This window comes from Indioceanicola profundi, assembly GCF_003568845.1.
Taxonomy (GTDB): Bacteria; Pseudomonadota; Alphaproteobacteria; order Azospirillales; family Azospirillaceae; genus Indioceanicola; species Indioceanicola profundi.
The window spans coordinates 3032040-3087529 of record NZ_CP030126.1 but is presented as its reverse complement, the minus strand read 5'-3'; the positions used below and the strand labels follow the sequence as shown (position 1 = coordinate 3087529).

The window sequence follows — 55490 nt, the reverse complement described above, 5'->3', positions numbered from 1 at the left end:
CCAGGTCGGCATGGTGGCGCCATCCATGCGCCCCCGCTGGTCCCATGCCCGCCGCCTCGACCTCGCCCTCTCGCTGCTGGAGGACGGGCGGCTGGACGCCTTGCTCGACGGGGATAGCGCGTTCGAGCAGATGCCCGGCACCATGGCCCGGCTGGCGGAAGCGGGCGGGCTGTGCCATGTGGTCCGTTATGAGCGTCCGTAGGTCGCAAGGAGCGCGGCGGATCGCGACATTCGCCCGCCCACCGGCAAGATGTCGCAATCCGCCTCCGGCTCCTCGCGACCTATGTGATCCGGAAACCAGGAACCAGGAGCCCCCATGTACGCCTTGACCGTCCGGGACCACATCATGATCGCCCACAGCTTCGTGGGGGAGATCTTCGGGCCGGCGCAGAAGCTGCACGGGGCCACCTTCGTGGTGGATGCGGAGTTCCGGCGGCCCGGCCTGTCGCCGGACGGGCTGGTGGTGGATATCGGGGAGGCGTCGGCCCTGCTGAAGGAGGTGCTGACCCCGCTGAACTACCAGAACCTGGACGAGCTGTCGGATTTCCGCGGGCGCAACACCACGACCGAGTTCCTGGCCGGCGAAATCCACCGCCGGATCAAGGCGCGGATCGCCGAGGGCGCCTTGGGCGAGCATGGGCGCGGTCTCGCCGGGCTGAAGATCACCCTGCATGAAAGCCACGCCGCCTGGGCCAGCTTCGAAGGACCCGTCGCATGAACCGCAGCATCGGCCGCCCCGTCCATATCCTCTGCCCCGGCTCCATCGACCAGGCCACCGGCGGCTACGCCTTCCTGCGCCGGATCGTGGAAGGGCTGCGCAGCCGGGGGGAGCAGGTCACCGTGCACGAGCTGCCCGGCCCGCATCCCTTCGCGGACGAGGAGGCGAGGCTGGAGGCAGATGCCGTCACCGCGCGCATTCCGGACGGGTCGGTGGTGCTGGTGGACGGGCTGGCGATCCCGGCGGCGGCCCACGCCCTGTGGGTGGACCGGCACCGGCTGCGCGTCACCGCCCTGGCGCACCATCCGCTGCATCTGGAAACCGGCCTGGATGCCGAGCGGGCAGGGGTGCTGCGCCAACTCGAATCCGCGGTGCTGGCCAATGCCCGCCGGGTGATCGTGCCCAGCCGGGCCACGGCCCGCGACGTGGCGGAGATGGGTGTGGCCGAGGACCGCATCGCCGTGGTCAATCCCGGCACCGACCGGGCGGAACCGGCGGGCGCGTTCGATCCCGCCGATCCGAAGCTTCTGTCCCTGGCCACCATCACCCCGCGCAAGGGGCACCTCACCCTGGTCCATGCCCTGGACGCCTGCCGCGACCTGCCCTGGCATGCGGTTCTGGCCGGCAGCGGCACGCGGGATCCCGCCCACGCCGCCGCCGTCCGGGCCGCCATCGCCGATGCCGGTCTCCAGGACCGCATCTCGCTGCCGGGGGAGGTGCGGGAGCCGGAGCTGTCCGCCCTGTGGCGGGGTGCTGCCCTGTTCCTGCTGCCCAGCCACCATGAAGGCTACGGCATGGCGGCGGCGGAGGCGTTGGTGCGCGGCGTGCCGGTGGTGGCCGGCCATGCCGGCGCACTGCCGGAGGTGGTTCCCGCCGGGGCCGGCGCCCTGGTCCCGCCCGGCGATGTGGATGCCCTGGCGGCGGCCCTGCGCCGCCTGCTCTCCAGCCCGGACCGGCTGCGCGCGGCGGCCGAGGCGGCGCGGGAGGCCGGCGATGCGCTGCCGGGCTGGGCGGACAGCATCGACCGGCTGCGCTCCGAACTGGCCCGCGCCGTGCCGCTGGACCGGCGGATCGAGCGCATCGCATGAGCCACGCCACCTTCGATCCGGGCTGGCTGCGCCTGCGGGAGCCCTTGGACGGGGCCGCCCGCGCGGTGGAGCTGACTTGGGCCTTCGGCCGCAGCCTGCCGCGCAGCCCGCGGCTGATCGATCTCGGGGCCGGCAGCGGGGCCAACCTGCGCCATCTCGCCCCGCGCATCGGCCGGGCGGAGCAGGACTGGACCCTGGTGGAGAACGATCCAGCACTGCTGGAAGCGGCCCCGCGGGAGATCGCCGCCTGGGCCGCCGGCAGCGGCCATGCGGTGGCGGAGGAGGGGGGAAGCCTCGCCCTCCGCTCCGCCGACCGGAGCGTGCGGGTCCGGATGCGGCCCTGCGATCTGGCCGGCGGCCTGCCCGCCCTGGATTTCAGGGAGGCCGACGGGATCACCGCCAGCGCGCTGCTGGATCTGGCATCCGCCGCCTGGGTGGAGCGTTTCGCCGACGCGCTGGCGGAAGCCGGCCTTCCGCCGGTTCTGCTGACCCTGACCGTGGATGGACGGGTGCGGTTCGAGGAACCCGATCCGGATGACGGTTTCGTGCTGGGGCTGGTGGAGGATCACATGGGCCGGGACAAGGGGTTCGGGCCGGCGCTGGGCGGGGCAGCACCCGCTGCCGCTATCGACGCGTTGCGCCGCGTCGGCTATCAGGTGGATGCCGCCCGTGCCGACTGGCGCATCGGCCCGCGGGAAAAGCCCGTGCATCTGGCGTTGCTGGACGGATATGAAGGTGCCGCAGTCGAGCAGGCTCCGGCATCGTCCGGCCGTATCAGGGAATGGGCAGCGCGGCGGCGGGCCGTGGCCGGGGATTCCGGCCTGCTGGTAGGTCATACGGACATACTTGCCGTCCGCTGACGGTCCCGGTCCGTCAGGGCCGCCGACCGCGTTGCTCGTGAGATGCTGTCGTCCTGCGCCGCCCGCGGGGACGTATGAAAGAGTGCAGGACCGCCGATAGCGATGAGCACCACGCTCAAGAGGATTCTTCTGGTCGAAAGCGACGCGGCGCTCCGCGGTTCGTTGGCGGAGCAGCTCGCCCTGATGGAGCAGGTGGAGACCGTGGAGGCGGCCACGGCCGAGGCCGCGCTCCAGGCGGTGGAGGCGGGCGGGTTCGACGCCGTCCTGCTGGAGGAAGGGCTGCCCGACATGGATGGACGGGACCTGTGCCGGACCATGCGCGGGCAGGGGCTGAAATGCCCCGTGATCATGCTCACCGCATCCGCCGGCGACGCGGAGGCCATCCTTGGCCAGGACTGCGGAGCCAGCGACTACGTCGCCAAGCCCATCCGGCTGAGCCTGCTGCTGACCCGTCTGCGCGCCCATCTGCGCCAGTCCGCATCGCTGGACGACGATGCCATCCGGATCGGCCCCTACCGGTTCCAGCCGGCGTCCAAGCTGCTGCTGGACGAGGCCGGGCAGCGCACCATCCGGCTGACCGAGAAGGAGGCGGACATCCTGAGATTCCTTCACTGCGCCGGCGCCCGGACGGTGGGGCGGGAAACGCTGCTGGGCGAGGTCTGGGGCTACAACGCCGCGGTCACCACCCATACGCTGGAAACCCATGTTTACCGCCTGCGCCGCAAGATCGAGCGCGATCCGGCCAAGGCGGAAATCCTGGTCACCGAGCCGGGGGGCTACCGCCTAGCGCTGTAGGTTCCAGCCGGGTCCTTCCATCGCGCTACAGTGTTAGAGGTCGGAATGCCGGAGGGGGAGAGGTCTGTGGCGGAGCAGTCGGAGTTCACGGTGACCTTCTGGGGCGTTCGGGGCAGCATCGCCAGCCCCGGACCGGCCACGGCCCGTTATGGCGGAAACACCCCCTGCCTGGAGGTGCGTTGCGCCGATCACCTGATCATCCTGGATGCCGGCACCGGCATCCGCGCCCTGGGAGAAGTGCTGGAGGAGCGGGTGGTGAAGGGGGAGGGCGCGCTGAAGGGCGATCTGTTCCTGACCCACACCCATTACGACCATATCAGCGGCCTGCCCTTCTTCGCTCCGATCTACGACAAGCGGAACTGCTTCCGCATGTGGGAGGGGCATCTTGGCCCCGACCGGACGCTGGAGCAGATCATCCGGCAGCTCATGTCGGAGCCGCTGTTCCCCGTGCCCCTGAACCTCATCGCCGGCAGTTGCCGCTTCACCAAATTCCAGGCCGGCGAAACGCTGGACATCCATCCCGGCATCATCGTGCGGACTGCGCCGCTAAACCATCCCAACGGGGCAACCGGCTACCGGATCGAGCAGGGGGGCCGGTCTTTCTGCTACATCACCGATACCGAGCATGTGCCGGGCCGCCGCGACGAGCGGATCGTGGAGCTGGTCCGGAATGCGGACATCATGGTCTACGACGCGACATACTCCGACGCGGAATATGAGAGCCACCGCGGCTGGGGCCATTCCACCTGGCAGGAGGCGCTGCGCCTCGCCGATGCGGCCGGGGTGGGCCAGGTGGTGCTGTTCCACCATGACCCGTCCCACAACGACACCATCATGGACCGCGTCGCCGACGAGGCCTGCCGGGTCCGCACCGGCACGCTGGTGGCGGCAGAGGGAATGGTGCTGACGCTCTGACCAGCCCCGCCCCCGCCGCAAGCCCGCCCTGAACCGGTCGACGGGCGAGGGGGCTGGTACAGGGGGTCGTATTCCGGTGTAAGCTCGTTCTGTTCCCAACCCTCTACGCCGAGGTGTCCGGTGCTCGACCCGTTCGGGCTTGCCGACCATATCGAGGAACTTGAAACGCGGCTGGGCCGGCCGGCGGACGCCGCCGCCCGTGCCGACGCGCTGACCACCCTTGCCTGGTACATGCGCCAGCGGGACTCCGCCCGCGCCCTGGCCCTGGCGGAGGAGGCGGAGCAGTGCCTGGCCGAGGCCGCGACCCTGACCGGGGAGGCGGTGCAGCGGCTACGCGCCCGTCTCTGCCTCACCCGCGCCGAGGTCCGCACGCTTCTTGCGGAGCTTGATGCGGCGGAGGACCTGCTGACGGCGGCGCTCACCGGCTTCCGCGCCATAGGCGACCCGGTGGGCGAGGGCGATGCCCGTATGGTGGAAGCCTGGCTGGCCTTCGACCGTGGACAGAGCGGTCGGCGGGGGGAGGTGCTGGCCGCCGGGCTGCAATGCTATGCCCGCGCCGGCGACGATCTGCGCCTGCGCATCGCCGAGGCGACCCTGGCGCGGGAGGCGGCCTATCGCGACGCTGCCGGCACCCGCGACATCTGGGGGCCAAGGCTGGAGGCGGGAGCGGCGCTCGGCCATCCGGGGCTGACGGCGCTCAGCGATTTCTTCTGGGGCGTCGTGCAGTTCGCCTGCAGCAGCTATGTGGAGGCGGCGCGCTACTGGCAGCAGGGGCTGGAGCAGGCGCTGAAGTCCGGGCAGACGCGGCTGGGCGTGATGATGGCGCTGGGCTGCGGCACGGCCTTTGACAACGTCAACGACTATGCCGAGGCGTTGGCCTGGATGGAGCGGGGGCGGGAGCTGGCCCAGCCCACCGGCTGGCCGGCCATCGTCGGCTATGCGCTGGTGCAGGCCAGCCGCCCCACCCGCCGGCTGGACCAGCCGGAACGGGCCGCCGCCCTGGTGCGGGAGGGGATGGCCTGGATGAAGCCCTTCCGCCGGTCCCGCGCCTATGGCACCGCCTTGCAGTATCTGGGCGATGTCAGCATCGACCTTGGCGATGCGGAGGCCGCCCGCGACGCCTATGTGGAGTGCGAGACCCTGGGCCGGCGGCTCGGCATGCAGGATCTGCTGATGGAGGGGCTGCGCGGACAGGCCCACTGCCACTGCCTGCTGGACCAGCCGGACGAGGCCGTGAAGGCCGCGGGGCAGGCGCTGAAGGTGGCGCGGAGCAGCGGCGATCTCGGTCGGCAGGTGGAAACCTATGTGGTGCTGGCCGACATCCACCGCCGCTACCGGCTGGCCGCGCCCGAGGGGATGGAGGCGCCCAGCGCCCGCATCCATTTCCTGAACCGCGCTCTTACCGTGGCGGAGAGCATCGAGGGGCTGATCCCCTCCTTCAACCTGCTGTCCCAACTGGCCGAAGCCCATGCGGAGACCGGCGACTTCGCCGCCGCCTACCGGTTTGAGCGGCGGGCCGGGCAGGCGCTGGAACAGAGCCGCACAAAGCAGGCCAAGGACCGGCTGATGGCCATGGAGATCCGCTTCCAGACGGAGCGGGCGCGGGACGAGGCCGCCCATCTGCGCCGGCTGGCGGAGTCGGAAAGGGCGCGGGCAGAGGCGGCGCAGCGCGCCATCCAGGCGCTGGAACTGCTGGGCCGCATCGGGCAGGAGATCACCACCAGCCTCGAGGTGGAGGCCGTGTTCCACGCCCTGCACGAGGCGGCGCGCGACCTGATGGATGCGGACGGGTTCGGCATCTACCTCATCGACCCGGACTCCAAGGCCCTGACGCTCCGCTTCGGGCTGGAGGCCGGAAAGCCCATTCCGGGCCATGCGATCCCGCTGGACGATCCGGAAGCTCCCTCCGCCCGCGTCGCCGCGAGCCGGGAGGAGGTGCTGGTGGAGCTGGTGCCCGGCGATCGGCGGGCCGCCTATCCCGGCACCCGCCCCATGCTGACCGCCCTGTTCGCGCCCGTTGCCCTTGGCGATGCCGGCCGGAGCGGGCGGCTGCTGGGCGTGATCTCGGTCCAGAGTGCGCGCGAGCATGCCTATGGCGAGCGGGAGCGGCTGATCCTGCGGACGCTCTGCGCCTATGGCGCCGTGGCGCTGGCCAATGCGGAGGCGTTCGCGGCGGCCGAGCAGGCCCGCGCCTCCGCCGCCGCCGCCCTTACCGATCTTCAGGCCGCCCAGGCCACCCTGATCCAGCAGGAAAAGTTGGCCAGCCTGGGCCGCACCGTGGCCGGGGTGGCACATGAGATCAATACGCCGGTCGGCATCGCGCTGACCACCGCCAGCCACCTGCGGGAGGAGTCCCGCCGCTTCGTCGGGGCGGTGCGCGCCCGCTCCGCCCGCCGCGCCGACCTGGACGAGTTCGCCGGACTGGTGGAGGAGGCGACGGAGATGATGGAGGCCAATCTCGCCCGCGCCGTCGATCTGGTGAAGAGCTTCCGGCAGGTCTCCGGCGACCATGCCGACGATGCGCCCCGCCGCATCGAGCTGACCGACTGGCTGCGCGGCCTCTCCGCCAGCCTGGAGCCGTTGCTGCGCCGCCGGGGCGTCGCGCTGACCCTGCCGCCGGGACCGGGACCGGCCCTGACCACCCGCACCGGCGCGCTGGCCCAGGTCATCACCAATCTGGTGAACAACGCCGTGCTGCACGCCTTCGAGGGGGTGGAGCGTCCGCACATCCTGATCACGGCGCGGCCGGACGGGGAAAGCCATCTGCGCATTGCCGTGTCCGACACCGGTGCCGGAATGGAAGAGGAGGTGCTGGCCCGCGCCTTCGAGCCCTTCTTCACCACCAAGCGGGATGCCGGCGGCACGGGACTTGGTCTGCATATCGTCCATAATCTGGTGACCGGTCCGCTGGCCGGCGAAATCACCCTGGAAAGCCGCCCCGGCGAGGGCACCACGGTCGGCCTGCGCCTGCCGCGGGAAATATGATCCTGCCGGGCCAAGGGGAAACACATCACGGATAGCCGGGCCATTCGACACTGGCTTCCCTGTGGAAGGCATGGTTCGGGATGTGGGAAAGGATGAATAGGATGAATAGGATGAATGGGATGGCGCGCTGGACCGGCGGAGCCAATCCCCCATCATCAATCAGCACCGGCGGATGAGGTGCTCTCCCCCATCCTATTCATCCTATTCATCCTTGCCTGATATTCGACCGTCTCTCACGGCCAGCGCGAGCCGAGCCAAATGTCTGGGCAGGTGACATCTCGAAAGATGGAAATGATGAACAGGATGAAAATGATGGTGCAGGGCCATTGGGCTTCTGCCTCAGCTCCTGCCCGATCTTGAGCACTGCCTGCGACGCGCTCGGTCCATCATTTTCATCCTGTTCATCATTTTCATCTTTCATAATGTCGCCAGCCCCAACGCCAAAGCGTGGTGAGCCTCCCTGTCGGCTACGCTGCGCGTGACCGACCTACTTCGGACTTGTAGGTCGCAAGGAGGCCGGATTGCGACGTTGCCGCCAGCCCGTGGCAAGGAGCGTCGCAATCCGCTGCGCTCCTTGCGACCTACGGCGGGATCAGCCTGTTCATCTTTCTAGATGTCACCGGCCTGACCACCAATCAGACTCGAACGGCAGCGCACAGGATGCCCGTGCAACGGCCCTTGACCTTCCAGTTCCTGGAAGGATCACGGTGGCAGGAGATCAGCAATCCCGCCCACGGAGGCCGCCATGCACATCCCACCCATCCTGCCCGCCGCCATTTTCCTGGCCTATGCCTCCCTGTTCGTCGGGCGGTCGCTGTGGCTGTGGCGGGCGCGGGGGATCAATCCTTATGTGTTCCAGGCCGCCGACTCGTTGCAGCGCTTCGTGGAGCGCGGGTTCCGAGCCGTGCTGGCGCTGTTCGTGGGCTATGTAACGCTGCTGCTGGCCTGGCCGGAGGCGGAAAGCCGCCTGGGGCTGATTCCGGGGTTGGACCGGCCGGAGATCGAATGGGCCGGTGTCGCGGTGCAGATCGTCGGCGCGGTAATCGCCGGCACCGGGCAGGTCGCCATGCGGACGAGCTGGCGGATCGGCATCCCGGCCGGCGGGCCGGGGGAGCTGGTGACCCATGGCATCTTCCGGATCAGCCGCAACCCCACCTTCCTGGGCATGCTGGCGCAGATGGCGGGCGTGCTGCTGTGGTCGCCCACCGCCCTGACCGCCGCCCTTCTGGTGCTGGGCTGGACGGTGATCCAGGTGCAGGTGCGGCAGGAGGAGGCCGCGCTGTCCCGCAGCTTCCCCCAGGCCTGGCCCGCCTATGCCGGGCGGGTGCGGCGCTGGGTGTGAGCCGTAGGTCGGATCAAGGGCAGCGCCCGCCGATCCGACACAGCGGCACAGAACGGTGGCAGTGTGTCGGATCGGCGCTTCGCTTGATCCGACCTACGAAGCCTCACGCATAGGCGGCGGCCCGCGGTCGGTCGGTGGCCAGCATGTCCGCGGCCATGCCGATCCGCGCCCCGCCATTCCGGCAGCGTTGCAGCACCTCCAGCTCATGGGCGTCGTGGGCGCAGAAGACCAGTACCTCATGGCTGAATTCCCGCGCCAGCCCGCGCAGACGGTGCTGGTTGGCAAGGCGGGAGCGGCGGTCCACCTCCATCATGGTCTGGTAGAAGCGCAGGCCCGGCGGACAGTCCGGCGCGTGGGAATCCATCTCCGCCTCATGGAAATAGGCGTCGCCGGCGTGCAGCATCCAGCCATCCTCCACCTTTACCGCCACGCCGCTGTGTCCGTGGGTATGGCCGGCCAGCGGCACGAATAGGATTTCCGGGGGCAGCCCGTCCAGGTCGCGCACGGACTGGAAGCCGAACCAGCCCTCGCCCACCGGCTCATAGGTGCGCCAGCGCAGGGAATCGTCCCATTGCGGCAGGCGGTAGCGGTGGCGGGCGATCAGGCCGGCGCGGGGGTCGATGACGGCCTTGGCGGCGGCGTCGAACTCCGCCCCCAGCACATGGATCGTGGCCTGCGGGAAATCCTCCAGCCCGCCGGCATGGTCGAAATCCAGATGGGTCAGCACGATATGGCGGACGTCGCGCGGGTCGAAGCCCAGCCGCCGCACCTGCCACGTCGCCGTATCCTCCAGCCGTAGCTGGGGCCGGTTCAGGGCGCGGAACAGCGGGCTGATGCGCGTGGGATCGCGCACATCGCGCTGGCCCAGCCCGGTATCCACCAGCACCAGCCCGTGCCGGTCCGTCTCGATCAGCAGCACGTGGCAGACAACCCGGGCCGGTCCCGGCCCCCGGTCCCGGCCATCCATCAGCCGCGCCCCCCAGGGGCACATGGTCCCGCAGTTCAGATGGTGGATGCGCATCCGCCGGCTCCTTTCCTGGATCACGGCCGCAACCGGTGCAGGCGGGGCGTGGTTCCCTTACGCTCAGGCCGGCGGCAGGCGAACCTCCGCCACCTCCATGCCGAGGGAGCGATAGAGGCGGACGGCGCCCGAGGGGTTGTCGGCATGGACGCCCAGCGCCACCTCCCGCGCGCCGCGGCGCTGGAAGGCGTGGAACACATGCAGCAGCAGGGCGCGGCCCAGCCCGCGGCGGCGGAAATCGGGGGAGATGACGAAATCCTTGATCCAGTCGCTGGTCCAGCACTGGGCGAAACCCAGCATCCGCCCGCTGTCCTGCGCCACCGCGACGAAGCACAGGGTCGGGTCGTATTCATTGTCGGTGCGCACGCTTTTCCACCAGCCCGCGAAACCCGCCACCGATCCGCCGCCCACCTCGTAGGCCTGGGCCAGCAGCCGGTGGGCGGCCGGCGGGTGGGCCAGCGGGTTGAAGGGCGCCGGTCGGGTTCCGGGCGGCCAGTCCGGACGGGGCAGGTGCACGCCGGCCAGATGTTTGCGCATGCGCAGCACGACCGGGGCTGCGCCTGGAAGGGGTTGCATGCTGGTCCGCCGATCTGCCCGGTGCTGCCGCGATTGAGGCGTAGGCGCGGACGGAATGCAAGGGTCCGGCACGGCGGTTCCCTGGCAGGGCCGGGTCGGCTATATGGGTCGGACCTTCCCCACCCCTGGACATTGCCCGTGACCCCCGCCGAACTGGAAGCCCGCCTGCTGCACCGTGACGGGCTGATGCTGATCATCGACAAGCCGTCCGGCATGCCCGTCCATGCCGGTCCCAGCGGCGGCGACAATCTGGAGCGGCATCTGGGCGCGTTGAGCTATGGGCTGAGATGGCCGCCGGCCCTGGCCCACAGGCTGGACCGCGACACGTCGGGCTGCCTAATCCTGGGCCGGCACCCGAAGGCGCTGCGCAAGCTGGGCAAGCTGTTCCAGGAGGGGCGGATCGGCAAGGAGTACTGGACCGTGGTGCTGGGCCATCCCGCCGAAAGCGGCGGCACGGTCGACGCCGCCCTGGCCAAGCGCACCGATGCCCGCAAGGGCTGGAAGATGGTGGCCCTGGCCCCGGACGATCCGGATGGGCAGCGCAGTGTGACCAACTGGCGGGTGATGGGGCGGGGGGAGTTGCCCGGCGTCGGCCCCGTCGCCTGGATCGCGTGCGAGCCCAGGACCGGCCGCACCCATCAGATCCGCGTCCACATGGCCCATATCGGTCATCCGGTGCTGGGCGACGGCGCCTATGGCGGGCGGCCGCCGGGAACGGAGCTTCCCCTTCAGCTCCACAGCCGGTCCATCACCGTGCCGATCCAGCAGAGCAAGCCCCCCGTCACGGCCATCGCCCCGGTTCCGGAGCATATGCGCACGGCCCTGGCCGCCTGCGGCTGGGCAGGAGAAGAGCCGGCGGAAATGGCAGGAAATTAGCCGGCGGCATCCCAGGACTGCCGCCGCTGCACGCCGCATCGGCCCCTGTCTCCGTTACGCTTGCCCGAACCAATGTGGATGGGGAGGCCGCAATCATGTCCGTGATCCGCACCGTCGAGGAGCTGGAGGCGCTGTACGGCGTTCCCCAGGCTGCTTCCACCGCCAAGGAGGTGGACAGGATCACGCCCCACTACCGGGCCTTCATCGAGGCATCGCCCTTCGCCGTGCTGGCGACCTCGGGGCCGGAGGGGCTGGATTGTTCGCCGCGGGGCGACCTGCCGGGCTTTGTGCGCATCGCGGACGACCGCACGCTGATGCTGCCCGACCGGCGCGGCAACAACCGGGTGGACAGTTTGCGCAACATCGTGCGGGACCCGCGCGTGGCCCTGCTGTTCCTGGTGCCCGGCAGCGGCACCACCCTGCGCGTCAATGGTCGGGCCCATTTGTCCACGGATGCGACACTGCTGGAGAGCTTCGCCGTGGAGGGAAAGCCGCCCCGGTCGGTGATGGTGGTGGCAGTGGAGTCCGTCTATTTCCAGTGCGCCCGCGCGATCATCCGGTCGGAGCTGTGGAACCCCGAGCGCCATGTCGATCCCGCCAGCCTGCCCACCCCCGGCCAGATCCTGGCGGCCCTGACGGAGGAGCGGGTGGGCGGTGAGGCCTATGACCAGGCCTGGCCGGAGAAGGCGCGCCAGACCATGTGGTGAGGCGTAGGATTCCCGCCCTTAGCTTTCCTCCAGCATTACGGTGGTGGTCCGGTCGCCTTTCATGACCACCCGGCACCTTCCCCAGGCGGGGTCCAGGAACCAGACGGCGCCAGGAGTCCCGTCCAGCTCCAACGTCATCATCTCGCAACGTGCCAAAACCTCTATCAGCGGCCCATCCAGCCGGGCCAGGGTAAGGGTGCGGCGCATCGGCAGATAGCTGGCATAGCCCGCTCCCTCGGCGCAGCTGATGGTCTCCGGACAGTCCGCGTCGAAGTTCATGGTGATGGACATGCGGTCGCCGGACGCGGCCAGCGCTTTCATCTGCGCCACGGCCTTGGTGAAGGCCGCTGGCGCCGGAATACCGGTCTGCTCCAGACTTTCATATGTGGCGACCGCATCCCCGTAGAGGCCCATGCGCGCCTCCAGCCGGAACTTTTCCTGGAGGCGGGCAGCCTTGAACGTCTTGTCCACCGCAGTCTCGCTGGCGGCGCGGTCGATCAGGCGCAGGGCGTCCACCGGCCGGCCCAGCGCCAAGTGGAAATCGGCGTCGAGCTGGAAAATATAAGCATAGTCGTTGAGCGTCCGCGCAGCTTTATAAAGCTTTTCGATTTCGCGCCCGGTCTCGTCAAGCCGGTTGCCCCTCAATGCCTCGTCCCCCGCCTTCAAACCTTCCCGGATCGCATGGGAGGAGACGGTGCGTTCACCCGAGTTCTTGATGAAGAAGGTCAGATAGGTGATCTGGTTCTGCACCTCTACCGGCCGGCCGGCCAGCGTTGCCGGCTCATACCGCCATTGGCGGGCCGTTTCGACCGCCGGATCGGTGAAATCGCCATTGCTGGCCTCCAGCACTTCCAGATCGGTAACGGAACCGTCGGCCCGTATGGTGTGGCGCAGCATCACCCAGCCTTCATATCCGTGACGTGCCATGCTGTCGGGATATCGGGGCAGCGTGCGGTCTATGGCCTTCGGTGGCGAATAGTCCGACATGACCCGCCGCAACAGGGCCGCATCCTCCGCCGCGTATACGGAAACGGGTATAAGGCTGAGAAGGATCGCAAAAGCAGTTGATCCGATGCGCATGGCAGCACGCTCCGCGGAATGAACCGTGATGGTAAATTCCCCAGTCAGAGGGGGCAAGACATGCGCAGGTCCATCCCCATGCAACAAGACCGGCATCCGGCGGGTTGTTCCGCAATGGGCCATCCGCGCCCGCCGGGTTCCGCCCGGTCCGACCCGAACCCCTATGGAAACGGCCGGATGCCCACCGATCGGATCCTTCCCCCGGATCAGAACCATGGCGACCTGACCGAGCAGTTGTCGGACATCGCGCTGCAGCCCCCCGCCTCCCGGCCGGAGCGTCCGGCGCTGTTGACGGGGCTGCTGCTGGTGGGCGTGCTGCTTCTGTCGGTCTGGGTGCTGTTCGTGCAGGGGCCGGGCATCTGGGGGCTGGACCAGGCCACCGTCTGGGGCTTCGACATCGCCAGCTATCTGTGGTGGATCGGGCTCGGCAATGCGGGGGCGGTGATCTCCTCCCTGTTGCTGCTGCTGCGGCATAATTGGCGCAATTCGCTGAACCGGCTGGCGGAATCCATCACTTTGTTCAGCGCCCTGGTGGCGGGGCTGTTCCCGATCCTGCATCTGGGGCGGCCCTGGCTGGCCTATTGGGTGTTCCCGCTGGAGTTCCAGGACCTTGGCCTGTGGCCCCAGTTCCGCAGCCCGCTGGCCTGGGACGCCTATGCCATCTTCTGCTATCTGGGGGTGGTCGGACTGTTCTGGTATGTCGGGCTGATCCCCGATCTGGCCGCCCTGCGCGATCAGGCGCGGCGGCGGTTCTGGGCGCGGGTCTATGGCGTGCTGGCCCTGGGCTGGCGCGGATCGGGCCGGCACTGGACGCTGTGGCACCGGGCCTACCGCACCATCGCCGCCATCAGCCTGCCCTTCGTGGTGACGATCCATGCCGGGGCGGCGCTGCTGCTGGCCGGCGGGCCGGTGCCGGGCTGGCATTCCACCATCTTCCCCACTTTGTTCATGCTGGGCGGCACCTTTGCCGGCTTTGGCCTGATCGCGGCCCTGGCCGTGCTGCTGCGCCGCGGGCTGGGGCTGGGCAACGTGCTGACGGTGGACCATCTGGACCTGCTGGCCCGGCTGATTCTGGCCGTGTCGCTGGCCTACATCTACTGCCAGTTGGCCGAGATCTGGACGCTGTTCTACAAGAGCGATCGGGCGGAGTTGCTGGTGCTGCGGGACCGCTATGTCGGCCAGCACGCGCTGGTCACCTGGGTTGGCTGGATCGGGTCCATCGGGGCGGCGCAGCTTCTCTGGTTCCGGGCGGTGCGGCGGTCGCCATCGGCGCTGCTGGCTATCGGCCTGTCGATCGCGGCATCCATCTACGCCATCCATTACATGCTGCTGGTCAGCTCCCTGACCGGCGGCCACTTCCCGGCCGTGTGGCGGCCCTATAGCCCGACCTTGTCGGAATGGGGCCTGCTGGCCGGAAGCGGCGGGCTGTTCATCGCCATATTGCTGCTGTTCCTGCGCATGGCCCCGCCGATCTCCATCTTCGAGGTGAAGCAGGTGCTGGCCGATGAGCGGAGGACGGGATGAGCCCTTCCGCCACGAACCGTCTGGTATTGGCCCGCTTCGCCGACGACCAGGCCCTGATCCAGGGGGCCAAGGCCCTGCGCCAGGACGGCTATACAGGCTTCGACACCCACAGCCCCTATCCCATCGAGGAGCTGGGGGAGGTGATACAGGTGCGGGCGTGGCCCATCGCTGTGGCCGCGGCCCTGGCCGGGCTGGGGGGAGCCGCGGCGGCGCTGGCGGTGCAGGTCTATGCCAATCTGGATTATCCGCTGAATATCGGCGGCCGGGCGGTTCTGGCCTGGACGGCCTTCAGCCTGCCCGCGCTGCAGTTCGGCACCCTGGCAGCGGTGATCGGGGCGGTCGGCACATTCCTGCTGATGAGCGGCCTGCCGCGGCTGAGCCATCCGGCCTTCAGTGACGGCCGGTTCCGCGATGCCACCGATGACGGCTTTTTCATCAGCATCGACGGCAGCGATCCCCGTTTCGCGCCGGATCGTGCGGCGGCGGCGCTGAAGCGGGCCGGGGCGGTCTGGGTAAGGGAGCTGCCGGCATGACGGCGACGCGCTGGATGACATGGATCGGCGGGGCCACCATGCTGGGCGCGCTGGTCCTGGCGGTCTGCGTGTTCCTGATGGGCGGGCAGCCGGTGCTGCGCGCCTGGTTCGTCGCGGTGCTGACCCTGGGGGCGGTGCCGGTGGGCTGCCTGGCCCTGCTGATAACCAACCACCTGCTGCGGCGCGACGTGTTCCTGGCCCGGGTGCTGGAGGCCGGCTGCTACGGGCTGTGGCCCCTGGCCGTGGCCTTCCTGCCCATCGCGCTGTTTCCTGGCGCCATATATCCCTGGACGGCGCCGGAGTTCCGGCCGACCGGGGCGTTGCAGGAGGTCTGGCTGGACAGCACCTGGTTCGGCCTGCGCGCCGTGCTGTACTTCGCCGTCTGGCTGGGCTGCGCCATGCTGCTGATCCGGGAGGACAGGGTGGTGGCGCCGGGCGACCGGCGCACCGGCACGGCGGTGGCGGCGGCCATGCTGTACGCCGCCACCATCTCTTTCGCCGGGCTGGACTGGTGCATGACGCTGAATCCGGAATTCGCCTCCTCCGGCTATGGCTGGATGATGGCGGCGCATCAGGTGGCGGCGGCCCTGGGCTTCGCCGTTTTCGCCGACGACCTGCTGACCGACGATCCGGAGCCGCCGGCCGTGGTGCGCGGGCTGATGATCGGGGGCGTCCTGATCTGGGCCTTCTTCGCCTATATGGAATGGATGGTGATCTGGAGCGGCAACGTGCCCGCCATGGCCTCCTGGTACCTGGACCGGGACGGTGGGGTCTGGCCCTCGCTCCGCTGGGTGGTGGCGCTGCTGATGGCGGCGGGGGTCGCCGGCGCGCTGCTGGTGCCGCTATGGCCGCGCACCAGGCTGGTCCGGCTGGCCGCCCTGTGCATCCTGGTCGGCCAGTTGCTGGAAGGGGTCTGGAACCTGCTGCCCGCCTTCGGCCCGGCGACCCTGGCGCAGGTGGCGCTGTTCCTGTTGTCCATGCTCACCGTGGGCGGGGCGCTGGCGGTAGTGTTCCTGAAGGCGCTGGCAACCCGCCCCCCGGAAGCCGACCAGGAAGATGCCGTCGGAGCCGCTGTCGGCCCTGCGTGACGGCAGCCGCTTCCGCCTATCGGAACGGGCAGCAACGGTCCGCAGCCCGGCCGGGGCGCGTCACATCATCGATGGCTGAAAGGAAAGTGGCGGAGGGGATGAGATTCGAACTCACGATACGGTTTTGCCGTATACCCGCTTTCCAGGCGAGCGCCTTCAACCACTCGGCCACCCCTCCGCTGGAACAGGGCCGGGACCATACAGAGGAAGCGGTGAGGCTTCAAGCCCTGTTTTTCAGGTTCCGGCCGTGCCTGGAATGGGCCCCTATCTAGGGGATCGCGCGCCGGAATGGAAGCGGTTTTCAGCCCTCATCCGCAGATGGATCGCGCACCGCCCGTTCCCCGAAGATGCCGGTGCCGACGCGGACCATGGTGGCGCCCAGCCGCACCGCCACGTCGAAATCGCTGCTCATCCCCATGCTGAGGCCCGGAACGAAGTGGCGTTTTGCCAGATCGGCCAGCAGGGCGAAATGCATGGAGGGTTCCTCCTCCGCCGGGGGGATGCACATCAGCCCGGCGACCTGGAGCCCGTAATCCGCCTTGCAGGCGGCCAGGAACGCGCCGACCTCCGACGGGGCGATGCCGGCCTTCTGCGGCTCCTCCCCCGTATTGACCTCCACATAGAATTTCGGCCAGCGGTTCTGCTTGCGGCATTCGGCCGCCAGCGCCTGGGCCAGCTTGGGCCGGTCCACCGTCTGGATCACGTCGAACAGCGCCACCGCATCCTTGACCTTGTTGGTCTGGAGCGGCCCGATCAGGTGCAGCTCGATGTCCGGATAGTCCCGGCGCAGGTCCGGGAACTTGGACTTCGCCTCCTGCACCCGGTTTTCCCCGAACACGCGCTGGCCGGCGGCAAGTGCGGCACGGAGTTTCTCCATCGGCTGGACCTTGGAGACCGCCACCAGCTTCACCGCCCGCGGGTCGCGGTCGGCGGCTTGGGCCGCGTCGGCGATCACCTTGCGCACCGCGGCCAGATTGGCGGCGATGTCGTCGGTGGGATGCACGGGGGCGGGGGGCGGCTTGGTGGCTCTGGGCATGGCGGGCCGATCGGGTAGGGAGGACGATGCTGGGGCTGGACATTTGGCCCGGCCGTGGCGAATTTCCAGCGGGCGGGCGCCGAATGCAAGCCCCGCCCCCGCCGCCTGCCACCGGCCTGCCCAAATCGACAGGCAGGTTCACGCCCATCCGCCGGACCACCACCGGACCCCACAGGCCAGAGACCGGACCCGCCCATGACGTTCCGCCGCACGCTGCCCCTCGTCGCCCTCGCCCTTGCCGGAGCGCCGCTGCCGGTGCTGGCCGCCGAGCCCGAGTTCCTTTTCTCCGGCATCGGCCAGGCCGCCGGCGTCTACGCCACCAGCCCCGCCCCCGGCGGCGACCGCTGGAGCGCCTATGCCGGTTACGGCCTGACGGGCGAGATGGAGGTCACCACGGACAGCGGCATGCGCTACGGGCTGGTGGGCACCATCGGCTCCGGCGATTATGAGCGCAGCCTGAACCGGCCCGGCACCAACGAGAAGGTCACCCTGAACGAGGGCTACATCTACCTGACCAGCGCCTGGGGCGGGCTCCGCATCGGGGATGAGGACGGGGCGGCCAAGCGGGCCATCGACCTGATGCCCCTGATCGGCGGCGGTCAGTTCGACGGCTACTGGACCGGAGGCGCCGGGGCCGAGCCATTCGCCGACCATCTGGGCCGCAACAGCGACGATGCCACCAAAATCCTGTACGAGACCCCGCGCCTGTTCGGGCTGCGCGCCGGCCTCTCCTATGCGCCGGAGCGGGACAGTCTGGTGGAGGATCTGAAGGACCCGTCCTTCGTCCCGGCGGAGGATGATTTCTGGGAATTCGGCCTGAACTACCGCGGCGACGCGGCGGCCGTCAGCTATGAGCTGGCGGCTGGCTACGGGTTGGGTGAAGGCGGTGCGCCGGGCGTGGACGATACCCGCCATCTCAGCCTGGCCGGCCTGCTTCTCTATGGCGGGTTCAGCGCCGGGGCGGTCTGGTTCGACGACGAGGTCGGGCTGCCCGGCGGCGGCGGAACCGATGTCAACGGCCTGACCCTGCAAGGGAACTATGAGAACGGCCCCTATGGCCTGACCGTCTGGTGGCAGACCCAGGAGGCCGATGCCATATCCGACTACGAGGCCTATGGGTTGGGCCTGTCCTGGCGGGTGCGGCCGGAAGCCACGCTGGGGCTGGATCTCGTCCGCTATGCGAACGAACCCGTGGGCCCGGCCAACAACGACAAGGGCGTCGCGGTGCAGGTGTCGGGGACGTTGCGGTTCTGAGGGGCGGCTGTTTGCAGGACCGTCGACGCTGTCAACGGTCCTCCCTTCCCCGCACCAGACCAGCCCCCCGAATCCGCCGCCTTGCCTCGCGGCGGCTTTTTTGCTCTAAGGTGTGGCTTCCTGATATCCCCGGGTGGTTTGCACATGTCGCGTCGCGTTTCCCCGTTCGGCCGCACTCTCCTGCTGGGCACACTGGTGCTCGGCCTGGCCGGTTGCTCGACCCTGGAAAGCTGGCTGACGCCGGAGGAGGAGCAGGTTCCCGATCTGGCCGCAACCCGCATGAACACCAGCGATGCGGCGGGCATGACGGCCGCCGCCGTGCCGGGTGCGCGCGTCGGGGTGAACGCCTATCTGTGGCGCGCCAGCCTGGACACGTTGAACTTCCTGCCGATCCTGCAGGCCGATCCCTATGGCGGCACGATCCTGACCGACTGGTACAGCCCGCCCTCCACCCCGAATGAGCGGTTCAAGGTGAACCTGCTGATCCTGGACGCGGCCCTGCGTGCCGATGGCGTCCGCGCCACCGTGTTCCGGCAGGCGCTGGACCCCCAGGGCAACTGGCGCGACGCGCCGGTGGCGGCGGAGACGGCGACCCAGCTTGAGAATTCGATCCTGACGCGGGCCCGTCAGCTACGCGTCGCCTCCGCCCCGAACTGAGCACCGCCCCGGCGGGCGCCGACCCCCCTTCGTTCTTCCAGACCCTGGGGGTGTCGCCCCGCCCGGCGCGACACCGGCACACCAGAGATTCCGAGAAGAGAGGGGACGATGTCCCGCTACAACGTTGCTGAGACCGAGAAGAAGTGGCAGTCGGTCTGGGAAGAGCGCCGCTGCTTCGAGGTCGAGCCGGACCAGAGCCGGCCCAAATACTATGTGCTGGAGATGTTTCCCTATCCGTCGGGGCGCATCCACATGGGGCACGTCCGCAACTACACCATCGGCGACGTGATCGCCCGCTACAAGCGGGCCCAGGGCTTCAACGTCCTGCACCCGATGGGCTGGGACGCCTTCGGCCTGCCGGCGGAGAATGCGGCGCTGGAACGGGGCGTCCACCCCGGCAAATGGACCTACGAGAACATCGCCGCCATGCGCGGCCAGCTCAAGACGATGGGTCTCGCCATCGACTGGAGCCGGGAGATCGCCACCTGCCGGCCGGAATATTACCGGCATGAGCAGAAGATGTTCCTGGATTTCCTGAAGGCCGGGCTGGCCTACCGGAAGGAGAGCTGGGTCAATTGGGACCCGGTGGACAACACCGTGCTGGCGAACGAGCAGGTGGTGGACGGCCGCGGCTGGCGCACCGGCGCCCTGGTCGAGAAGCGCAAGCTGTCCCAGTGGTTCCTGAAGATCACCGAGTTCGCGGACGAGCTGCTGGAGGCCCTGAAGGGGCTGGAGCGCTGGCCGGACAAGGTCCGCATCATGCAGGAGAACTGGATCGGCAAGAGCCAGGGCCTGCGCTTCTTCTTCCGGCTGGAGGGCGGCCCGCTGGGTGCCGCGGCGGAGGATCTGGAGGTCTTCACCACCCGTCCGGACACGCTGTACGGGGCAAGCTTCGTCGCCATCAGCCCCAACCACCCGCTGGCCGCCAAGGTGGCGGAGCAGAACCCGGCCTTGGCCGAGTTCATCGCCGAATGCAACCGCATGGGCACCAGCGAGGCCGCGCTGGAGCAGGCGGAGAAGCGGGGCTTCGACACCGGCATCAGGGCGGAGCATCCCTTCGTGCCGGGCTGGATGCTGCCCGTGCATGTCGCGAACTTCGTGCTGATGGAATACGGCACCGGCGCCATCTTCGGCTGCCCGGCGCATGACCAGCGCGACCTGGATTTCGCCCGCAAGTACGATCTGCCGGTGAAGCCCGTGGTGGTGCCGGCCGGCGAGGACCCGGCCGTTTTCCAGGTGGGCGACGAGGCCTATACCGGTCCCGGCACCATCCAGAATTCCAGCTTCCTGGACGGCATGTCCGTGGAGGAGGCGAAGAGCGCCGCGATCGCGAAGATCGAGGAGATGGGCCGCGGGCAGGGCACGACCATGTTCCGCCTGCGCGACTGGGGCGTCAGCCGCCAGCGCTACTGGGGCTGCCCGATCCCGGTGATCCACTGCCCCGCCTGCGGCGTGGTGCCGGTGCCGGAGGATCAGCTTCCGGTCACGCTGCCGGAGGATGTGACCTTCGACCAGCCCGGCAACCCGCTGGCCCGCCATCCGAGCTGGAAGCATGTCGAGTGCCCCGGCTGCGGCGCGGATGCGGAGCGGGAGACGGACACCTTCGACACCTTCATCGAGTCGAGCTGGTACTTCCTGCGCTTCGCCGACCCGCGGAACGAGGGCACGGCGTTCGAGCCGGGCAAGGCCGGCTACTGGCTGCCGGTGGACCAGTATATCGGCGGCATCGAGCATGCGGTTCTGCACCTGCTCTATGCCCGCTTCTGGACGCGGGCGCTGGCCCATTGCGGCTACGGCACCCAGCCGGAGCCCTTCGCCGGCCTGTTCACCCAGGGCATGGTGACGCACGCCACATATCAGGACGCCGCCGGCAAGTGGCTGTTCCCGACCGACGTGGAGACGCGCGACGGGCAGGCGGTGAGGGTGGATGACGGCGCGCCGGTCACGGTCGGCCCCGTGATCAAGATGTCCAAATCCAAGAAGAACGTCGTCGATCCGCAGAACATCATCGAGACCTACGGCGCCGATGCGGCCCGCCTGTTCATGATGTCGGACAGCCCGGCGGAGCGCGACCTGGAATGGACCACCGCCGGCATCGACGGGGCCTGGCGCTACATCAACCGTCTCTGGCGGCTGGTGACGGAGCCGGGCTTCGATCTGGCCGCCGCCGGTGCTGCCCGGCCGGACAGCTTCGGGGAGGCCGCCACCGCCATCCGCCGCGCCGCCCACAAGGCCGCGGCCGGGGTGGGGGAGGATATCGAGGGCTTCCGCTTCAACAGCGCCGTCGCTAAGGTCCGCACCTTCACCAACGCCCTGGGCGATGCCTTCACCGGTGTGGCCAAGTCCGGCGCCGGGCCGGATGAGGCCTGGGCCGCGCGCGAGGCGCTGGAGATTCTGGCCCAGCTCGTCCAGCCGGTGATGCCGCATCTGGCGCAGGAGCTGTGGGCGCAGCTTGGCCATGACGACCTGCTGGTGGACCGCCCCTGGCCCAAGGCCGACCAGTCCCTGGTGGTGGATGAGAGCGTGACCGTGGCCGTGCAGGTCAACGGCAAGCTGCGCGCCACCATCCAGCTTCCCCGCGACGCCGCCAACGATGCCGCACAGGCGGCGGCGCTGGCCGAGGAGGGCGTGCAGAAGGCGATGGAGGGCAAGACCGTGCGCAAGGTGGTGGTCGTGCCCAACCGCATCGTCAATGTGGTGGTGGGCTGAGGTGCGGCGGCAATCCTCCATAGCCGCCCTGGCGGCGCTGGCCCTGCTGGGCCCAGCCCTGTCGGGCTGCGGCTTCCGCCCGGTCTATGGCAGCTATTCCGCCGCCGCGGTCTCAGGCGCCGAGCTGGGGCAGGTGGCGATCGAGCCGATCGGGGAGCGCAACGGGCAGGTGCTGCGCAACCTGCTGATCGACCGCTTCTATGCCGACGGCCGCCCCGCCAGCCCCAGCCACCGGCTGCTGATCCGGCTGGCGGCGACGGAGGAGGATCTGGGCATCCGCCGCGACGCCACCGCCACCCGCGCCCGCATACGGCTGGTCGCTGATTACGAGTTGGTGGACGGGACCACGGGCCAGACCGTGTATCGCAGCTTCAGCCGCGCCGTGGTCAGCTACAATCTGCTGGAAGCGCAGTATGCCACGCTGGTGGCGGAGCAGGACGCCTATGAGCGGGGCCTGACCGAGCTGGCGGAGGACATCCGCACCCGCATCGCCCTGTTCTTCACCCGCGATCCGGCATCCGAAGAGTAGGTCGGTCACGCACAGCGTGGCCGACACCGGGGCCGGGAACGTCGGCCACGCTGTGCGTGACCGACCTACGCAGGGCGCGCTATCCTCGTCATCCCATCAAGATCGGCCCCTGCATCCATGAAAGTCCAGCCGCGCAACGTCGATGGCTTCCTCCGCCGCCCGCCGCCGGACATCCGCGTGGTGCTGGTCTACGGGCCGGATACGGGGCTGGTGCGGGAGCGGGGGGCGGTGGCGGCCCGGTCGGTGCTGGACGACCTGTCCGACCCGTTCCGGGTGGCGGAGATGAAGAGCGACCAGGCGGCATCCGATCCGGCCCGCCTGTTCGACGAGATGGCGTCCATGGCGCTGACCGGCGGGCGGCGGCTGGTGCGCATCCGCGATGCCGACGACGGGCTGGCCCCGGCCCTGACCACCCTGCTGAAATCCCCGCCGCCCGGCGACAGCCTGCTGGTGCTGGAAGCGGGGGATTTGGGCAAATCCTCCAAGCTGCGCAGCTTGTGCGAGGACAACGATCTGGCCGGCGCCGTCGCCTGCTATGTGGAGGATGAGCAGGCCCTGGCCGGCACCATCGCCCGTATGCTGGGAGATCACGGGCTTCAGATCGACCAGGATGCCCGCGACTGGCTGGCCGGCAATCTGGTTGGTGACCGCGGGCTGGCCCGCAACGAGATCGACAAGCTGGCCATCTACATGATCGGCCAGAAGCGCGTCGCCCTGGCCGATGTGCGCGCCGTGATCGGCGACAGCGCCAGCCTGGAGATGGACGAGCCGGCCCTGGCCGCCGCCGATGGCGATCTGGCCGCGGTGGACCGGTCCCTGCAGCGGCTGTTCGGGGAGGGGACGAGCCCGGTGGCCCTGCTCCGCTCCGCCCAGCGGCATTTCCAACGGCTTCACCAGGGCGTGGCCATGCTGGCCCATGGCAAGACGCCGCAGCAGGCGGTAAAGGCCCTGCGCCCCCCGGTCTTCTTCAAGATCGAGGCCCAGGTCACCGCCCAGCTCCGCCGCTGGAACCTGCCCACCCTGCAACAGGCGCTGCAACGCCTGCTGGAGGCGGAGGCGGAGGTGAAGCGCACCCATATCCCGGACGAAACCGTCTGCGCCCGCGCCTTCTTCCAACTGGCGCAACTGGCCAAGCGCCGGGGCTGAGCCGCGGGCCGGATCAGGCGCCGATGCCGCTTGATGACATTTCGGTGATGGATTTATGAACTGGGGCGTTAGTACTGACGCCTGCCGGCAGACCCGCCGGAATTGGGCCTGCGGGTGGGATTCCGGTCGATGCGGACATACAGGGGCAATTGGGCCTGTGGGCTGGGCATCGCCCTGGCTGCGACGGCGATGCTGTATGGCGGCTGCCAGCTCGTTGCCGGGCGGGTCTTCGGGCTGCATATCGATCCCGCCGCCGTGCCCCTGGACCTGGGTTTCCACCTCGGCGTTTCCGCCCTGATCTACACGGCCTCACGCCGGCTGTGGGCGAATCTGGTGCTTCAGCTCCTGCTCGTGGGTACGCTGCATCTGGGCCATGCGGTGAAGACCGCCTTCTATGGCGGGCCGCTGATGCCCGACGATCTGGCCAGCCTTCCGGCGCTGCTGCGCATCGCGGAGGGGCCGGCCTTCCTGGGGCTGGTTGCGCTGCTGGGACTGCTGGCGCTGCTGACGGTCGGCAATATCGATCCGAGCCGCAAGCGCAGCCGGGCCGCCATCGCAGGGCTGGCCGGCATCGCCGGGCTGGTCACACTGACCCCCGGACCGGTCACGGCGGCCCTTGACGGGCTGTACGGCCATGTGGACTGGAACCCGCGCGGGAACCTGGAGCGCCGCGGGCCGGCCATCCATCTGGTGCAGGAAACCGCCCGCCGGTTCGCCGCATCGGGCCCCCCGCCCGGCCCGGCGGAGGTGGCCCGGGCGGCGGAGGCGCTGCTGGCCCGGCGGCCGTCCCGCGAGGCCCCGGCCGGGGTGATCCAGGCCGTGGATGTGCAGCGCGTGTCGCGGCGCAATGTCCACATGATCGTGATGGAGAGTTTCTGGGACGCCGGGCTGCTGACCCCCGGCCATGGGCTGACCGCCGATCCCTTCCCGCCGGAGTTCCGGGCGCTGTGGGACGCGGCGGGGAACTCCCGCGCCTTGTCGCCCGTCTTCGGCGGCCATACCGCCAATGCCGAGTTCGAGGCGCTCTGCGGGCTGCCGGTGATGAACGAGGGCGTGGTGTTCGAAACGCGGCTGCGCCGCGACGTGCCCTGCCTGCCCCGGCTGCTGGCCGATGCCGGCTATGAGACGGTGGCCAGCCACCCCAACACGGCGGCCTTCTGGAACCGCATCAACGCCTATCGCCGGGTCGGCTTCGGCACCTACTGGTCCGACCGGGACTTCGTTCTGGACGACATGAATGACGGCTTCCTGTCGGATGCCAGCCTGTACACGCAGGTCCTGGACAAGCTGGAGCCGCTGATGGAGACCGGCACGCCCACCTTCAACTACATCCTGACCTTCTTCGGCCATCTGGGATATCCGCTGAACGCCGCCCGGCCGCCGGTGATCGGCAGCGACGGCCAGGTCTGGCTGGTCCAGCCCTACGCCGACACGGCCCATTATAAGGCGGCGGAGCTGATGGAGATGCTGGCGCGGCTGCGCGCCCGCGATCCGGACGGGCTGATCGTCATCTTCGGCGACCATCTGCCCTTCCTGGGCTTCAATTTCGACGGATACACGCAGGCCGGGCTGCTGCACGAGGATCGCGGCAGCTTCACGCCGGAGATGGTGCGGACGGTCAGCGCCACGCCGCTGATCATCATCGACGGCCAGAACGGGGCCGTGCCGGTGGGCGATCTTCCGATCTACCGCATCCCCGGCCTGATCCTGGAGCTGCTGGGGCTGGAGACGCCCAGCATCATGGATTACACGGCCACCCCGCCCGGCCTGACCATCCGCCCCTTTCCCGGCCACCAGTTGATCCTGGCGGAGGGGAGGAGCCCGCGGTCTGCCATGGCGGAGACGAAGCGCCGGCCTGCGCCGCCGCGGCCGGCTGGGTGGAGGAGGTGGCGGTGATCAAGCACGACCTGCTGCGCGGTGCCGGCCACGCCGCGCGGCCATCGGGGCCGGCGCTGGTGTCTGGCCGGTAACGCCCGGCCAGCTGGTCAGACCCCGGCCCGATCCCCGGGCTTTCTGCCTCTACGTCTGCGCTGGAAGGTTGGCAGCTTATAATCCCCTTCTGCGATCAGGCGCCACTCCACCAGATTTTTGACCGCAGCTTCCATGATGCTATCGGTGAGTTTATCGGCAACCAGCTGCTCGCCGACAATGTCGACGATCAGGTTCAAGAAGAAGCCCAGGTCCAACTCATCGGTCTGGGCGTCCGTTACCTTCTTCAGCCGGGCTGACAGGCGCTCGCGCACATCCACCAGATTGACCTTGCGGAAAGGCCAGTCTTCGGTTTCCTGGACCTCGGTCGCACGGCCGTAGAGGGGGATGATGGGAAGCTTTCCATCAGGATGCATCTTCCAGGCTGCATCTTCGCCAGCGAGAGCGGAGACTTCCTGCTCCTTGAAGACTCCGTTCTCACGATCAAGAACAAAGTGCGTCTTCAGATATTCCTGGCAGTTCTTCCGACCTAGAAGATAATCGTGCCGGCGATAGTCCTTGGACAGGAAACCGCAGAATGCCGACAGGCCAGCACTCGCGATTGCCTTGTGTCCCGCCAGCCCGTCACGTTGCGGCGTGATGATGAAGCGGCTGTAGACATCGTCGTCCAAGGCCAACATCAGGTCGGAGGTGGCATAGCGGGACTGGTCGATGAAAGCCGTAGGCAGTCGCCCCAGAATATTCAGCAGGGCCGTATCGGCGTCGTCGGGCGTGGTGCGAAGATCCGGGGCATCGGAGAATGGGTCGATCAGCATGACGCCCCGGTTCGCTGCTTTCGCATCACGGGGATTGCGGCCAGTAAGGCCGGCAAGCGCCGTCCTCGCCAGCTCGACCGGTTTGACATTCAGCGTACCGCCATCGACCACGATGAATTTGTAATCTGCAGGGATTTCTCCATCCTCGGAAGGCTTCAACATCTCCCAAACCGGAAGATTCAGCCTCACCTGCAGCTTGCCATCGTCCCCGGGAACTACATCCGGGCGGTAGATGTAGTGGATCAGCGGCCGTTCCAGTTCACGGGCAGGAAAGCCGAGCGGGAAGGCGCTGGTGCCAAGGGCGAAAGCCCTGACGCAACTCCAATTCTTGGCGACCAGGCCATCGGGCCCGGTGTCGGGGACCTCCTCATTGCTGCTGATCGAAAACGCGTCGAATGCCGTCTTCCGTGGGCGGCCCGGCTGTGATGCGGGGTCGGTCACAGGGATGGAAAAGCGGACAAAATCCCCGTGGGCCGTCGCATACTGGTCGACTGTCTGAACCGTTGTCCCACTCTCCGTAAAGCCCAGCCGGTAGGCCATGCCGCGGAGATTGGCCAAGGTCATGATCAATTCCAGCGGGTCCTGCACAAAATTGCTACGGTCCAGCGTGGAAGGGTCGAGGCGATCCAGCGTGAGATTCAGCAGCGCATCGGCAGCATTTTCCAATGGGGTGGGGTCCAGAACACTTCGCAGCCCCTTGCTCTTCTTGATGTCCTCTGTTCCGGTCAGCCCGATAATGTCGAGGCTTTCCACCCAGGTCGCATAGAATGGATTTTTCCTGCAATCGTCCTGGGAAGTGCTCTTTGCGACATGCGGGAACTGGAAAGGCAGGCAGCGGGCGAAAATGGTCCCGCATACGCCTCCGCCCGACGTACCTGCCACAACCTTGATCTTCAGGTCATGGGTCGGAACCGTCGGCGGTCCCCCAGCCCTCTCCTGCTCCTGGCGGCGGATCGTCCATTCGTCCAAGGCTTCCAGAAGGAAATCCAGCACGCCAGCGGTATAGCACCCGGCGGACACCGTCCCGCCCAGCACCAAAGCCAGTTCATAAGTGTGTGGCGGCGGGTCCTTCGGCTCCTCCTCATAGGCTGCAATGATCGACTTTATGTCATCTTCCGTCGGCGGTTTGAAAATCGACATTTCCTGTTCCCCACCTGAATACCTTCAAGAGAGAATCCTGCCGCAGGCGAGATGAAATGTATAGACGAGATGTACGATAGCTTAGCCTGCCGGGAGTTGTACACTGTGCCCATAGCTCTGAAGAGCGATCAGGCTATCGTCCAGCGCGCCCGCCTTCACCAGCAGATAGTCGGTATCGAAGGTAGCGACGGGAAGCAGGCTGATCCCGGCCTCCGCCAGGGGCCTTGCGAGGGCGGCGATCACGCCGGTGGTGCCGAAATCGAACGGCCCCGCCACCTTCAGCGCCCGCCACGGCCCGTCCTGCCGCACCCCGGCGGGCACACGCGCCGCGGCGCAGATCACGGACAGCTCATCGGCCGTGCGGGTGATCGAGACGAAGCCGGGACCGTCCCCCAGGCGGGCAGCGGGGCGTCCGCGGGAAGCCGGCAGACGGCGAGATCGCCGGGCAGGACTTCGAGCCTGTGGAGCGCGGACATGCCGGGATCAGGCCGGCTTGGCGGCCGGAAGCTTCACCGGTTCCTCATAGGAGACGACGACGGAGAGCTTCCAGCCATCCGGCCCCGGTGCGGCCCGGCGGAGGAGATAGCTGGTGGAGAACCGCATGATCTCTGCCTGCTCCGCATTGCGCAGCAGCCAGAGCACCTCCACCCGCGCGAGATCGCCGCCGCAGGGCCAGGCCCACACGGCCGCCGGCACCGGCCAGGCGAGACCGATCCCGCGATAGGTGTCCAGCAGACCCTGCACATAAGGGGCCACCTGCTCCCGGCTGCCATAGGCGACCGGCCGCTCCGCCGTGAGCACCGTCAACGGCAGATCGAACAGCTCCGCCACGCGCGCCGCGTCATAGGCCGCGAAGGCTGCCGAATAGGCGTTGAAGAACGCCGCCGCCTCGGCCCCCGTATTGTCCTGCGGCCAGGGGAAGGGGGACGGCGTGGTGTGCGGCATGGGGCGGGTCCTGGTGGGGGCGGCCTTCCACCCCTCGACAGGCTCAGGGTGAGGAGGGAGAGGGCCGGGGGAGTTGTTCGGCAAGCATGCCGATTGCGACGACCACCTGCAAGGAGCAGACGGTCTTGACCTCACCCTGAGCTTGTCGTTGCCGAAGGCAGACGCCGAAGGCGGCTAGGGCGAGGTCAAGGCGGGGTGGTGTTCGAACAGCGTCGGCCACGCTGCGCGTGACCGACCTACGGGGCCGCCTACCGCCGCAGGATGAGGTTCAGCACCCCGTCCAACTGGTCCAGGCTCTTGTAATGGATCTGCAGGGTGCCTTTCGGCCCGCGGGAGGCCAGGGTGACCTTGACGCCCAGGGCGGTGGAGACTTCTTTCTCCAACGCCACGGTGTCGGGCGCTTTCACCTTCGCCGGCTTGGCATCCGGCTTGGCTTCCGCCGCCTGCTTCACCAGCAGTTCCGTCTGGCGGACGTTCAGCCCTTGGCGGACAACCTCCTGCGCCAGCGCCACCGGGTCGGGTGCGGTCAGCAGAGCGCGGGCATGGCCCATGGTGAGGAGACCGTCCTGCACCATCTGCTTCACCGGGTCGGGCAGGGCGAGCAGGCGCAGCATGTTGGCGACATGGCTGCGGCTCTTGCCGACCGAGCGGGCGAGGTCCTCCTGCGTGTGCTGGAACTCGTCCATCAGGCGGCGGAACCCCTCCGCCTCCTCCAGCGGGGTCAGGTCCTGGCGCTGGATATTCTCGATCAGCGCGATTTCCAGCGCTTCCCGGTCCGTCAGCGACCGGACCAGCACCGGCACCTCGGCCAGCCCCGCGAGCTGGGCCGCGCGCCAGCGCCGCTCACCGGCGATGATCTCGTAGGAGGTGGTGCCGGGCGGGGAGTCCGGGTCCTTGCGCACCAGCAAAGGCTGCAGAACCCCACGCTCCTTCACCGATTCGACGAGGAAAGCCAGCTCATCCTCGTTGAACTTCCGGCGCGGCTGATATTTGCCGGGATGGATATGGTCGGTGGGGACAAGGCGGTTCAGGCGGACACGGTCGACCTGCGCCTCCTCCTCCCCCCCGTTGGCTTCCCCGAACAGGGCCGACAAGCCACGGCCCAGGCCCATGCGCTTCTTGTTGTTCTCATCCATAGGCCAACTGCCGTTTCTTTTCCCGCTTCAGCACTTCGCCCGCCAACTGGATATAGGCCTGGGCGCCGGCGGATTTGTGGTCATAGATCAGCACCGGCTTCCCATGGCTGGGCGCTTCCGAGACGCGCACATTCCGGGGAATCATGGTCTCATATACCTTCTCCCCGAAGAAGCCGCGGACATCCGCCGCCACCATGTCGGAGAGGTTGTTGCGGCGGTCATACATGGTCAGCACGACACCGCCGATATCGAGCTGCGGGTTGAAGGCGCGCTTCACCCGCTCGATTGTGCGGACCAGATGCGACAAGCCCTCCAGCGCGTAGAACTCGCACTGGAGCGGGACCATCACGGCATCCGCCGCCGCCAGCGCGTTCAGCGTCAGCAGGCCGAGTGCCGGCGGGCAGTCGATCAGGATGTAGTCGTACGCGATGCGGGAGCGGGCGAAGGCGTCCTTCAGCCGGTACTCGCGCCGGCCGACGCCCACCAGCTCCACCTCGGCACCGGAGAGGTCGACGGAGGCCGTGACCACATCCAGGTTCGGCACATCGGTCTTGATCGACACCTCCTCCAGCCCGGCATCGCCGAACAGCAGCTCATAGGTGCCGACATCCCGCTGGCCGTGGGAGATGCCGAGGCCGGTGGAGGCGTTACCCTGGGGATCGTTGTCGATGATCAGCACCCGCTTGCCGCAGGCGGCGAGTGCGGTGCCGAGATTGATGGTGGTCGTGGTCTTTCCCACGCCGCCCTTCTGGTTGGCCAGCGCGATCACGCGCGCCTTTGACAGGGGGGCGGGAACAGTAGAGTCGGGCACTGGGATCAGTCCCTTCTGGAGATATCGCTGAGGCGGAGCAGGGTCGCGGCCGGGTCGGTTCGACTGGGGAACCGCTCGACCCTCATTGTCCAGGAATCGCCCGCCCGGGTCAATTCATCGGCGGCTGTTTTCCCCTTCGGAAACAGGCAAATTCCGCCGGGTTTCAGGATTCGCACAGCCATGGGCAGCAGGTCCGACAAGTCGGCCAACGCTCGCGCGCTGACCACATCCGCCGAGGGCACTTTCGCCGCCTCGATCCGGGCGGTATGGACGGTTACCGGCGCGCCGGTGGCCCTCGCCACCTCCCGCAGGAAGGCGCCCTTGCGCTGATCCGATTCGACCAGATGCACCTCCGGCACGCCCAGGATCGCCAGCACCAGCCCCGGAAATCCGGCCCCGGAGCCGAGATCGACCAGCGTGTGCGTGACCGGCGGCACCAGGGCGAAGAGCTGCGCCGAATCGGCGAAGTGCCGCGCCCAGGCATCGGCCAGGGTGGTCCGGGAGACCAGGTTGATGGTGGGATTCCATTTCCGCAGCAGGGCCTCGTAGGTGGCGAGGCGATCCAGTGTTTCACGTGGAACACCGAACAGGGATTGGAAATCGGCTGGGGTCATGGCGGGGTTTTACGCGGGGGCGGGAGGCGGATCAAGGGCGGGGGTGGTGAGGGGATGATTTGTCCTTCGACAAGCTCAGGACGAGGAGTGGGGCTTTGGGAAGGTTTTGGGGTGGGGTGGTGCCAGTTGTCCTTCGACGGGCTCAGGACGAGGATGGTTTGGGGAGGGTTTGGGGAGGGCTTGGGGCGGGGAGCGGTGCAAAATGTCCTTCGACAAGCTCAGGACGAGGGGAGATGGCCGGGGCAATCACTCCACCCGCCCCCTCCATTCCTCACCCTGAGCCTGTCGAAGGGTGACCGGCGCAAGCACCGCCCGTGTGGCCTTTGTCCTTCGACAAACTCAGGACGAGGATGGAGGGAGATGCTGTTGCAAAGTTGAAAGGTGAAGGCGGTGCAAGAGGATGAAGCGAAGGCTCCACCTCACGCCTTCTCCCAACCTCGCCCTGAGCTTGTCGAAGGGCAACGCAGTGGAGAGCAAACCCGCGGACGGCTCATCTCCAGCCCCCATCCCAAGCCTGTCGTTGCCAAAGGCGGCCAGGGTGAAGCCACCCGCACCGGACATCACCCACCTACGACGGGGACGTAAGCTTCAGCCCTGCGATCCCCGCCACGATCAGCAGGATGCACAGGAACTTGGCCCAGCTCGCCGGCTCGCCCAGGATCAGCACGCCGGCAATGGCCGTGCCCACGGCGCCGATCCCCACCCATACCCCGTAAGCCGTGCCGATGGGCAGCGTCTTCAGCGCGATGGACAGCAGCCAGAAGCTGCCGCCCATGGCCGCCAGGGTGAACAGGCTGGGCAGCGGACGGCTGAAGCCTTCCGTGTATCTCAGCCCGATGGCCCACACGACCTCCAGCAGGCCGGCGATGGTCAGATAGATCCAGGCCATGGGGTCAGGCCGCCGCCGGCTTGCGCTTCACATGGCGCAGCAGGGAGGTCAGGGCGGCCGGGGTCATGCCGGGGATGCGGCCTGCCGCCCCCAGCGTCGCCGGGCGGACCTGCCGCAGCTTCTGCCGGATTTCGGCGGAGAGGGAGGGGATGGCGTCCGGGTCCAGATCGGCGGGCAGGGCCAGATCCTCATCCCGGCGGAAGGCGCGGATATCGGCCTCCTGCCGCTCCAGATAGCCGGCATATTTCCCGTCGATCTCCACCTGTTCGGCGATGTCGGCGGGCAGGGCCGCCAGCTCCGGCCACACGGCGGAAAGCCGGGCGAGGTCGATGTCCGGGTAGCGCAGCAGGTCCAGCGCCGTGCGGCGGACGCCGTCCTTGTTCACATGGATGCCGTGCCGCTCCAGCTCGTTCGGCGTCGCGGCCAGCCGGGTGGCAAGCTCACGGGCGGAGGTCAGCGCCGCCGACTTGGCCTGCCAGTGATTCCGCCGCTGCGAGCCCACCACGCCCACGGCAAGGCCGAGATCGGTCAGCCGCTGGTCGGCATTGTCGGCGCGCAGCACCAGCCGGTATTCCGCCCGGCTGGTGAACATGCGGTAGGGCTCCGTCGTGCCGCGGGTGATCAGGTCGTCGATCAACACGCCGATATAGGCCTGGCTCCGGTCCAGCACCATGGGCGCGGAACCGCCGACGGCGAGCGCCGCATTGATGCCGGCCATCAGCCCCTGCGCCGCCGCCTCCTCATAGCCGGTCGTGCCATTGATCTGGCCGGCCAGGAACAGGCGCGGCAGGCGCTTGGTCTCCAGGCTGGCCGTCAACTCCCGCGGGTCGACATAGTCGTATTCGATGGCATAGCCGGGCCGCAGCATGACGGCATGCTCCAGCCCCGGAATATTGCGCAGGATTTCGGCCTGCACATCCTTCGGCAGGCTGGTGGAGATGCCGTTGGGATAAACGGTGTCATCGTCCAGCCCCTCCGGCTCCAGGAATATCTGGTGCCGGTCCTTGTCGGCGAAGCGCACCACCTTGTCCTCGATGGAGGGGCAGTAGCGCGGGCCGGTGCCTTCGATCTGGCCGGAATAGATCGGGGCGCGATGCAGGTTGGCGCGGATCGCCTCATGCACCGCGGCACTGGTATAGGTGATGGCGCACTGGACCTGCGGCGTCGTGATCCGGCTGGTCAGGGTGGAGAAGGGCGGCGGCGGGTCGTCGCCGGGCTGCATCTCCAGCCCGGCCCAGTCGATGGTGCGCCCGTCCAGCCGCGGCGGCGTGCCGGTCTTCAGCCGGCCCAGCGGGAAGCCGTAGCGGTCCAGCGTGGCGGACAGGCCCATGGCCGGCGCCTCGCCCACGCGGCCGGCGGGGATCTTCTCCTCCCCGATATGGATCAGGCCGCGCAGGAAGGTGCCGGTGGTCAGCACCACGGCCCCGGCGCGGATTTCCTCCCCCTCCGCCGTAATGACGCCGGCGCAATGGCCGGCGGGATCGATAATCAGATCCTCCACGGCCGCGGCCACCAGCTCCAGGTTCGGCTGGGCGCGCAGTGCGGCCTGCATGGCCTGGCGGTAGAGCTTGCGGTCGGCCTGGGCGCGGGGGCCGCGGACGGCGGGGCCCTTGGACCGGTTCAGCACGCGGAACTGGATGCCGCCCTGGTCCGTGACCCGGCCCATGACGCCGTCCAGCGCGTCGATCTCACGCACGAGATGCCCCTTGCCCAGGCCGCCGATGGCCGGGTTGCAGGACATCTCACCGATGGTTTCGATCTTGTGGGTCACCAGCGCGGTCCGGGCTCCCAGGCGCGCTGCCGCGGCGGCGGCCTCGCATCCCGCATGGCCACCGCCCACCACGATCACGTCGTACTGCTGCATGGCGCGGAATGTAGGGGTTCCACATGGGAACGTCCAGGGCGGAGGGCGCGGGGGTGGATTGCTTGCGGGGCTGTACGGGGCGGGATGAGCTGGGGTTTTTGGAGGATGGAAAGGATGCCGGCTGCGCCGGCTGCAGGATGGAAATAATGGGGTGGCAGGGGTTGTCCACAGGGGCGAGGACCTCATGGGGCTGATTGCCTGCGGCGCTTGGGCGAAGCCGCCAGCCATTGGCCGAGGTCGGCACCCTGCCGCCCCGGGGGAGGTCGATCATATTCATCTTCCAGCCGGCGGAACCGGTATCCTTTTCATCCTTCAAAATGTCGGAAAGCCCGACGATAGAGCGCGGATCGTCGCAATACGGCTTCGCCTTCTTGCGACCTACGCATCACTTGCCGATGCAGAAATCCCGGAAGATCACGTCCAGCAAATCCTCCACATCCACCCGCCCGGTGATGCGGCCCAGGGCGCGGACGGCCAAGCGGACATCCTCGGCAGCCAGCTCGGGAAGACCGGCGGTGAGCGCCCGGTCCAGATGGTCCCGGCACTCCTCCAACGCCTTGCGGTGGCGGGCGCGGGTCAGGGCGGGGGCGCCGGTCGGGGCGTAGCGCTTCGCCACCTCCGCCCCCAATGCCGCCAGCAGTTCGGGAAGACCGGAACCCGTGGCGGCGGAAACGGGAAGGGCGGGGCGGCCGGGCAGGGGCGATGGGGGCTGGGATGCCAGCTCTGCCTTGTTCAGGACGATCAGGGCGTCGTCATCCGCCAGTTCCAGCGTGGCCGCATCGGGCGGAACGGTGGCGTCGAAGACCAGCAGCTTCAGGTCGGCATTCTTCGCGCGGGCAAGCGCACGCCGGATGCCCTCTGTCTCCACCACATCCGCCGCCTCGCGCAGGCCGGCGGTATCGGCCAGAAGGACAGGATAGCCGCCGAGGTCCAGGGCCACCTCGATCACGTCGCGGGTGGTGCCGGCCTGGGCGCTGACGATGGCGACGTCGCGCCGGGCGATGGCGTTCAGCAGGCTGGACTTGCCGGCATTGGGCGCCCCCAGGATGGCGATGGAGATGCCGTCGCGCAGCCGCTCCCCCCTGTGGTCGTCCGCCAGATGGGCGCGCAGCTCCGCCAGCAGGGCGGTCAGCACGGGCCGCACGGCGGGGGCGATGCCGTCCGGCAGATCCTCATCCGGGAAGTCGATATCGGCTTCCATATGGGCCAGGGCGCGGGTCAGGCGCAGGCGCCAATCGTCGTACAGGCGGCCGAGCGCGCCATCCATCTGCCGCAGCGCCTGACGCCGTTGCGCCGCCGTTTCGGCATTCACCAGATCGGCGATGGCCTCGGCCTCCGTCAAATCCAGCTTGCCGTTCTCAAAGGCCCGCCGGCTGAACTCCCCCGGTTCCGCCACCCTGAGGCCGAGCGCGGACAGGGTGTCTGTCGACGCCGTGAGCACCGCCCGCCCGCCATGCAGGTGCAACTCCACCACATCCTCGCCGGTGAAGCTGGCCGGGGCGGCGAAGCGGAGCACCAGGGCCTTGTCGAAGATTTCGCCAGTGGCGGGATCGCGCAGGGCGGCAAGGGCGGCTTGGCGCGGCGGGGGCGGAGGCCGGCCGGTCAGCCGCTCCAAAGCCGCGCCCGCCTCCGGCCCGGAGATGCGCACCACCTGCACCCCGGCGCGGCCCTGGGCGGATGCCAGAGCGAAGATGGTGTCCGTGCTCATGATCTGTGTTTCACGTGGAACATGGAACCGTAAGTCGGATCGAGCCCGACAGGGCGATGATCCGACACACCGTCCCCGGTCTTCATTACCGTGTCGGATCAGCGCTCCGCTCGATCCGACCTACGAACGCCCCTCCCGATCCCCCGGCTTCTTGTCCGCTGGCTGGAGCATCAGCCGCTCCACACGGCCGCCGCCCTTCACATGCGTCTCCAGGATTTCGTCCACATCCTGCCTGGAGCTATAGCTGTACCAGACGCCTTCCGGATAGATCACCATCACCGGCCCCAGCTCGCAGCGGTCCAGGCAGCCGCGGCGTTGACACGCATGCCCACATTCAGGCCCAAGGCCGTGGCCCGCTTCTTCATGTAGTCGCGCAGCGGCTCCGCCCCCGCAGCTTGCAGCTTCCGCGGGGATGACCCTCCTCCCGCTCGTTCGTGCAGCAGAACACATGGGTCTGGAAATAGGGGGCCGGGTCCTTCACGTCTGTCTCACTCACTTCTTCTGGTCCTTGGCATTGCTGCCACCCATGGCGGTGGTCATCTGGTTCCACATGAATTTCTGCATCTGCTCCAGGTTCTGAAGTCCCATGGGCAGCCAGGTCTTCATCAGATTCTCCGGGTCCATGGCCTGGATGTTCGCGCTCATCCGGTCCTCGAGTTGTTTCATCAGGACATCCTGCATCGGCTTGACGTCCGGCAGCCCCAGGAAGGTCCGGGCCTCCTCCGGCGTGCAATCGATGTTCACGGTGATCTTCATGCCGGGTCCTCTGGCGGGCGCACGGGGCGCGGGGCTGGCGTGATGCCGGATTTCAGGATTGGGCGCAGTCTACACGACGCTATCCTGCGGGCAAAGGTGGCCGGCGGCGAGGGTCCGGGCAAGGGTTGCGGACAGTCGAGAGAGGAGAGGAGCATGGCGATGGCAGCGAACGGATCCGGCAACCAGCTCGGGCAGGAGACCAGCCCCTATCTGCTGCAACATGCGGAGAACCCGGTCCACTGGATGGCCTGGGGCGAGGAGGCCTTCGCCCGCGCCAGGGCGGAGGGCAAGCCGGTGCTGCTGTCCGTGGGCTATGCCGCCTGCCACTGGTGCCATGTCATGGCCCATGAATGCTTCGAGGATGAGGCCATCGCCGGGCTGATGAACGAACTGTTCGTCAACATCAAGGTGGACCGGGAGGAGCGGCCGGATGTGGACCAGATCTACCAGTCCGCCCTGTCCCTGCTGGGCCAGCAGGGCGGCTGGCCGCTGACCATGTTCCTGACGCCGGAGGGGGAGCCGTTCTGGGGCGGCACCTATTTCCCGCCGGAAACGAAATGGGGCCGGCCCGGCTTCCCGGACGTGCTGCGCGGCGTGGCGGACACGTTCCACAAGGAGCCGGACAAGGTGGCCCGCAATGTCAGCGCGCTGAAGGACGCGCTGGAGAAGCTGGCGCAGAACCGGCCCGGCGGTGCGGTGGACCCCGCCGTCCTGGACCAGGTGGCCGACCGGCTGCTGCGGGAGGTGGACCCGGTCCATGGCGGTATCGGGGACGCGCCGAAATTTCCCCAGACCGGCATCTTCGACCTGCTGTGGCGCGCTTGGCTGCGGACCCGCCGGCAGGATTTCCACACCGCCGTGACCGCCACCCTGACCTGGATGTGCCAGGGCGGCATCTACGACCATCTGGGCGGCGGCTTCGCCCGCTACTCCACCGACCGGGAGTGGCTGGTCCCGCATTTCGAGAAGATGCTGTACGACAATGCCCAGCTCATCGACCTGCTCACCACGGTATGGCAGGAGACCGGCAATCCCCTGTTCGCCGCGCGGGTGCGGGAAACGGCGGATTGGGTGCTGCGGGAAATGATCTCCGGCAGGGGCGAAAGGCCGGGCGGCGGCTTCGCCGCCACGCTGGACGCCGACAGCGAGGGGCAGGAGGGCCGGTTCTATGTCTGGTCCCTGGAGGAGGTCACCGGCCTGCTGGGCGCCGACGCCGGGCGCTTCTGCGAGGTCTACGACATCACCGCGGCTGGCAATTGGGAGCACACGAACATCCCCAACCGTCTGCGCCATCCCGACTGGCTGGGGGACGAGGAGGAGGGGCGGCTCGCAGCGCTACGCGCCCGCCTGTTCGAGGCGCGGGAAAGGCGGGTGCGCCCCGGCTGGGACGACAAGGTGCTAGCCGACTGGAACGGGCTGATGATAGCGGCACTCGCCAGGGCAGGGGCGGTGTTCGGGGAACCGCGCTGGATCGATGCCGCCGCAACCGCCTTCGCCTTTGTGCGCGACCACATGCAGATGAACGGGCGGCTGCACCATTCCTGGCGCAACGCCATCCTGAAGCATTCCGGCACGCTGGACGATTACGCCAACATGGCCCGCGCGGCACTGGCCCTGTTCGAGGTGACCGGTGATTGGAGCCATGTGGACCAGGCCCGCCAATGGGCGGCGGTCTGCGACCGGCATTTCTGGGACGATGCCGGCGGCGGCTATTTCCTGGTGGCGGACGATGCCATGGACCTGATCGTCCGGCCCCGCAACGCCCAGGACAATGCCGTGCCCAGCGGCAACGGCACCATGCTGGGCGTGCTGGCCAGGCTCTGGTACCTGACCGGCGATCAGGCCTACCGCGACCGGGCGGATGCGCTGGTCACGGCCTTCAGCGGGGAGCTGGCGCGGAACTTCTTCCCCCTGACCAACTATCTGAACAATCTGGACCTGCTGGAGCAGGCGGTGCAGGTGGTGGTGGCCGGCGATCCGGATGCGCCGGATACCCAGGACCTGCTGCGGGCCGCCGTCTCCGTCAGCCAGCCCAACCTGGTCCTGACGCCGATCGGTCCGGGCACGGCGCTGCCGGACGGCCATCCGGCGGCGGGGAAGGGACCGGTGGACGAGGCGGCCGCCGCCTATGTCTGCCGGGAGATGAGCTGCTCCCTCCCGGTGACAGAGCCGGAGGCTTTGCGGGAGAAGATCAGGGGGTAGGGGCAGCTCAGCCGAAATCGGTGTGGCGGAAGCTCGGCCGCTCCCGCACCACATCGTACCAGGCCGCCAGATTCTCCCCCAGCTCCCGCCAGCCCAGATCCGCATGGCGGAAATCGAGATAGGAGAGGGCGGTGGCCACGGCGATGTCGCCCATGCCGAGCGGGTCCACCGGGTCGGGCGTGTTCCACGTGAAACGCTGATCCAGATGCGCCACCGCGCGGCGGATCACGTCGGCATGGCGGGCCAGCTTGTCGGCGGAGCGCTGCGCCTCCGGCCGGCGGTTCTCCAGCACGGCCGTATAGGCGGCATCGATCATGCCCTGCGCGATACCCATCAGCTTCAGCGCGTCGAGCCGCACCGGCCCCGTCTGCGCCAGCAGCTTCGCACCCGGCCCGACATGGTCCAGGTAATCGGCGATCACCCAGCTCTCCACCAGCGCGGAGCCGTCGGCCAGCGCCAGGGCGGGGATGCGGGACAGGGGATTAGCGGCCAGCAGCTCCGCCGGGCTGGTCCAGGGGTCGACCTCCACGATGGCGAGGTCGTGCGCCATGCCCTTCTCATGCGCCACCACCAGCACCTTGCGGGCATAGGGGGAGGTGCGGCTGATGAACAGGCTGGGCTTTGTCGCGGTGGCGTTGTCATCCATGGTGCGCCTCCTCATGGAAAGGGAATGATGGGCAACAGGCAAGCCACGGAGATGCTTCGAGAAGATCGGGTTACCACCGGTCCCGGTGCCGTGACAACAAACCGCTCCGCCTGTATCGTTCAGCCCTGGTTAACTATTCCCGCCCCGGCCATGCCGGCGGCGCTTCGGAGAGAGACCACCAGCGAAGAACGTCCAAGGGGGGCAGGCATGACCGACGTGACCATCAAGGCCGGCGATGGCGGCAGTTTCTACGCATATGTGGCGGAGCCGGCATCCGGCAGCGGCCCCGGCATCCTGGTGATCCAGGAGATTTTCGGCGTCAACGACCAGATCCGCCGCCAGTGCGACGAGTATGCGGCACAGGGCTATTTCGCCATCTGCCCCGACCTGTTCTGGCGGCAGGAGCCGGGCATCAACCTCACCGACCAGACCGAGGCGGAGTGGCAGAAGGCCTTCCAGCTCTACCAGGGCTTCAGCGAGGCCAAGGGCGTGGAGGATCTGGTCGCCACGCTGGACTTCCTGCGCGGCTACAAGGGCGTTACCGGCAAGGTCGGCTCCGTCGGCTACTGCATGGGCGGCAAGCTGGCCTATCTGATGGCCACCCGCTCCGACGCCGATTGCAATGTCGCCTATTACGGCGTCGGCATCGAGAAGAACCTGGACGAGGCGACGGCCATCGACTGCCCGCTGCTGATGCATATGGGCGGCAAGGACCAGTTCGTTCCGCCGGAGGCGCAGGCCCAGATCAAGGCCGCGCTGGCGGACAACCGCATGGTCACGATCCACAGCTACCCGGACCAGGACCACGCCTTCGCCCGCACCAACGGCAATCACTGGGACCCGGAAGCCGCCCGGATCGCCAATGAGCGCACCGCCGCCTTTTTCGCCGAGCACCTGAAGTAAGGAACGCCCCCATGCCCTACGCGATGCGCATCCATACCCCCGGCGGCACCGAAGCCATGGTCTGGGAGGAGGTGGAGGTCGGCTCCCCCGGTCCGGGTCAGGTCCGGCTGCGCCACACGGCGGTCGGTCTCAATTTCATCGACGTCTATCACCGCACCGGCCTTTATCCACAGCCGCTGCCCTTCACCCTGGGGCTGGAAGCCGCGGGCGTGGTGGAGGAGGTCGGCGAAGGTGTGACCGAGCTGAAGCAAGGCGACCGGGTGGCCTATTGCACCGCCCCCATCGGCGCCTATTCGGAGGCCCGGCTGTTCCCCGCCGAGCGCCTGGTGAAGCTGCCGGACTGGCTGGAGGACAGGACGGCGGCGGCCATGATGCTGCAGGGCATGACGGTGCAGTATCTGCTGCGCCGGACATATCCGGTGCAGGCCGGCCAGACCATCCTCATCCACGCCGCCGCCGGCGGCGTCGGGCTGATCGCCTGCCAATGGGCCAAGGCCTTGGGCTGCACCGTGATCGGCACGGTGGGGTCGGAGGAAAAGGCCGAGCTGGCCCGCGCCAATGGCTGCGATCATCCGGTGCTGTACCGCGAGGAGAATGTGGTCGAGCGGGTGAAGGAGATCACCGGCGGCAAGGGCGTGCCCGTCGTCTATGATGGTGTGGGCAAGGACATGTTCGAAACCAGCCTGGACTGCCTCGCCCCACGGGGGATGATGGTCAGCTTCGGCAACGCCTCCGGCCCGGTTCCGCCCTTCAGCCTGAACATGCTGGCCCAGCGGGGCGGGTTGTTCATCACCCGCCCGTCCCTGGCGAACTACACCTCCACCCGCCAGGAGCTGGTGGACACGGCCAACGACCTGTTCGCCGTTGTCCAGGACGGACGGGTGAAGATCGATGTCCGCCAGACCTATCCGCTGCGCGAGGCCGCCCAGGCGCACCGCGACCTGGAAGCCCGGAAGACCACCGGCTCCACCGTGCTGCTGCCCTGATCCCGGCAGCGACTCCACGGACGGGGCGATGGGTGTTATCCTGAGGCCCGTCCGTGGAGTGCCGTACCCATGAACAAGATCACCCGCCTTGTCATCGAGGACGAGGAAGCCGCCCGGCTTGCGGAAGAGCTGGCCGCGCGCACCGGCATGTCCGTGGCGGATGCGGTGAAAAGCTCGCTGAAGGAGCGGCTGGAGCGGATGCCGGCGGCCAAGGGCCGTTGGAGCCCGGAGGAACGGGAAGCACGGCTGCAGCGCGTCCGGGAAATCTCGGAACGGTTCAAGGCCGGCCTGACGCCCGAACAGCTCGCAAGCCTGCATGATGAGAGCTGGCTCTATGACGAGGATGGGGCGCCTCGGTGATCGTCGACAGTTCCGCCTTGATCGCGATCCTCGCCGGAGAAGATGAGCGTGAACGCTTCATGGCGGCAATCGCCGACGCGCCGAACCCGAGGCTGTCGGCCGCCTCCTACATGGAGGTTGCGCTGAAGGTGGACAGGGTTGGCAGCACGATTGACGGCCGCGAACTGGATGTCGCCATCGCCCAGCTCGGCCTGATGATCGAGCCCGTCACGGTGGAGCAGGCGAAGCTGGCCCGCCAAGCCTTCCAGCGTTTCGGGCGCGGGCGCCATCCGGCGGCGCTGAATTTCGGGGATTGCTTCGTCTATGCGCTGGCCAAGGCAGCCGGGGCCCCCCTGCTATTCAAGGGCAACGACTTCTCACAGACGGACCTGCCGCTGGTCGAGGCGTAGGTCGGTGCTGAGCTTAGCGAAGCCCGACTTCCGGCCCTGTCATGTCGAGCCTCGCATTCGCTCGGCGGCCGACCTACGGCGTCACTCCGCCTTCGTCTCCGCGAACCAGAGCGGTGCGGCTTTGAAGCCCTTCAGGAAGGCCTCGTGCGCGGCCAGCTCCTCCGGCAGGGGCTGGTGCGGGCGGGGTTCGCGGCGGGGGCGCTCGACGCGGATGGCGGCATCCCGTGCCGCCTCCGACCCGGCCAGCACCAGGTCGGGCTGACGTCCGCCCAGCAGCTCCAGATACACTTCCGCCAGCAGCTCGCTGTCCAGCAGCGCGCCGTGCAGGGTGCGGTTGGAATTGTCGATCTCGAACCGGCGGCAGAGCGCGTCCAGGCTGGCGGCCGCACCAGGGAAGCGCTTGCGCGCCATCACCACCGTATCCAGCACCGGGTTGGACAGGCTCTTCATTCCGATGCGGCGCAGCTCCGCATTGATGAAGCCGATATCAAAGCCGGCATTGTGGATAACCAGCTGGTCGTTCCCGATGAACTCCAGGAATTCGCCCACCACCTCGCTGAACAGGGGCTTGTCGGACAGGAACTCGTTGGACAGGCCGTGGATGCGGAACGCCTCCTCCGGCATGTCCCGTTCCGGGTTGATGTAGACATGGTAGGTGTTGCCGGTGGCGACATGGTTGAACAGCTCCACGCAGCCGATTTCCACCAGCCGGTCGCCGTTCAAGGCGTCCACGCCCGTCGTTTCCGTATCCAGCACGATCTCGCGCATGGGCTATCCACCAATCCTTGTCGGAACATGGCCCCGCGGCGGCCAGACCCGGCCCCGCCGGCCTTTCAGCATTGTGACGATCCGGCGCAGCGCCAGCAAGGTCTTGCGGCGGCCAAGGCCGGTGGGCACCACATAGTCGGCGCGGCGGCGCTTTTCCACATCCGGCATCTGCCGGGCCAGGATGGCGCGGAACTTCGCCTCCGTCATGCCCGGCCGGGCCAGCACCCGGGCGCGCTGGATGAAGGCGGGCGCGGAGACCACCGCCACCCGGTCCACACGCGCCCTTCCCCCGCTCTCGAACAGCAGCGGAATATCCAGCACGGCGACCGGAACCCGGCGCATGGCGCAGCGGCGCAGGAACCGCTGCTCCTCCCCCCGCACCAGCGGGTGGACGATGTGTTCAAGCCTGTGGAAAGCCTGTGGATCGTTCATCACGGCGGCGGATAGCGCCACCCGGTCCACGGCCCCGTTTTTCACAGTGCCCGGAAAAGCCGCGGCGATCAGCGGCACCGCCGCTCCGCCCCGCGCATAGAGCCTGTGGACAACCGCGTCCGAATCATGCACCGGGCAGCCCAGCCGGCGCAGCATCCCGGCTGCCGTGCTCTTCCCCATGCCGATGGAGCCGGTGAGACCGAGGACGATCATGACGGGATAGCTCGATCCGTAGGTCGCAAGAAGGCCGAAGGTCGGATTGCGACGATCCCGCCGGTCGCCCGTCGCAATCCGCTTCGCTTCTTGCGACCTACGGGCCCGGTCATGCGCCCTCCAGCACGAAGCGGCGCAGTTCCGGCGTTACCTGTGGATCAAGTCCGAACCAGACGGCGAAACCGGGGCGGGCCTGGTGCAGCAGCATGCCGATCCCGTCCACGACGGGGTTCCCGCGGGCCTGCGCCGCGGCCAGCAACGGCGTCACCAGCGGCGTATAGACGATGTCCGTCACCAGTGCCGTGGCGGGCAGATCGGAAAGCTCGATCTCCAGCGCCGGCTGGCCGGTCATGCCCTGCGTCGTGGTGTTCACCAGCAGGGCGGCGCCCGACAGGGCATCGGCCCGTCGCTCCCAGGGCACGATCCGGATCGGGCCGCCGATCTCCGCGGCCAGCTCTTCCGCCCGGGCCGCGGTACGGTTGGTCAGCCGGATCTCCGGCGCCCCCTCCTCCAGCAGCGCCACAAGGATGGCACGGGCCGCACCGCCGGCCCCCAGCACCACCGCCGGCCCGGCATCGGCGCGCCAGCCTGGCGCGCCCTCTCGCAGATTTTCCACAAAGCCGAAGCCGTCGGTGTTGCGGCCTTCCAGCGTGCCGTCCTCATGCACAAGGATGGTGTTCACCGCCCCGATGCGTTTGGCCACCGGGTCCAGCCTGTCCACGGCGCGCAGCGCCGCCTCCTTGTGCGGGACGGTGACGTTGCAGCCGCGCAGGCCCAGGGCCGGCAGGGCACGGATCGCCTGCTCCACCCGGTCGGGCGGAACGGCCAGCGGCACATAGGCCCCGTCAATGCCGTGCTGCCGCAGCCAGAAGCCGTGCAGCCGCGGGCTGCGGGAATGGCCCACGGGCCAGCCCATCACCCCCGCAATCCTGGCCTTGCCCGTGAGGATCATGCCGTGCGCCTTCCTGTCTCTTCCCTCTCCGCCGGATCGTAAGCCGCCCGGCAATTGGGGGAAAGCCCGGCAGTGCCGCTACCGCGGCAGCACGCCCCGGACCCGCAGGAAATCCAACAGCGGCAGCAGGGGCAGCCCGAGCACGGTGAAGAAGTCCCCCGTCACCCGCGCGAAAAGTTGCGCGCCCAGCCCTTCGAGATGATACGCGCCGACGGAGCCCTGCACCGCCGGACCGGCCGAGTCGAGATAGCGGTCCAGGAATTCCGGTGACAGCTCCCGCATGGTCAGGGTGGCGTGGTCCACATGGTGCCAGATACGGGCGCCGTTATGCATGACCACGGCGCAGGAGATCAGCCTGTGGGTGCGGCCGGAGAGGGCCTGGAGTTGCCGGCGGGCGGACTCCCTGTCCACAGGCTTGTCGAACCACTCCCCGCCGCATTCCAGCATCTGGTCGGCGCCGATCACATGTGCGCCGGGATAGCGGCGGGCGATCCGGCTGGCCTTCAGCTCCGCCAGCGCCTCCGCCACCTCCTCCGGCTTCAGCCCGGCGGCCTTGCAGGAGAGTTTCACCTCCTCCTCATCCACGGCGAGCGCGTCGGCGATCACCTCCAGCCCGGCCTGCTCCAGCATGCGGCGGCGGGTGGCGCTGCCGGAGGCCAGGATCACCGGCACGTCCGAAAGCCTGTTGCTCATTGCCCCTTCTCCTCGGGCGGCGGAACGATATCCGCGCCGGTCGACAGCGTGGCGGATGCCGCCTGGGCCGCCGCTGCCGCGGCGGCCGACGGGCGGCGGCGGGCCAGCAGCATCAGGATTTCCGCCGCCGTCTCCTCGATGGAGCGGCGGGTAACGTCGATCACCGGCCAGCCGCGGCGGCTGTAATAGCGCCGCGCCTCGGTCAGCTCCGCCCGCACCTGCTCCGGATCGGTGTAGCTGGTCTCCTCCCCCTGGTTCAGCAGGCGCAGCCGGTTGCGACGGATCTGGATCAGCCGCTCGGCATCCTTGGTGAGCCCGACCACCAGGGGCCGCTTCAGCTCGTCCAGCTCTGCCGGCGGCGGCACGCCCGGCACATAGGGGACATTGGCCGCCTTGATGCCGCGGTTGGCCAGATAGATGCAGGTCGGGGTCTTGGAGGTGCGGGACACGCCCACCAGGATCACATCGGCCTCGTGCAGGTCCCAGGAACTCTGCCCGTCATCATGGTTGAGCGCGTAGTCCATGGCGTCGATGCGGCCGAAATATTCGGCGTCCAGCGCATGCTGGCGGCCCGGCTGGCTCTGGCTTTCCAGGCCCAGATAGGCGCCGAGCGCGGCAATCAGCGGGTCCAGCACGGGAATGCAGGGTACCGACAGCTCCCGGCAGGTGTCCTGCAGGCGTCGGCGCAGCTTGTCGTTCACCAGCGTGAACATCACCAGCCCCGGATTATCCCGGATGCCCTCGATCACCAGATCGAGCTGCCGGTCCGTGCGGACCAAGTTCCAGAAATGCTCCGCCGGTTCGATGCGGTCGAACTGGCTGACGCAGGCGCGCGCCACGGAATGGATGGTCTCCCCCGTCGCGTCGGAGACGAGGTGGAGATGGAAGATCTTGGTCTGGTCCATGTGCGGTGCGCATCTCCGGAGCGAACGGGGATAAGTCGGGAAAAACGGCAAGGGCACAACAATCGCCCCCCGCTCCCCATTCCCTTGTGCCATGGCTTTGGCCGAGCGGGCATGGCTTGTCGGGTTTGCCGGTGAATCCGGGACGACTCGGAAGCCGATTTTCCGCAGTCCCCAGGACTCATCCTTTCCCGGACTCTAGCGCAGGCGCGGGGCCGGACGCGATACCCCAGGAAATATCCACAGGCTTTTCCGGCCAACTCGCCCGATCCCGCTTGCTGTGGACGAATCTGGGCAAGAGTCGGAATTACCGTTATCCACAGGACCCACTACCACCCCCATTCCTTAAACAAAGAGACTCAAGGTAAAAGGGGCGTGGACGAAACCCGTGGACCAAGCCCGATGACCAGCCCCCTCGCCGGTACCGAAAAGCCCTTCCTGAAAGCCCTGGGAGGAGCGGCGCAGCCGCGCCCGCCCTTCTGGCTGATGCGCCAGGCCGGGCGTTATCTGCCGGAATATCGGGAGACGCGGCGGCAGGCCGGCAGCTTCCTGGATCTGTGCAGGAAGCCGGACCTCGCCTGCGAGGTGACGCTGCAGCCGCTGCGCCGCTATGGGATGGATGCGGCGATCCTGTTCTCGGACATCCTGATCGTGCCCTGGGCCCTCGGCCAGCATCTGGAATTCGCGGAGGGCGAAGGGCCGAAGCTGGACCCGATCCGGGATGCGGCCGGCCTCGCCCGGCTGGATATGGATGGGCTGCATGCGAAGGCGCAGCCGGTCTACGAGACGGTTGCCAATATCCGGGCGGCATTGGACCAGGATTTCCGCCAGACGGCCCTGATCGGCTTCGCCGGCTCCCCCTGGACGGTGGCCTGCTACATGGTGGAGGGCGGCGGATCGAAGGAATACCAGCATGTGAAACGCTGGGCATTCGGCGATCCGGAGGGGTTCGGCCGGCTGATCGACATCGTGACCGACGCCACCGTGGCCTATCTGTCGGCCCAGGTGCGGGCGGGTGCGGAGGTCGTGCAGCTTTTCGACAGCTGGGCGGGCGCTCTTCCCGCCGCCGGGTTCGACCGCTGGTCGATCGAGCCGACTAGGCACATCGTCCAGGAACTGAAAAAGCTGCATCCGGGCTTGCCGGTGATCGGCTTCCCGCGGCAGGCCGGCCTCAATCTGGAGCGCTATGTGGAGCGGACCGGCGTGGATGCCGTCTCGCTGGACCCGTCGGTGCCCCTGGAATGGGCTGCAAGCCGATTGCAGCCCCGCCTGTGCGTCCAGGGCAATCTGGACCCCGTCCTCCTGCTCACCGGCGGCAAAGCCATGGAGGAGGCTGTGGGGGCGATCCTGGGGGCATTCCGGAACGGACCCTTCATCTTCAATCTGGGCCACGGCATCATCAAGGAGACCCCGCCGGAGCATGTGAGCCGGCTGGCGGAGATGATCCGCGGCGGGCGGTGACGGATTCAGCCTACCCGCCTCCGGCTCTAGGTTTATTTACCCATATACCGAGTCGTCCGGCGACTTCCGGTAGTGGTTGATTTGCGGCGGCAGGCGCTGGAGACTGAAGGCTTCCGCCCTTGTCGAGGCCGATGGTGAGCCTGCCCGCCCCCTTCAAACCCGCCGGTGAGCCCCTGATGTCCGGGCTTGGCGTGTCGCGGCAGGATCGCCGGCGGCGCGTCGCCGTGGTGCTGCTGAATACGGGCGGGCCCGATGGGCCGGATGCCGTGCGGCCGTTCCTGTTCAACCTGTTCCACGATCCGGCCATCCTGCGCCTGCCGCAACCGCTGCGCTTCCTGGCAGCCCACCTGTCCGCGCGCCGGCTGGCGAAGGGCGGCGGGGCTGGCGTCAGCTCCATCCTGGCGGGCACGGAGGCGCAGGCCAGGGCACTCGAGGAAGCCCTGTGGGATGAGGGCGAGGTCCGCACCTTCGTGGCCATGCGCTACTGGCACCCGCGAAGCAGCGAAACGGCCCTGGCGGTCAAGGATTGGAACCCGGACGAGTTGGTCCTGCTGCCGCTCCGCCCGCAATTCTCAGCCACCTTCACCGGCTCCGCCCTGCGGGACTGGCGACGGGCGGCGCTGGCGGCGGGGCTGGAGAAGCCGACGCGCACCATCTGCTGCTTCCCTGTCGAACCGGGCTTCGTGCGCGGCGTCGCCAATCTGGCGCGCTGGGGGCTGGCCGCGGCAGCAGCGCACGGGACCCCCCGCCTCCTGTTCTCCGCCCGGGGCCTGCCGCATCGGGGCGATGGTGCCTATGGCCGGCAGTGCGAACGGACTGCGGAGGCCATCATGGACGCGCTGGCCATGCCCGGACTGGACTGGGCGCTCTGCCATGAGCCATTGGCCGGCCTGCGGACCGGCATCGGCTCCACGGTGGAAACGGAGATTGAGCGGGCCGGCCTTGACAGGGTTCCGCTTGTGCTGGTCCCGATCAGCTCCGTCTCCGGCGGCTCCGGCGAGTTGCCGGGGATCGGCCGGGATTACCGGGATTTCGCCCTGCGCAGCGGCGTGCCCCACTTCGTGGCCGTGCCGGAAGTCGGGACCCACGCCGACTTCATCGAGGGTCTAACCAATCTGGTCCGCGATGTCCGGGCAGCCGCCTCACCCGACGAAATCTGCTCCCGCACCGCCGGCCGAGCCTGCCCCGTGGAGCGGAGAAGCCGACCACAGGACCAATAGGATGAGGACTTTATGAGGCAGAGAGCCAGTGTGCATGCGGCTGCCAGAGCCACATCATAAAGCGAAATAGAAGATAGCTTGATGGCTCTGTGCGGCGGAAAGGATGGTCCGGTTTCATGGCGGGCTCGCTCCTTCCACGCCGGATTGAGAATAATGGCGGAGCGCCGTTACCGCGCCCGCGCTGTTTCCGACCGGCCGAACACCTCAACCTGATAGCCCAGCCCCTTCACCGGGTACTGGCCAAGGCTGGTCAGGGCGTCGGCCCGGTCGCTGTCCGCCAGGGCCTGGGCGAATTCGGCCGAGGTCAGGAGCTGGCGGTCCAGGTTGCGGGTCAGTTCCTCCAGCCGGGTCACCAGGTTGACGGCCGGGCCGATCACGGTGAAGTCCAGCCGGTCGGTGGCCCCGATATTCCCGTACAGCACGTCGCCCAGATGCAGGGCGATGCCGGCGCCGAGCTGCGGCTGGCCCCAGGCGGCACGTTGCGCGTTGATGCGGCGCATGCCGGCGATGGCCTCCTCTGCCGCATCCAGGGCCAGGGCGCATTTGTGGCGGACCTCGCCGTCCCCCTCCCCGACGGGGAAGATGGCCAGCATGGCGTCGCCGATGAATTTCAGCACCTCGCCCCCGCGCCGCGCGACAGCGCCGCCCATAATGTCGAAATAGTTGTTCAGAAGGGCGATGAGCTGGTCGATGGGCAACCGGTCCGCCAGGCCGGTGAAGCCCCGGAGATCGCAGTACCAGAGCACGGCGGAAACGGTGAGGCCGGTGCCGCGCCGGATATCGCCGTTCAGGATGCGCTGCCCGGCCTCCCGCCCCACATAGACGTCCAGCAGGTTTGTGGTGAGCAGTCGCAGGGCCCGTACCTCCACCAAGGAGCTGAGCGCGGGCAGGATGTCGTAGAGGAGCGTCAGGTCGTCCGTGCTGAACCCCTCCCGCGCCCTGCTGGCGAAGGTCGCCACGTTGCGGCGGCCGCTGGAGAAGGTCATGGCCATGGCAGCGTAATCGGTGAAGCCCTGCTCCTTCAACTCGTCCAGGATTTCGAAGGGATAGGGCGGCGGGACGCGGCCGATGGGCACATGCACGCCTGCCGCCCCGCCCTCCGTGATGGCGGCGATGGGGCTGTTCCGGAAGGCGGGCGTCAGCTCCACCCCATGTTTGCGCTCGATCACCTCCACCGCCTGCTCGCCCGAGCGCCAGACATAGATCAGGCTGCGGATTTGCGGATGAAGAAGACGGATATGCAGGGTCATCCGATCCAGCGGGGCGCCGACATCGCGCAGATGCCCGGCCAGCAGCGTCAGCAGGTCAGACAGATTGGCCGACTCCGATCCTGCCGTCAGCAGCCAGGCCATGGCGCGGGCCGCCCGCGGCGACGGCTCGAAGACCACGCTTCCACCCGGGGTTCTGACCTCTTCGCCCTGTTCAACCGCATCGGCCATGGCGCCTGTTCCCGATCCGTCCGTCCTGCCCGGTCCGGTAACCGGGATGGCTGGCATTCCGGCCATGCCGCGGTAGGAAACTTGATCTCTGCCGGCATACTGCCCACTTTCGATGTCAACCGCCACCGCGCGCCATCGGCATCAGCTCCGCGCTTCATGCCGGCACGGGCGGCGGCAGAGACAAGAAGGTGCAGTCGCCATGTTCATTCAGACCGAAGAGACCCCGAACCCGGCCACGCTGAAGTTCCTGCCCGGCCGCGAAGTGCTGGGCCGCGGCACGGCGGATTTCGCCGACGCCGGCGGCGCCCACCGCTCCCCCCTGGCGCAGCGTCTGTTCGAGGTGGAGGGTGTCACCCGGGTCTTCCTTGGCTCCGACTTCGTCACTGTGACGAAGGAGGAAGGGCGCGACTGGTACCTGCTGAAGCCTTCCATCCTCGGCGCGATCATGGAGCATTTCGCCGCCGGCCGCCCCGTGCTGCTGGACGAGGCCGATGACGGCCATGTGGCCAGCGAGGATGATGACGAGGTCGTCGCCCAGATCAAGGAGCTGCTGGATGTGCGCGTGCGCCCGGCCGTGGCGCAGGATGGCGGCGACATCACCTTCCACGGTTTCGACAAGGGCGTGGTCTATCTCGCCATGAAGGGAGCCTGTGCCGGCTGCCCGAGCTCGACAGCTACCCTAAAGGCTGGGATTGAGAACATGTTGAGGCACTACATTCCGGAGGTTGTCGAAGTCCGGCAGATCCGGTAGTCTGCCCCCACCTACCCACTTCGGGCCTGCCATAAAGAGGCCCGATTGGGAAGGTACCGAGAGGTCGGGGATCGAAGGATCGAGGCGGAGTCCGTGCATGTCGGACCTGCCATTCACCGGTCTGACACCGGTGCGTTCATCGTTCCCTGGGATCGTACCATTAGGTCCGAACCATTGAGCAGCCGGGCAGCCGCCCATACCCTGCATGCCGCCCAACGGCAGGCAGGCCGGCGGCACCTGGGGAGGCGGCCCCGTCTTCGGGGCTGGAGCCAGGCTGCTGGGGTGAGATGGGGCGGACGACCGGACTGCGGTTCCGGCACTGGATGAAGGCAGACGGGTTCCACCCCCGGCACCGCCCGAATCCCCAGGCTTGGAATAGGGACGGAGCGTTTGCTCATGCCGATGGAGATGGAGGGCCGTAACGGCCCCCGATGGCCCACGCTCTGCGCGATTGCGCTGACTTTGCTGGTGGGCGCGCCGCTGACGATGTGGAGTGCCGCCGGAACCGGTAAGCTGCCCTTCGACCGTACGGTCAAGGCGCCGGTGGTCCGCATGGCCGATCTGGCCGCCCAGGGAACGCCCGTGGCGCCACTGGGAGAACCGGCTGAGGAGGCGGCCGTAACCGAAGTCGCCGAGGTGCGCCTTGACGCGCCCACCCTGCTGACCATGTTCCGCAGCCAGGATTACCGGATCGAGGCGGTCCGGAAGGGCGATCTTCCGGTGCCCCGCCTGCGGCTGGCCAGCATGCCGCGCGACATGGCCGACATGGTCTCCCCGGACGAGCGCAAGGACCTGTTCCTGAAGACCATGCTGCCGCTGATCCTGATGGCCAATGAGCGGATCGAGCGGGACCGGACACGGCTGCAGCGTCTGCATGCGCTGATGGAGGCCGGCTATACGCTGAGCCCGCGCGACCAGATATGGCTGTCCCGGCTGGCGGGGCGATATGGCATCGAAAACAACGGTATCGTCGACACCAAGCTGCTGCTGCGCCGGGTGGACATCGTCCCGGTCTCCCTCACGCTGGCCCAGGCGGCGGAGGAGAGCGGCTGGGGCACGTCGCGCTTCGCCCAGCAGGGCAACGCCCTGTTCGGCCAGCTCACCTGGAGCGCGCAGCACAGCGGGATCGTGCCGCGCAACCGGCAGGCCGGGGAGCGGCACCGCTTCCGCAGCTTCGAGGACCTGTCGTCCAGCGTGCAGTCCTACATGCACAACCTCAACACCCACCGCGCCTATCTGGATTTCCGCCGCCAGCGCGCCTCCATGCGCAGCAAGGGGCAGCCGGTCGACGGCTACAAGCTGGCCGCCCATATCGAGCGCTATTCGGAACGCGGGCAGGACTACATCGCCGCCCTGCGCAACCTGATCCGGGTCAACGATCTGCGCGATTTCGACCGCGCCGTGCTGCTGCGCGACGGGAAGGAGATGGTGCTGCGGGTGACGCCCGCCGATCCCGACGCCCCGGCCGAGGAGATGGAGCCCATGATGGTCTCCCTCCCGCCCGCATCCGGCGGGGAGGACACGGCGCCGGTGGAGACGGCGGACGGGGCCTATTGAAGGCGGCCCGGCGCTTCGGCATCAGCTGGGATAAGGGCGACATCGCCGCAGCAGGGGCGGGGGCGTGCCCCGCCGCTCAGGGCTCCACCCACCGCACCGCCGGCTGGCGGATCTGGGCATCGACCTGGGGGATCGCCTCCGGCGTGCCGACATGGTACCAGGGGCCGTCATGGCGCAGGCCGAACAGCCGGCCTTCCTCGGACGCCTTCTGCCAGACCGCCTTGTTGCTCAAGGGGCCGTCCGGCAGGTCCCGGAACAGCTCCGGCTTGGCGATCTGCACCCCGGCATAGACGAAGGGCGCCAACTGCCGCTCCGTCCGCCAGCTCAGCCGCCCGGCCGGGTCCATGTGAAAGTCGCCGCTGCCGTCATAGCCCACGGTCCAGACCGTGGCGGCCAGCAGCAGCAGCACATCCATCCGCTCCGGGTCCCAGTTGCGGGTCAGCCGCTCCAGCGCCGGGGTCGGCCCGTCCAGCCAGAGGATGTCCGAATTCACAGCGAAGAAAGGCTGGTCCCCCAGCAGGGGCAGGGCCCGCTTGATGCCGCCCGCCGTTTCCAGCAGCTCCGGCTCCGGGGAGATCAGGGTGACCGGACCCCTGCCGGCCTGGGCGCGCCTGTCCAGATGGGTGAGGATCTGGTCCGCCAGCCAGTGGGTGTTAACCACGGCCTGCTCCACCCCCGCCGCCTCCAGCCGGTCCAGCGCATGGTCCAGCATGGATTGCCCGCCCACCTTGACCAGCGGCTTCGGAATCCTGTCGGTGATCGGCCGCATGCGCTGGCCCAGCCCGGCGGCCAGCACCATGGCGCGGGTCGGCTTGGTCATTTCGGTTCAACTCCAAGGATACGGTCGAGTGCGTTGTCCGGCACATGGGTTTGCACCCAGCGCTTGACCGGCGCAAGCACGGGTTCGGCAAGTTTCACGTGGAACTGCCGCCATACGCGCGGCAGGAAGCGGCGTTGCGGGGCCGCCGGGTTCGCGGCCACGATCTCCGCCAGCCGGCCAAGGATGCGGGCATGGCGGATGCCGCCCATCACGGCGAAGCTGTCCAGGAAGGCCGCCCGGTCCAGATCGGGCATGGCGGCCAGGTAGCGCTCCACCATGGCCTGCTTCAGCTCCTCCGGCACATCGCGGCGGGCATCCTCCAGCAGAGACATGACGTCGTAGCTGATCGGCCCGATACCGGCATCCTGCACGTCCAGCAGCCCGCAGCGGCGGATGCCGGGCCGGCCGGGCAGGTCCATGATGTTGCCGGGAAAATAATCCCGCAGCAGCAGGCTGCCCGGCACCGCCAGCCCCGGCGTCAGCACCTCGCTCCAGGCGGCATGCAGCGCCGCCGCGGCGGCGGGGTCCAGCGGCCGGCCGGCAAGGGCGGGGACGCCCATCTCCCCGAACAGCGCGACCTCATGCAGGAACAGGGCGCGGTCAAAAGGGCGCAGGCTGGTGGAGGGATCGAAGTTCCGGTGGATGTGCACCAGCACGTCCAGCGCCAGCCGGTAGAGCGGCTCCGCCGGTTCCCCGCGGTCCAGCAGGTCGGCGAAGAGCATGCCGCCGAAATCCTCCGTGAGCGCCAGCCCGTTCTCCGCATCGGCGGCCAGGATGGCGGGGGCGGAGAGGTCCAGGGCCCGCAGCAGCCCGCAGACCCTGACGAAGGGCGCCACCTGGTGCGTCCAGGGGGCGGGGGCGTCCATCAGGATCGCGGTCCCGCCGCTCCCGTGCAGCCGCTCATAGCGCCGGGTGGACCAGTCGGCCCCCAGCGGCATGCGGCCGGCATCCCCCCAGCCGGCCTCGGCCAGGAAGGCCCGGATCAGCGGTTCCCGCTCCATCGCCGCACCGGTCATGGCGTGATCCCGTCCAGACGTTCCGCCCAGTCGCCGAAACCGGCCAGCTCGGCCCTGCGGCTCTCCGGGCCGGTGATGGCGAGGCGCAGCTCCAGCCGGGCGGGGGGGAGCAGGGGGCCCAGCCGATCCGGCCACTCCACCAGGGCAACGCCATCGGCCCGGATCTCGTCCCAGCCCAGCTCCTCCACCTCGTCCGGGCCGGACAGGCGGTAGAGGTCGAAATGCCAGAGCGGGAAGCCCGGCAGGTCGTAGGTCTGGACCAGGGTGAAGGTGGGGCTCGGCACCTCCTCCTCCGGATCGCCGGAGAGGTGGCGGATCAAGGCGCGGGAAAGGGCGGTCTTGCCGGCCCCCAGATCGCCGGTCAGCGTCACCACGTCGCGCGGGCGCAACCCGTCGCCGATACGGGCGGCCAGGGCGGCGGTCGCGGCCTCGTCGCGCAAGTCCAGGGTCAGGGTCCGGGCCATCCATGCCATCCGGTCAAGCTGAAGCCGCGCATTCTGGCGATCCGGCCTTGCCGCCGCAACCCCCGCTCGCATGGCGGCCCCGGTGCCGCTGGGGCTTGATCCAGGGGAGGATTCGGGGCAGGAAAACCCAACCCTTTCCGAACCGGTCAGCGATCAGCCCCATGTCCAGCAGCACGCACAGCACAGATGTCGTCATCATCGGCGCCGGCCCCGTCGGGCTTTTCGCCATTTTCGAATGCGGCATGCTGAAGATGAAGTGCCATGTGGTGGACGCCCTCGACATGCTGGGCGGGCAGTGCACGGCGCTCTATCCGGAAAAGCCGATCTACGACATCCCGGCGCATCCGGCGATCGATGCCGCCGACCTGATCGACCGGTTGACGGAGCAGGCGGCCCCCTTCGAGCCGACCTACCATCTGGGCCAGCAGGTCACCGGCCTGGCGCGCAACGGCGATGGCTGGCGGGTGACCACGGACAAGGGCACGGTGATCGACGCCAGGGCGGTGATGATCGCCGCCGGCGTCGGCGCCTTCGGCCCCAACAAGCCGCCGCTGGAGAATTTGGAAGCCTATGAGGGCACCGGCGTCTTCTATCTGGTGAAGCGGCGGCAGGATTTCGCCGGCAAGCGGGTGGTCATCGCCGGCGGCGGCGACAGCGCCGTGGACTGGGCCATCTCTCTGTCGGAGGTGGCGGCCAAGGTCATGGTGGTGCACCGCCGGGCCAAGTTCCGCGCCGCCCCGGAATCCGTCTCCCGCCTGGATGAGTTGGTGGCGCAAGGACGGGTGGAGATGGTGGTGCCCTACCAGCTCGCCGGGCTGGAGGGTAACGGCGGCATCCTGACCGGCGTGCGCGTCGCCGATCTGGACGGGAACGAGAAGGTGCTGGAGGCCGACGTTCTGCTGCCCTTCTTCGGGCTGGCCATGAACCTCGGCCCCATCGCGGAATGGGGCCTGAACCTGGAAAAGCACCACATCGCCGTTACCCAGCAGACCTGTGCGACCAGCGAGCCCGGCATCTTCGCCGTGGGTGACATCGCCACCTATCCCGGCAAGCTGAAGCTGATCCTCTGCGGCTTCAGCGAGGCCGCCATGGCCGCCCACGCCATCCACCCGCTGATCCACCCCGATCAGGTGCTGCATTTCGAATATTCGACCAGCAAGGGGAAGCCGGGAGCCTGAGTGCCATGTTGATGGCGGGACGGGTCCGCCGGACGGGCGGCCCGGTATGGATGGAAGAGGAAGGATATCTTGAATGATGCGCCGGATCGGCA

The 55490-nt window shown here is 68.4% G+C and carries 56 protein-coding genes and 1 tRNA gene (2 of these 57 cut by a window edge); 30 read left to right on the top strand and 27 right to left on the bottom strand.

Annotated elements, in window-relative coordinates; all coding sequences use genetic code 11:
• The 8 genes from DOL89_RS25570 to DOL89_RS14755 form a co-directional block, all read left to right on the top strand.
• On the top strand, positions 1-202 hold the 3' portion of the coding sequence (locus DOL89_RS25570) for an MDR/zinc-dependent alcohol dehydrogenase-like family protein (protein WP_225889815.1). Its footprint begins 86 nt before the window's first position; 202 of the gene's 288 nt are visible here — the last part of the coding sequence; its start codon lies beyond the left edge, outside the window; the stop codon is at positions 200-202.
• Between the two features lie 114 nt (positions 203-316).
• Complete coding sequence (locus tag DOL89_RS14785; protein WP_119679837.1) at positions 317-718, top strand: 6-pyruvoyl trahydropterin synthase family protein; 402 nt, start codon at positions 317-319, stop codon at positions 716-718.
• Positions 715-1806, top strand: coding sequence for a glycosyltransferase family 4 protein (locus tag DOL89_RS14780; RefSeq protein ID WP_119679836.1), 1092 nt, complete (start codon positions 715-717; stop codon positions 1804-1806). The genes DOL89_RS14785 and DOL89_RS14780 overlap by 4 nt, the downstream gene beginning before the upstream one ends.
• A complete protein-coding gene (locus DOL89_RS14775) occupies positions 1803-2666 on the top strand; it encodes a class I SAM-dependent methyltransferase (RefSeq protein ID WP_119679835.1) in 864 nt (287 codons plus the stop codon). Before DOL89_RS14780 ends, DOL89_RS14775 begins: the two co-directional genes overlap by 4 nt.
• Positions 2667-2768: 102 nt before the next feature.
• Positions 2769-3461: a response regulator transcription factor gene (locus DOL89_RS14770; protein WP_119679834.1), complete on the top strand. Its 693-nt coding sequence runs from the start codon at positions 2769-2771 to the stop codon at positions 3459-3461.
• 66 nt (positions 3462-3527) lie between these two features.
• Positions 3528-4376, top strand: coding sequence for an MBL fold metallo-hydrolase (locus DOL89_RS14765; protein ID WP_318658512.1), 849 nt, complete (start codon positions 3528-3530; stop codon positions 4374-4376).
• Between the two features lie 120 nt (positions 4377-4496).
• Positions 4497-7361: a sensor histidine kinase gene (locus DOL89_RS25860; RefSeq protein ID WP_119679832.1), complete on the top strand. Its 2865-nt coding sequence runs from the start codon at positions 4497-4499 to the stop codon at positions 7359-7361.
• A 745-nt stretch (positions 7362-8106) separates the two neighbouring features.
• Positions 8107-8703, top strand: coding sequence for a methyltransferase family protein (locus DOL89_RS14755; RefSeq protein ID WP_119679831.1), 597 nt, complete (start codon positions 8107-8109; stop codon positions 8701-8703).
• 103 nt (positions 8704-8806) lie between these two features.
• Here the strand turns inward: DOL89_RS14755 and DOL89_RS14750 are convergent, their stop codons facing one another.
• A complete protein-coding gene (locus DOL89_RS14750) occupies positions 8807-9724 on the bottom strand; it encodes an MBL fold metallo-hydrolase (RefSeq protein ID WP_119679830.1) in 918 nt (305 codons plus the stop codon).
• A gap of 63 nt (positions 9725-9787) precedes the next feature.
• The gene (locus DOL89_RS14745) at positions 9788-10300 is read right to left on the bottom strand and encodes a GNAT family N-acetyltransferase (RefSeq protein WP_162937540.1); all 513 of its coding nucleotides are present in this window, start codon (positions 10298-10300) and stop codon (positions 9788-9790) included.
• A 138-nt stretch (positions 10301-10438) separates the two neighbouring features.
• Here DOL89_RS14745 and DOL89_RS14740 point away from each other — a divergent pair, with 138 nt between their 5' ends.
• Together DOL89_RS14740 and DOL89_RS14735 are read left to right on the top strand one after the other, a co-directional pair.
• Positions 10439-11176: an RluA family pseudouridine synthase gene (locus tag DOL89_RS14740; RefSeq protein WP_205574595.1), complete on the top strand. Its 738-nt coding sequence runs from the start codon at positions 10439-10441 to the stop codon at positions 11174-11176.
• Between the two features lie 95 nt (positions 11177-11271).
• Positions 11272-11883 (top strand): pyridoxamine 5'-phosphate oxidase family protein, encoded by a 612-nt coding sequence (locus tag DOL89_RS14735; protein ID WP_119679828.1) that lies wholly within the window; start codon positions 11272-11274, stop codon positions 11881-11883.
• An 18-nt stretch (positions 11884-11901) separates the two neighbouring features.
• Here DOL89_RS14735 and DOL89_RS14730 read toward each other — a convergent pair whose 3' ends face one another.
• Entirely contained in the window at positions 11902-12963 is a 1062-nt protein-coding gene (locus DOL89_RS14730) for an energy transducer TonB (protein ID WP_162937539.1), read from the bottom strand.
• Positions 12964-13140: 177 nt separating this feature from the next.
• Here DOL89_RS14730 and nrfD point away from each other — a divergent pair, with 177 nt between their 5' ends.
• From nrfD to DOL89_RS14715, 3 genes are read left to right on the top strand one after another with little or no spacing between them, the layout of a single operon-like run.
• Positions 13141-14487 carry an NrfD/PsrC family molybdoenzyme membrane anchor subunit gene (gene nrfD, locus DOL89_RS14725; RefSeq protein ID WP_162937538.1) on the top strand — a complete coding sequence of 449 codons (1347 nt, stop codon included), beginning with the start codon at positions 13141-13143 and terminating at the stop codon, positions 14485-14487.
• Complete coding sequence (locus DOL89_RS14720; RefSeq protein WP_119679826.1) at positions 14484-15020, top strand: DUF3341 domain-containing protein; 537 nt, start codon at positions 14484-14486, stop codon at positions 15018-15020. Before nrfD ends, DOL89_RS14720 begins: the two co-directional genes overlap by 4 nt.
• Positions 15017-16108 carry a hypothetical protein gene (locus tag DOL89_RS14715; protein ID WP_119679825.1) on the top strand — a complete coding sequence of 364 codons (1092 nt, stop codon included), beginning with the start codon at positions 15017-15019 and terminating at the stop codon, positions 16106-16108. Before DOL89_RS14720 ends, DOL89_RS14715 begins: the two co-directional genes overlap by 4 nt.
• Positions 16109-16195: 87 nt before the next feature.
• Here DOL89_RS14715 and DOL89_RS14710 read toward each other — a convergent pair.
• A tRNA-Ser gene (locus DOL89_RS14710) sits at positions 16196-16286 on the bottom strand.
• Between the two features lie 123 nt (positions 16287-16409).
• Positions 16410-17144: a YggS family pyridoxal phosphate-dependent enzyme gene (locus tag DOL89_RS14705; protein WP_119679824.1), complete on the bottom strand. Its 735-nt coding sequence runs from the start codon at positions 17142-17144 to the stop codon at positions 16410-16412.
• Between the two features lie 195 nt (positions 17145-17339).
• Here DOL89_RS14705 and DOL89_RS14700 point away from each other — a divergent pair, with 195 nt between their 5' ends.
• The 6 genes from DOL89_RS14700 (at position 17340) to DOL89_RS14675 (ending at position 25335) form a co-directional block, all read left to right on the top strand.
• Positions 17340-18398 carry a porin gene (locus DOL89_RS14700; protein ID WP_119679823.1) on the top strand — a complete coding sequence of 353 codons (1059 nt, stop codon included), beginning with the start codon at positions 17340-17342 and terminating at the stop codon, positions 18396-18398.
• A gap of 144 nt (positions 18399-18542) precedes the next feature.
• Positions 18543-19055 carry a DUF3576 domain-containing protein gene (locus DOL89_RS14695; protein ID WP_162937537.1) on the top strand — a complete coding sequence of 171 codons (513 nt, stop codon included), beginning with the start codon at positions 18543-18545 and terminating at the stop codon, positions 19053-19055.
• Positions 19056-19142: 87 nt separating this feature from the next.
• Positions 19143-21764 (top strand): leucine--tRNA ligase, encoded by a 2622-nt coding sequence (leuS, locus tag DOL89_RS14690; protein WP_205574704.1) that lies wholly within the window; start codon positions 19143-19145, stop codon positions 21762-21764.
• 1 nt (position 21765) lies between these two features.
• Entirely contained in the window at positions 21766-22293 is a 528-nt protein-coding gene (gene lptE, locus DOL89_RS14685; protein ID WP_225889814.1) for an LPS assembly lipoprotein LptE, read from the top strand.
• Positions 22294-22410: 117 nt separating this feature from the next.
• Positions 22411-23439: a DNA polymerase III subunit delta gene (holA, locus tag DOL89_RS14680; protein ID WP_119679820.1), complete on the top strand. Its 1029-nt coding sequence runs from the start codon at positions 22411-22413 to the stop codon at positions 23437-23439.
• Positions 23440-23568: 129 nt separating this feature from the next.
• Positions 23569-25335 carry an LTA synthase family protein gene (locus tag DOL89_RS14675; RefSeq protein ID WP_119679819.1) on the top strand — a complete coding sequence of 589 codons (1767 nt, stop codon included), beginning with the start codon at positions 23569-23571 and terminating at the stop codon, positions 25333-25335.
• A gap of 89 nt (positions 25336-25424) precedes the next feature.
• Here the strand turns inward: DOL89_RS14675 and DOL89_RS14670 are convergent, their stop codons facing one another.
• The 12 genes from DOL89_RS14670 to DOL89_RS14615 form a co-directional block, all read right to left on the bottom strand.
• On the bottom strand, positions 25425-27323 hold the full coding sequence (locus tag DOL89_RS14670) for a hypothetical protein (protein ID WP_119679818.1): 1899 nt from the start codon (positions 27321-27323) through the stop codon (positions 25425-25427).
• Between the two features lie 81 nt (positions 27324-27404).
• Positions 27405-27665, bottom strand: a complete 261-nt coding sequence (locus DOL89_RS14665) for an ACT domain-containing protein (RefSeq protein ID WP_225889813.1) — start codon at positions 27663-27665, stop codon at positions 27405-27407.
• Between the two features lie 141 nt (positions 27666-27806).
• Positions 27807-28268, bottom strand: a complete 462-nt coding sequence (locus DOL89_RS14660; RefSeq protein ID WP_119679817.1) for a hypothetical protein — start codon at positions 28266-28268, stop codon at positions 27807-27809.
• Between the two features lie 248 nt (positions 28269-28516).
• Positions 28517-29404 carry a ParB/RepB/Spo0J family partition protein gene (locus DOL89_RS14655; protein ID WP_119679816.1) on the bottom strand — a complete coding sequence of 296 codons (888 nt, stop codon included), beginning with the start codon at positions 29402-29404 and terminating at the stop codon, positions 28517-28519.
• The gene (locus DOL89_RS14650; RefSeq protein ID WP_119679815.1) at positions 29397-30215 is read right to left on the bottom strand and encodes a ParA family protein; all 819 of its coding nucleotides are present in this window, start codon (positions 30213-30215) and stop codon (positions 29397-29399) included. The genes DOL89_RS14655 and DOL89_RS14650 overlap by 8 nt, the downstream gene beginning before the upstream one ends.
• A 5-nt stretch (positions 30216-30220) precedes the next feature.
• A complete protein-coding gene (gene rsmG, locus DOL89_RS14645; protein WP_119679814.1) occupies positions 30221-30829 on the bottom strand; it encodes a 16S rRNA (guanine(527)-N(7))-methyltransferase RsmG in 609 nt (202 codons plus the stop codon).
• A 568-nt stretch (positions 30830-31397) separates the two neighbouring features.
• The gene (gene sugE, locus DOL89_RS14635) at positions 31398-31718 is read right to left on the bottom strand and encodes a quaternary ammonium compound efflux SMR transporter SugE (protein WP_119679812.1); all 321 of its coding nucleotides are present in this window, start codon (positions 31716-31718) and stop codon (positions 31398-31400) included.
• A gap of 4 nt (positions 31719-31722) precedes the next feature.
• On the bottom strand, positions 31723-33582 hold the full coding sequence (gene mnmG / locus DOL89_RS14630) for a tRNA uridine-5-carboxymethylaminomethyl(34) synthesis enzyme MnmG (protein WP_119679811.1): 1860 nt from the start codon (positions 33580-33582) through the stop codon (positions 31723-31725).
• A 385-nt stretch (positions 33583-33967) separates the two neighbouring features.
• The gene (gene mnmE, locus DOL89_RS14625) at positions 33968-35290 is read right to left on the bottom strand and encodes a tRNA uridine-5-carboxymethylaminomethyl(34) synthesis GTPase MnmE (RefSeq protein WP_119679810.1); all 1323 of its coding nucleotides are present in this window, start codon (positions 35288-35290) and stop codon (positions 33968-33970) included.
• A gap of 120 nt (positions 35291-35410) precedes the next feature.
• Complete coding sequence (locus DOL89_RS26035; protein ID WP_404813470.1) at positions 35411-35566, bottom strand: hypothetical protein; 156 nt, start codon at positions 35564-35566, stop codon at positions 35411-35413.
• A gap of 85 nt (positions 35567-35651) precedes the next feature.
• Entirely contained in the window at positions 35652-35786 is a 135-nt protein-coding gene (locus DOL89_RS26030) for a hypothetical protein (protein WP_404813469.1), read from the bottom strand.
• Positions 35783-36046 (bottom strand): DUF6489 family protein, encoded by a 264-nt coding sequence (locus tag DOL89_RS14615; protein WP_119679809.1) that lies wholly within the window; start codon positions 36044-36046, stop codon positions 35783-35785. Before DOL89_RS14615 ends, DOL89_RS26030 begins: the two co-directional genes overlap by 4 nt.
• A 159-nt stretch (positions 36047-36205) precedes the next feature.
• Between DOL89_RS14615 and DOL89_RS14610 the strand changes: the two genes are divergently transcribed.
• On the top strand, positions 36206-38248 hold the full coding sequence (locus tag DOL89_RS14610; RefSeq protein ID WP_119680454.1) for a thioredoxin domain-containing protein: 2043 nt from the start codon (positions 36206-36208) through the stop codon (positions 38246-38248).
• Between the two features lie 7 nt (positions 38249-38255).
• Here DOL89_RS14610 and DOL89_RS14605 read toward each other — a convergent pair whose 3' ends face one another.
• The gene (locus tag DOL89_RS14605; RefSeq protein ID WP_162937536.1) at positions 38256-38894 is read right to left on the bottom strand and encodes a glutathione S-transferase family protein; all 639 of its coding nucleotides are present in this window, start codon (positions 38892-38894) and stop codon (positions 38256-38258) included.
• A 207-nt stretch (positions 38895-39101) separates the two neighbouring features.
• On the opposite strand from DOL89_RS14605, the gene DOL89_RS14600 reads away from it, so the two are divergent.
• The 4 genes from DOL89_RS14600 (at position 39102) to DOL89_RS14585 (ending at position 41532) form a co-directional block, all read left to right on the top strand.
• Positions 39102-39797 carry a dienelactone hydrolase family protein gene (locus DOL89_RS14600; protein WP_119679807.1) on the top strand — a complete coding sequence of 232 codons (696 nt, stop codon included), beginning with the start codon at positions 39102-39104 and terminating at the stop codon, positions 39795-39797.
• Between the two features lie 11 nt (positions 39798-39808).
• Positions 39809-40783 (top strand): quinone oxidoreductase family protein, encoded by a 975-nt coding sequence (locus DOL89_RS14595; protein WP_119679806.1) that lies wholly within the window; start codon positions 39809-39811, stop codon positions 40781-40783.
• A gap of 69 nt (positions 40784-40852) precedes the next feature.
• Positions 40853-41143 (top strand): type II toxin-antitoxin system VapB family antitoxin, encoded by a 291-nt coding sequence (locus tag DOL89_RS14590; protein WP_119679805.1) that lies wholly within the window; start codon positions 40853-40855, stop codon positions 41141-41143.
• Positions 41140-41532 carry a type II toxin-antitoxin system VapC family toxin gene (locus tag DOL89_RS14585; protein ID WP_119679804.1) on the top strand — a complete coding sequence of 131 codons (393 nt, stop codon included), beginning with the start codon at positions 41140-41142 and terminating at the stop codon, positions 41530-41532. The genes DOL89_RS14590 and DOL89_RS14585 overlap by 4 nt, the downstream gene beginning before the upstream one ends.
• A gap of 81 nt (positions 41533-41613) precedes the next feature.
• Here DOL89_RS14585 and dnaQ read toward each other — a convergent pair whose 3' ends face one another.
• From dnaQ to DOL89_RS14560, 5 genes are all read right to left on the bottom strand, one after another.
• Complete coding sequence (gene dnaQ, locus DOL89_RS14580) at positions 41614-42300, bottom strand: DNA polymerase III subunit epsilon (RefSeq protein ID WP_119679803.1); 687 nt, start codon at positions 42298-42300, stop codon at positions 41614-41616.
• Positions 42301-42303: 3 nt separating this feature from the next.
• Positions 42304-42945 carry a dephospho-CoA kinase gene (gene coaE, locus DOL89_RS14575; protein ID WP_119679802.1) on the bottom strand — a complete coding sequence of 214 codons (642 nt, stop codon included), beginning with the start codon at positions 42943-42945 and terminating at the stop codon, positions 42304-42306.
• Between the two features lie 109 nt (positions 42946-43054).
• Positions 43055-43897 (bottom strand): shikimate dehydrogenase, encoded by an 843-nt coding sequence (locus tag DOL89_RS14570; RefSeq protein ID WP_119679801.1) that lies wholly within the window; start codon positions 43895-43897, stop codon positions 43055-43057.
• A gap of 78 nt (positions 43898-43975) precedes the next feature.
• A complete protein-coding gene (locus DOL89_RS14565; protein WP_119679800.1) occupies positions 43976-44590 on the bottom strand; it encodes a Maf family protein in 615 nt (204 codons plus the stop codon).
• The gene (locus DOL89_RS14560; RefSeq protein WP_119679799.1) at positions 44587-45495 is read right to left on the bottom strand and encodes a pyruvate, water dikinase regulatory protein; all 909 of its coding nucleotides are present in this window, start codon (positions 45493-45495) and stop codon (positions 44587-44589) included. Before DOL89_RS14560 ends, DOL89_RS14565 begins: the two co-directional genes overlap by 4 nt.
• Positions 45496-45894: 399 nt before the next feature.
• Between DOL89_RS14560 and hemE the strand changes: the two genes are divergently transcribed.
• Together hemE and hemH are read left to right on the top strand one after the other, a co-directional pair.
• Positions 45895-46953 (top strand): uroporphyrinogen decarboxylase, encoded by a 1059-nt coding sequence (hemE, locus tag DOL89_RS14555; RefSeq protein ID WP_119679798.1) that lies wholly within the window; start codon positions 45895-45897, stop codon positions 46951-46953.
• A 119-nt stretch (positions 46954-47072) separates the two neighbouring features.
• Positions 47073-48173: a ferrochelatase gene (gene hemH, locus DOL89_RS14550; RefSeq protein WP_225889812.1), complete on the top strand. Its 1101-nt coding sequence runs from the start codon at positions 47073-47075 to the stop codon at positions 48171-48173.
• 167 nt (positions 48174-48340) lie between these two features.
• Here hemH and DOL89_RS14545 read toward each other — a convergent pair whose 3' ends face one another.
• Positions 48341-49612 carry an adenylate/guanylate cyclase domain-containing protein gene (locus DOL89_RS14545; protein WP_119679797.1) on the bottom strand — a complete coding sequence of 424 codons (1272 nt, stop codon included), beginning with the start codon at positions 49610-49612 and terminating at the stop codon, positions 48341-48343.
• A gap of 199 nt (positions 49613-49811) precedes the next feature.
• Between DOL89_RS14545 and DOL89_RS14540 the strand changes: the two genes are divergently transcribed.
• Together DOL89_RS14540 and DOL89_RS14535 are read left to right on the top strand one after the other, a co-directional pair.
• Positions 49812-50363 carry a NifU family protein gene (locus DOL89_RS14540; protein WP_119679796.1) on the top strand — a complete coding sequence of 184 codons (552 nt, stop codon included), beginning with the start codon at positions 49812-49814 and terminating at the stop codon, positions 50361-50363.
• Positions 50364-50759: 396 nt separating this feature from the next.
• On the top strand, positions 50760-51920 hold the full coding sequence (locus DOL89_RS14535) for a glucosaminidase domain-containing protein (protein WP_119679795.1): 1161 nt from the start codon (positions 50760-50762) through the stop codon (positions 51918-51920).
• 76 nt (positions 51921-51996) lie between these two features.
• On the opposite strand, the gene DOL89_RS14530 is transcribed toward DOL89_RS14535, so the two are convergent.
• From DOL89_RS14530 to tsaE, 3 genes are read right to left on the bottom strand one after another with little or no spacing between them, the layout of a single operon-like run.
• Positions 51997-52740 (bottom strand): nucleotidyltransferase family protein, encoded by a 744-nt coding sequence (locus DOL89_RS14530; RefSeq protein ID WP_119679794.1) that lies wholly within the window; start codon positions 52738-52740, stop codon positions 51997-51999.
• Positions 52737-53756: an aminoglycoside phosphotransferase family protein gene (locus tag DOL89_RS14525; RefSeq protein WP_119679793.1), complete on the bottom strand. Its 1020-nt coding sequence runs from the start codon at positions 53754-53756 to the stop codon at positions 52737-52739. The genes DOL89_RS14530 and DOL89_RS14525 overlap by 4 nt, the downstream gene beginning before the upstream one ends.
• Positions 53753-54220 (bottom strand): tRNA (adenosine(37)-N6)-threonylcarbamoyltransferase complex ATPase subunit type 1 TsaE, encoded by a 468-nt coding sequence (gene tsaE, locus DOL89_RS14520; protein ID WP_119679792.1) that lies wholly within the window; start codon positions 54218-54220, stop codon positions 53753-53755. The genes DOL89_RS14525 and tsaE overlap by 4 nt, the downstream gene beginning before the upstream one ends.
• 161 nt (positions 54221-54381) lie before the next feature.
• Here tsaE and DOL89_RS14515 point away from each other — a divergent pair, with 161 nt between their 5' ends.
• Both DOL89_RS14515 and DOL89_RS14510 read left to right on the top strand, forming a co-directional pair.
• Positions 54382-55398: an NAD(P)/FAD-dependent oxidoreductase gene (locus tag DOL89_RS14515; RefSeq protein WP_119679791.1), complete on the top strand. Its 1017-nt coding sequence runs from the start codon at positions 54382-54384 to the stop codon at positions 55396-55398.
• 73 nt (positions 55399-55471) lie between these two features.
• Positions 55472-55490, top strand: the start of a protein-coding gene (locus tag DOL89_RS14510; RefSeq protein ID WP_119679790.1) for a lipocalin-like domain-containing protein. The gene runs 341 nt beyond the window's last position; the window shows 19 of its 360 coding nt (coding positions 1-19); its start codon is at positions 55472-55474; its stop codon lies off the right edge, out of view.

Bases quoted from the DNA above. Each gene is read 5' to 3' on its own strand.
- DOL89_RS14780 (WP_119679836.1), top strand. From the start codon at position 715: ATGAACCGCAGCATCGGCCGCCCCGTCCATATCCTCTGCCCCGGCTCC.
- DOL89_RS26035 (WP_404813470.1), bottom strand. From the start codon at position 35,566: ATGGTGATCTATCCGGAAGGCGTCTGGTACAGCTATAGCTCCAGGCAG.
- dnaQ (WP_119679803.1), bottom strand. From the start codon at position 42,300: ATGCGCGAGATCGTGCTGGATACGGAAACGACGGGCGTGGACGCCTTG.
- DOL89_RS14660 (WP_119679817.1), bottom strand. From the start codon at position 28,268: ATGCCGCACACCACGCCGTCCCCCTTCCCCTGGCCGCAGGACAATACG.
- DOL89_RS14750 (WP_119679830.1), bottom strand. From the start codon at position 9,724: ATGCGCATCCACCATCTGAACTGCGGGACCATGTGCCCCTGGGGGGCG.
- DOL89_RS14525 (WP_119679793.1), bottom strand. From the start codon at position 53,756: ATGACCGGTGCGGCGATGGAGCGGGAACCGCTGATCCGGGCCTTCCTG.
- DOL89_RS14730 (WP_162937539.1), bottom strand. From the start codon at position 12,963: ATGCGCATCGGATCAACTGCTTTTGCGATCCTTCTCAGCCTTATACCC.
- DOL89_RS14560 (WP_119679799.1), bottom strand. From the start codon at position 45,495: ATGGACCAGACCAAGATCTTCCATCTCCACCTCGTCTCCGACGCGACG.
- nrfD (WP_162937538.1), top strand. From the start codon at position 13,141: ATGCCCACCGATCGGATCCTTCCCCCGGATCAGAACCATGGCGACCTG.
- DOL89_RS14655 (WP_119679816.1), bottom strand. From the start codon at position 29,404: ATGGATGAGAACAACAAGAAGCGCATGGGCCTGGGCCGTGGCTTGTCG.
- DOL89_RS14715 (WP_119679825.1), top strand. From the start codon at position 15,017: ATGACGGCGACGCGCTGGATGACATGGATCGGCGGGGCCACCATGCTG.
- DOL89_RS14705 (WP_119679824.1), bottom strand. From the start codon at position 17,144: ATGCCCAGAGCCACCAAGCCGCCCCCCGCCCCCGTGCATCCCACCGAC.
- DOL89_RS14605 (WP_162937536.1), bottom strand. From the start codon at position 38,894: ATGGATGACAACGCCACCGCGACAAAGCCCAGCCTGTTCATCAGCCGC.
- DOL89_RS14615 (WP_119679809.1), bottom strand. From the start codon at position 36,046: ATGAAGATCACCGTGAACATCGATTGCACGCCGGAGGAGGCCCGGACC.
- DOL89_RS14545 (WP_119679797.1), bottom strand. From the start codon at position 49,612: ATGGCCGATGCGGTTGAACAGGGCGAAGAGGTCAGAACCCCGGGTGGA.
- DOL89_RS14720 (WP_119679826.1), top strand. From the start codon at position 14,484: ATGAGCCCTTCCGCCACGAACCGTCTGGTATTGGCCCGCTTCGCCGAC.
- mnmE (WP_119679810.1), bottom strand. From the start codon at position 35,290: ATGAGCACGGACACCATCTTCGCTCTGGCATCCGCCCAGGGCCGCGCC.
- DOL89_RS14755 (WP_119679831.1), top strand. From the start codon at position 8,107: ATGCACATCCCACCCATCCTGCCCGCCGCCATTTTCCTGGCCTATGCC.
- mnmG (WP_119679811.1), bottom strand. From the start codon at position 33,582: ATGCAGCAGTACGACGTGATCGTGGTGGGCGGTGGCCATGCGGGATGC.
- DOL89_RS14595 (WP_119679806.1), top strand. From the start codon at position 39,809: ATGCCCTACGCGATGCGCATCCATACCCCCGGCGGCACCGAAGCCATG.
- DOL89_RS14695 (WP_162937537.1), top strand. From the start codon at position 18,543: ATGTCGCGTCGCGTTTCCCCGTTCGGCCGCACTCTCCTGCTGGGCACA.
- DOL89_RS14670 (WP_119679818.1), bottom strand. From the start codon at position 27,323: ATGTCGATTTTCAAACCGCCGACGGAAGATGACATAAAGTCGATCATT.
- DOL89_RS14540 (WP_119679796.1), top strand. From the start codon at position 49,812: ATGTTCATTCAGACCGAAGAGACCCCGAACCCGGCCACGCTGAAGTTC.
- coaE (WP_119679802.1), bottom strand. From the start codon at position 42,945: ATGATCGTCCTCGGTCTCACCGGCTCCATCGGCATGGGGAAGAGCACG.
- rsmG (WP_119679814.1), bottom strand. From the start codon at position 30,829: ATGACCCCAGCCGATTTCCAATCCCTGTTCGGTGTTCCACGTGAAACA.
- DOL89_RS14565 (WP_119679800.1), bottom strand. From the start codon at position 44,590: ATGAGCAACAGGCTTTCGGACGTGCCGGTGATCCTGGCCTCCGGCAGC.
- DOL89_RS14590 (WP_119679805.1), top strand. From the start codon at position 40,853: ATGAACAAGATCACCCGCCTTGTCATCGAGGACGAGGAAGCCGCCCGG.
- DOL89_RS14770 (WP_119679834.1), top strand. From the start codon at position 2,769: ATGAGCACCACGCTCAAGAGGATTCTTCTGGTCGAAAGCGACGCGGCG.
- DOL89_RS14515 (WP_119679791.1), top strand. From the start codon at position 54,382: ATGTCCAGCAGCACGCACAGCACAGATGTCGTCATCATCGGCGCCGGC.
- DOL89_RS14530 (WP_119679794.1), bottom strand. From the start codon at position 52,740: ATGACCAAGCCGACCCGCGCCATGGTGCTGGCCGCCGGGCTGGGCCAG.
- holA (WP_119679820.1), top strand. From the start codon at position 22,411: ATGAAAGTCCAGCCGCGCAACGTCGATGGCTTCCTCCGCCGCCCGCCG.
- DOL89_RS14570 (WP_119679801.1), bottom strand. From the start codon at position 43,897: ATGATCCTCACGGGCAAGGCCAGGATTGCGGGGGTGATGGGCTGGCCC.
- DOL89_RS14675 (WP_119679819.1), top strand. From the start codon at position 23,569: ATGCGGACATACAGGGGCAATTGGGCCTGTGGGCTGGGCATCGCCCTG.
- DOL89_RS14745 (WP_162937540.1), bottom strand. From the start codon at position 10,300: ATGCAACCCCTTCCAGGCGCAGCCCCGGTCGTGCTGCGCATGCGCAAA.
- DOL89_RS14610 (WP_119680454.1), top strand. From the start codon at position 36,206: ATGGCAGCGAACGGATCCGGCAACCAGCTCGGGCAGGAGACCAGCCCC.
- sugE (WP_119679812.1), bottom strand. From the start codon at position 31,718: ATGGCCTGGATCTATCTGACCATCGCCGGCCTGCTGGAGGTCGTGTGG.
- tsaE (WP_119679792.1), bottom strand. From the start codon at position 54,220: ATGGCCCGGACCCTGACCCTGGACTTGCGCGACGAGGCCGCGACCGCC.
- DOL89_RS14600 (WP_119679807.1), top strand. From the start codon at position 39,102: ATGACCGACGTGACCATCAAGGCCGGCGATGGCGGCAGTTTCTACGCA.
- DOL89_RS14535 (WP_119679795.1), top strand. From the start codon at position 50,760: ATGCCGATGGAGATGGAGGGCCGTAACGGCCCCCGATGGCCCACGCTC.
- DOL89_RS14700 (WP_119679823.1), top strand. From the start codon at position 17,340: ATGACGTTCCGCCGCACGCTGCCCCTCGTCGCCCTCGCCCTTGCCGGA.
- DOL89_RS14735 (WP_119679828.1), top strand. From the start codon at position 11,272: ATGTCCGTGATCCGCACCGTCGAGGAGCTGGAGGCGCTGTACGGCGTT.
- DOL89_RS14775 (WP_119679835.1), top strand. From the start codon at position 1,803: ATGAGCCACGCCACCTTCGATCCGGGCTGGCTGCGCCTGCGGGAGCCC.
- hemE (WP_119679798.1), top strand. From the start codon at position 45,895: ATGACCAGCCCCCTCGCCGGTACCGAAAAGCCCTTCCTGAAAGCCCTG.
- DOL89_RS14785 (WP_119679837.1), top strand. From the start codon at position 317: ATGTACGCCTTGACCGTCCGGGACCACATCATGATCGCCCACAGCTTC.